Source organism: Streptomyces sp. NRRL F-5123, assembly GCF_000721495.1.
In the GTDB taxonomy this organism is placed as follows: domain Bacteria; phylum Actinomycetota; class Actinomycetes; order Streptomycetales; family Streptomycetaceae; genus Actinacidiphila.
On sequence record NZ_JOHY01000050.1, the window covers coordinates 1 to 57,671 of the forward strand.

Below are 57,671 nucleotides of genomic sequence, written 5' to 3' on the forward strand. Positions count from 1 at the left end.
ACCTACCCCTCCCCCCACCTCCCCCCGCACCTCACCCCGATGCGGTAGAGTATCCGCGGAGCTTCCCTCCGGGGTCGCTTTCCAGCGGATGTAGTTTAATGGTAGAACATGAGCTTCCCAAGCTCAGAGCGCGGGTTCGATTCCCGTCATCCGCTCCATTGATAAGCCCCAGGTCAGCGACCTGGGGCTTAGTTGTTGCCTAGACCAATTCGAGCTTGGCGCGCCATATCCGTGCCATTGAGCGGCGAATTGCGGGACTTGAATGCGCCGGATGACCGCGACTGACCGCCGGACACCGAGACTCTCTCGAATGACGAGACGCATTTCAAGTGAGGTGCGTCATAGATAATTGCGAACAGTGTCCCCATTCACCCTTCTACGTCCCCCCGAAGCGATGCCAAAGTCCCGGGTGAGAGCGGGCGCACCGCCCACCGACCCCCAGGTCGACGGGCCGTGCCACTGCCGTGCCATAGCGGACCATGTCGTCACCCCTCCGCTACTGGCCCGGAGTTGGATTCGCTGTCGCCGTCCCCCGCAAAAACGGGGACGAAGCGGCCGTCGTTGAAGGTCATGGACCAGTCGCTGATCCCCACGGGGCGAAGGCAGCGTCTTCGTCGATTCCGCCCGCGACCCTTCGCGACGGAACACGCCCGGAAGCCCGACCGCATGAACCGCGACGACCTGAAATCCGCCCTCGCCCCACGACAACAGCAGCTCGGCACCTGCCGCATGGGCAGAGCTCCATGAGGGTGCCGCTCGGTCAAGCAACGGGAACAGTCTGGTTGGGCTGTCCCGCGGGCTGAACCTGTCTGCGCGCCAAAGGCGTCCGGCACCGATCGGGACTTCCCCGACCGAACGATCGCCGACCAGGCCGCACCGGTCTCCTCTGACTGCGCGCGAGCAGTCAAGTTCGTGTCCCTCGTGCGTTGGCGGTAGCTGACCCGGCAGCCGGAGCAGTCCCCGAGCATTTTTGCCGTGCCTAGTGCCGGGTTCATCCCCCACGAGCGCGGGGAGCAGTCCGCCGAGTCCCAGCCAGCAGCCCAGCAGTTGGGTCCATCCCCGCGGGCGCGGGGAGCAGGCCGCGACCGTGGCCCTGGCGCTGCACGCGGTGGGTCCATCCCCGCGGGCGCGGGGAGCAGCCTGCGAGCCGTCGTCGACAACCACCCACACGGGGTCCATCCCCGCGGGCGCGGGGAGCAGCCGTCCGCGAGGCGGATACGGGCGAAGACGTCGGGTCCATCCCCGCGGGCGTGGGGAGCAGGAGGACGAACCGCCTGCGGCGGCGATGACCTTGGGTCCATCCCCGCGGGCGCGGGGAGCAGGTGTCCGAGCCGTAGCCGGTCTGCCCGACGCCGGGTCCATCCCCGCGGGCGCGGGGAGCAGGACGTGGGACACCGTCGTCGCGAGGTCTTGGAGGGTCCATCCCCGCGGGCGCGGGGAGCAGTGGCGTAGAAGGAACCCAAACGCGCCCGACTAGGGTCCATCCCCGCGGGCGCGGGGAGCAGGTCTGCCGCAGATAGGTAGCAGCGACGCGCGCGGGTCCATCCCCGCGGGCGCGGGGAGCAGGTCTGCCGCAGATAGGTAGCAGCGACGCGCGCGGGTCCATCCCCGCGGGCGCGGGGAGCAGAGCGCCGCAACGCGCGAGAAAAGGAATTGGGTGGGTCCATCCCCGCGGGCGCGGGGAGCAGCTCAGCGCATGGTCAGACATCCGGCGCCCGAAGGGTCCATCCCCGCGGGCGCGGGGAGCAGTGGGTGGGTTCCCTCGTTGGGCGGCGGACTCGGGGTCCATCCCCGCGGGCGCGGGGAGCAGCTCGGCCTGCTTCTCCTCGATGGCAGCGAGGCGGGTCCATCCCCGCGGGCGCGGGGAGCAGTGGACGAGCTGGACAACGGGGAAGCGCTCGTGAGGTCCATCCCCGCGGGCGCGGGGAGCAGGCGTCCAGGCCGTCCCGCATCCGATCGGTCTCGGGTCCATCCCCGCGGGCGCGGGGAGCAGGACATGCGCCACCTGACGGGACAGGGGTCCATCCCCGCGGGCGCGGGGAGCAGCCCACCGCGGCCCCACCGACACCCGACATGGTGGGTCCATCCCCGCGGGCGCGGGGAGCAGGGCCAGCCGCTCGTGCGCACGTGGATGCCGCCGGGTCCATCCCCGCGGGCGCGGGGAGCAGTCTGACTGGCCTGCGGGTTTTCCACCTGGGCAACCCGTTTCCAACCAACTCCCAAAATTGGGACCAAAGGTGCAAAATATCGCATGCCGCCCGCTGCCTCCCCAACGAACAGAGTAGCCACGCCCCACGGCGTGCCACGTCAGCCCGCGCGGGAATGTCGACCGCCCGAAGCCAACCGGCAGCGTCGAAGTCCGCTATGGCCGGCTCACGCCGCTTCTCCGTAGCATCCAAGGAAACGGTGGAGGGTCAACCCACCGCGGCCATGCACAGGCGTCGCGGTCCCCACTCTCTGATCAATTGATAAGCCCCGGATCGGTGATCCGGGGCTTATCAATTGTGCAAGTCAGCTCGGCGCCTACTGCCCTCGGGCGTCATCCTCAGCGCCCACCAGGACGCTCACCGCCGAGCGGCTCGGACACCGACGGGGCGGTGGAAACGTCGTTGGTGACGACAGCCCATACCCGCTTGCCCACGCCGTCGCGCTCGCTCACACCCCACCGCGAGCCGGTGAGGGCGTCCACGAGAAGAAGACCCCGTCCGCATTCCTCGTCCGCGGTCACCTTCCGGAGTTCCGGCCAGTTGCCGTTGGCGTCGTGCACCTCGATGCGCACGCCACCGGGAGTCCGCTCGTAACGCGTCTCGATCTGGCGCCCTCGAGGAGAGCGGGCGTGCCGGACCGCGTTGTTGAAGAGTTCCGAGAGGACCAGCTCGGCTGTTTCCGTAAGGCGATTCAGTCCCCAGGCCGCCAGCTCCTGGCGCAGTTCTCGCCGGGCGACTCCCACACATCGAGCGCTGTGGGGCCACCGCCTCACCACGACCGGGACTTCGTCGTCGCTTTCCGCATGCACCATCAGGCCGCTCCCCACTTGGTTTCCGTCGACGTGTCTCCGGAAGACCAAACCGGTCGGACCCTGCTGCGGGCGATGCGTCATGCACACAGAGCGTCCACTCATGCACGTTCCGCATAAGCAGTGCGGAACGCGAGCAGGCCTCAGGTGCCCGGCGCCAACAGCTCCAGCGCCTCCTCCCAGCGGAAGCGGTCCGCGCCGCCGCCCGACTTCGGGGGATGCGGCTCGTAGCTGCTGATCCGCACGCCCATCGACCGCAGGCGCGACAGGCTCTCGCCGTACGCCGGATGGGCCGCCGTCGCGCTGTTCACGTACGGCAGGACCGCGGTCGGGATACCGAGGCCGTACGCCTCGCACAGGATGCCCAGCGCCAACGTGTCCGAAATCCCCGCCGCCCACTTGTTGATCGTGTTGAACGTCGCCGGCGCCACCGCGATCGCGTCCGCGGGCGGCAGCGGGCGCACGTCACCGGGGCGGCGCCACGCCGAACGCGCCGGGTACCCCGTCTGCTCCTCCACCGCCGCCTCGTCGACGAAGCCCAGCCCCTGGGGCGTGGCCACCACACCCACACCCCAACCCCGGCCCTGAGCCGCCGAGATGAGCGTCCCCACGTGCGGGGCCACGCCCGCCGCGCACACGACGACGTACAGGAACGGGCTCTTCGGCGAAGCGTTCACGCGGGCACTCCCAACCGACGGGCGAAGTGATGCAGTTCCGGCAGCGTACGACGGCGGTCACGCGCAGCCATGTCGGCCACCAACTCCAGCACGGCAGGGCGGCGCACGTCCTGGGCGGCGCAGCTCTCGGCGATCCGCAGTGCCTGGTAGCCGTCGGCAAGGCGGCCCTGCTGGCTGTACGCGCGGGCGGCGTCTGTCCAGAGGGCCGCCCGGCGTTCCGGTACCGGGATGTGGCGGCGCATGAGCGGCCGGGCGGCCTGGAGCGCCAGCCCTGCATCGCCGAGGACGACGGACGCGTTCACGGCGTGCAACTCGACATTGGTCGAGCCGAAGTTGGACCATCGGTCGGGCTCGCCGCCCCGCATCAGCCCGGCGATCTCCCGGGCCTCGGCCAGAAAGTCCTTGACGGAGCTGCGGTCGCCGCCCAGGCCTGCCGCCGTCACTCCCCGCAGGAGGAGCATCCCGAGGACGGCGAGATGCCGTGGAGACCGCCGGTCGTACGAGCTGGCCATCTGGTCCACGGTGTGCCGGACCAGGGTGACCGCCTGGGCGGTGTGGCGCTCGCGCGCGAGCAAGTGGGCGTGCAACCGCACGCTGGAAGCCAGTACGACCGGGTCGCCGGACCGCTCGGCCTCCGCCATGGCCCGTCCCACGGCCAACCAGGCGTGGCCGTGATCGCCGCGCTTGAGGAGAAGGCTCACCGAGGTCTGGTACGCGGCGGCCAGCATGCCGGTTGCCTCCGAGGAGTGGACAGCGGCGCTGCGGAGGTCGGCGATGAGACCCGGCAGTTGAAGCTCCAGCTGGGCGTAGTCGCACGCGGAGAAGAGAGCCCGCACCCGCGTCATCCTGCCCGCCAGCTCGGGGAGGCTCTCCTCTCTGCTGCGCGGCGGCGGTGCGACGCCTGGAAGGAGCGACTGGACGAGTTCTCCGTACGGAACCGCAGCCGGTGCAGGTGCGGCGAGCGTGGCGACGCCCGCGGCGAGGAAGGCGCGACGGTGCATGTCTTCCATGTTCCCTCGCCCGGCGTTCCCGACGAGGGGAGCTGTCGCCAGGCCCAGCATCTCGGCAGGGATGCGGAGTTCGGCGGCAACAGCCCGCAACACGCGTAAGTCCTCCGTCCCCCTGCCCTGTTCGAGGCGGCTGATCTTGGACTGGTGGTATCCCAGCGCTGCCGCAACGTCGTTCTGGGAGCGCCTCGCGAGCGTGCGCGCATGGCGTAGGAGCTCACCGATTCTCCGCGCCTCGTCCTGCTCTGCGGCCATGTGCCCGGCTCCCTCCGCCCTTGCAGATCCTCCCCCTGGACAACGAGCGAGAACACCTCGCCCACCCTTCATGCGGGATCTGCATAGCCCATGCGGCACCAGCAGGTCGGATGGAGCGTCCCGGGCGGTCAACGGTTTCGTGGTGAGCCGTACCCGCCCAGGAGGCCCCGCATGGAATCGCAGTACCTCAATCCCCGAGGCACCGCACCGACCACGACCGCCGAGGTCATCGCCATCCGCCCTGGCCCGCCTCTCACCGGCACGGTGACTGTCGACGGCTCGAAGAACGCCGCCCTGCCGCTGCTGGCTGCGGCAGCCGTCCTCCCCTCGCCGGTGCGCCTGAACAATCTCCCCGCGAGCAGCGACGTACACGTCATGATCACGCTCCTCCGCGAGGCCGGCCTCGACGTGGGCGGGTTCCCGGGACAGGACGACACTGTGCTCGTCGCACCGGCCAGTGCCCGGCGGCCGAATCCCGAACTCCTCAGCGCTGCGGGGCGTATCCGGGCCTCGTACTACCTGGTCCCGGCCCTTCTCGCTCTCTACGGACGCGCTCGCCTGCCCTGGCCCGGCGGGTGCCGCATCGGCGACCGGGGCATGGAGCAGCACTTCCGGGTGTACGAGGCGTACGGCGACCGGTGTTCGAGCCATCAGCACGGCTACGAAGTCGAGTTGGGGAGCGTCACCAAGCGCACCGTGTCCGTGGCTCTTCCGTTCCGCTCCCGGGGAGCGACGGTCGTCGCGATCCTGCGGGCGGTCGTCTCCGGATGCGAATTGCGGCTCGCCAAGCCGAACCTCTCTCCCGAAGTGCACGGCGTGATCCACGCGTTGAGGACGATCGGCTGGATTGCCGACGCCCGCCGAGATCTCCTCGTCCTCGTTCCCCCGGTCCGTCCGACGGAAGCGTCCGGCGTCTGGTCCGTGCCGGGCGACAAGGTCGAGGCCGGAACCCTCGCCTGCGCGGTCGCCGCCACCGGCGGTACTGCCCGCATCAAGGGCATCCGCGGCTGTGACGTCGCTCCCGCAGTGGCGCAACTGCGCCGAGCCGGTGTCGTGATCACCGAAGAGCCGGGCGCGCTCGTGGTGGACGCGCGGGAGGTCGGCACCGCCGACCGCTCTCTGCATGCCTCCGCGTCCCTGTCCCCGGACGGTCTGGACGCCGACTTCGAACCGTCCCTGCTGGCGTTGGCACTCGGCGTACCTGGGCACCACGCCTTCGCCGACACGATCAACCCCGGCCGCCACGCCAACCTGATCCCCCAACTGCGCAGTATGGGAGCGGACATCGAGGAGATCTCGCCCACGCAGTGCCGGTTCACCGGTCCACAACGGCTGACGGGCGCGGGCGTGGAGACGACCGACATCCGCACCGGAGCCGCCCTTCTCATCGCGGGACTGTCCGCCGACGGCATCACCACTCTCGGCGGACTCGAACAGCTCCGCCGCGGTCACGCCGACCTGCCGGGCAAACTCCGGTCGCTCGGGGCAGACATCTGTGAAGTCGCCCCGTGACGCGGCGCCTTCGGCGGGTGCTCGCCACCACCGACTTCCACTCCGCCTTCGACGACGCGGGGCCGCTGCTGACCTATCTGTCGACCGCCCGCCCGGACACCCTCGTCATGGACAGCGGCGACTTCTTCGAGGGCACCGGCTACTACCGCCTCGGCGGCGGCGCCCTCGAACGCAGCGCCCTCCTCGGGCTGTACGACGTGATCGCCCCGGGCAACCACGGCTGGCGGCACTACTTCGAGCCCGACCTGCACCGCATCACCGTCTGCGCCAACGCGTACGGCAAGGGCAGCCACCAGCTCTTCCGCCCGGTGGACGTACGCCGGGTCGGGGACCGCACGACGGCGGTGACCGGTGTCATCGGCCCTCAGGCGTTCAACGCCGTCCCGTACGCCCAGCGTGTCGGCCAGCGTGTGACCGACCCTGCCGGAGCCCTCCACGGACTCCGGCTCGCGCACCGGGAGGTGGACTCCTGGATCGTGCTCAGCCACTCCGGCTTCGAGGAAGACCTGTGTCTCGCCGACGCCTGCCCGTTCGTCGACGTCATCTTCGCCGGTCACTGCCACGGACCCCGGTACGGCCCCGTCCGCGTCGGCGGCACGTCCGTTCTCAAGGGCTACGAACTCGGCGCCGGGTACGCATCCGCCGAGCCGTCGGAACACGGCTGGAGAGCGCAGGTCTCCCGTTTCCCGGAGGCCGGATCACCCTTCCCGGCGGAACTAGGCGCGCTGCACACGCAGATCGTCGCTGCCGCGCGGCAGCTCGCCGTAACGCTGGGCGCGGTGAGACCCCCGTACCGGCACACCGCTCTGGACCGCCGGGTGCTGCTGACCGACATCATCGACCGTCTCAGTGCGGACGCCACCGCGGACGCCGTGCTGCTCAACGAAACCGCCCTGCGGACCACCCAGCTCGGCGACGTCCTCACGCGCGCCAGCCTCCTCACCGTCGAGCCGTTCGGCAACCAGCTCGTGCGCACGGTTGTCCCTCCGGACTTCCAGCACAGCCCCGACGCTCTTGTCGCCCACCTCACGGCGTACGCGGGCCCGATCGTGGCAGCCCCGCTTCCGTTCCCGCGACGCGTCCGGACCGTCCTGACCACCGGCTACCTCGCCGACGTCCTTGCCACTCCCGCGGAGGCGACCGGTCTCCCCCTGGCTCAGGCCGTCCGGCACGCCCTCACCGAAGGGATCGACGGTGATCCTCACCGGCCCTGAGATCGCCGTCGCGGCCGGCGACGGACGCTTACGCATCACGCCGTTCGACCTGGACCAGGTCAACCCGAACAGCTACAACGTCCGGCTCGGATCGACCCTGCTGGTCTACGCCGACGACGTCCTCGACGCTCACCGCCCCAACCACACCCGCCGCATCGAGATCGGCACGGAGGGACACGTGCTGGAGCCTGGCCAGCTCTACCTCGGCCACACCGTGGAGCGCGTGGGCTCGGACACCTTCGTCCCGCTGCTCTTCGGCCGCTCCTCGGTCGGCCGACTCGGCCTGTTCGTGGAGATCACCGCCCCGATCGGTGACATCGGCTTCCACGGCCAGTGGACGCTGATGCTCTCCCCGGTCCGGCCGCTACGGGTATACCCCGGCATGGAGATCGGGCAGGTCATGTTCGTCGTCGCCGTCGGCCCCATCACTCCGTACGTCGGCAAGTACCAGTCGGCCGAGGGCCCGAAGCCGTCCGCTTACTGGCGCGACGTCATTCCGGCCCCAAGGACCGCGTCGTGATCCTCACCGGAGCCGCCATCGCGGCAGCACACGCAGCAGGCGAGATCACCATCGAGCCCTTCGAGCCGACGCGCCTGTCCCCGAACGCCTACGACTGGCGGCTCGGCGAGACCCTGCACGTCTGCGACGGCTCCCTCGACGCCGCACGGCCGACGGACACGACCGAAATCGCCCTGGGGGCGGCTGGGGTCGTCCTTGAGCCGCAGGTCCTCTACCTGGGCGAGACGTACGAGAGGAGCCGCTCGGAGCGGTACGCACAACTGCTCAACGGCAACCGCACCATCGGCTCCCTCGGTATCTGGGTCCACGTCTCGGCGCCCCTCGGGCACCAGGGCCACGCGATCCGGTGGACGTTGGAGATCCGCGCTGCCAGGCCGGTCCGCGTCTATCCCGGCATGACCTTCGGCAAGCTCGCCTTCCTCCACACCCTCGGTGCTGCGGCGAGCTACCAGGAGCACGGGCGAAAGTACGCGGCCAGCAAGGGTGCCGAACCCTCTCGCTTGTACGAGGAACTCGCAGGAGGCCAGCCGTGATTCCTTCCGTGGCCACTGCCCTCGACCTGCCCTTCCCCAGTCCCGGGGGGAGCGTCGAGCTGTTCCTCGACCTCTACACGGGAGACAGCCCCCTCATCCCCGCCGCCGCCTTCATGCTGGCATCCGGCGGACAGCGGTCCTCACCACCGCCGGGGTTGACCCTCCTGGACGTCCCCGGCAAGTGCCTGGAAGGCAGGGCGTTCGGCGCGTACGTCGAGAGGCTGCGGTCGGCCGTCGCGAGCGCCGTCCGGCAGACGGACGTGCACACGCTCCACCTCCACCATCTGGCTTTCGGCGGCTCCCCCGCGCTTCTCCGGGCGGTGCCCGGAGCCCGCCGGATCGCCCTGGTCCACGGCACGGATCTTCTCTTCGCCGCGAAGTACCCGGAGCAGCACATCGTCCTCCAGCACTGCGCCGCAGCATCGGACGCGATCGTGGTCCCCACGAAGGCGATGGCCGATCGGCTGCTCGCACTCGCCCCGGGAACCGCCCGCCGAAAGATCGAACTCATCCCCTGGGGCATACCGGACCACCTCCTGTCCGCGGCAGTCGGCTCCCGCCCGCGCCGTTCGAGCCACCTGCGGCTGCTCTACGCCGGCCGCCTCACCTCGGAGAAGGGCGTCGAGACGCTTGTCCACTCCCTCGCCTCCGTGCCAGCGGTGGAGCTGAGCGTCGCGGCACCGCCTTCGCAGTTCCACGCCCTGGCTCCGCTGCTGCACCGCCTGGGCGTGCACGTCCGTTACCTCGGGTGGCTCCGCCGTCCACAGCTGTGGAAAGCCTTCGCCGACCACGACGTGCTCGTCATGCCGTCGACGACGTTCGAGGCCATGGGTCTGGTCGCCCTCGAAGCCCAGGCCTGCGGGCTGCCCGTCCTCTACCAGCCCGTTCCCGGCCTCAGCGAAACCCTGGCCTCCAGCGGCATGGCGACCGACTTCACCAGTCCATCAGCTCTCGTACGGGACCTCACCCGACTCCGTTCGACGCCCGGCCTTCTCGACGCCCTCCGTACGGCGGGCCGCGCGAACGCCGCCCGTTACCCGCTCAGCGCCACGGCCGCCGCTCTGACAAAGCTCGGCGAGCAGCTCGGCTGACCACCGCCGTGGCACCCGACTCCCCCTCCGCGACCTCACTACGCTGGCCGGAGCGCAACCTCCAGCACTCCGACGGGGAGACCATGACGCTCGACACCGACCGCATCCACCAGCTCCTGGACGACGGCGTACGCGACAAGGTCTACCCCGGAGCCGTCTGGGCGGTCGGCGACGCGGACGGCACGACGGCCAGCGCAGCGGTCGGCCTCCTCGATCCCGGCGAGCCGGACGAGCCGATGCAGCTGGACACGGTCTTCGATATCGCCAGCCTGACCAAGATCCTCGCCGTGTGGTCCACCATCGGCACCCTGGTCGAAGCGGGCAAACTGCAACTCGACACCCCGCTCGGCACCTTCTGGCCCGAGGTCAAAGGCCACCCGCTCGCCGCGGTCACGGCCCACCACCTGCTGACCCACACCGCTGGCCTCCCCCTGCGCGCCAACCTCCGCAACCTCTACGGCACCGACCCCCAGGACATCCGCGACGGTGTCCTCCACGAAGCCCTCCACCGCCCGCCCGGCGAAGCCGTCGAATACACCGACCGCGCCGCCCTCATCCTCGGCTACCTCGCCGAACACCTCAGCGGCCAGCCCCTCGACGCCCTCGCCACCGACCGAATCTGGCGCCCGCTCGGCATGACGGAAACCACCTTCGGCCCCCTCACCCCCGAGACGGTGTCCCGCAGCGCCCCGACCGAACTCGACGACGAAACCGGCCGCCACCTCAAGGGCACCGCCCACGACTTCTCCGCCCGCCTCCTCGGCGGCATCTGCGGCATCGCCGGCGTCTTCTCCACGGCCCCCGACCTCGCCACCTTCGCCCGCCACATGCTCAACCCCACCCCGGCCGCCTTCGGCCCCACGTGGATCGCGAACTCCCTCCGCATCCACACCGGCAACCTGACCCCCGCCCGCGGCCTCTTCTGGCACCCGGCCCCCGGCACCACCCCCGAGGCCGACGACACCTGGGTCCACTACGGCTTCACCGGCACGGCACTGTGGATCTCCCCCACCCGCCAGAAGTGGGCCGTCCTCCTCACGAACAAGCTCTTCCACACCCGCGACCGCGCCCCCCTCACAGACATCCGCGACGGGTTCCGAGGCCTGGCCTTCGTATAGGCACCACAGTGCGCTCAGACGTCGAAGCTCTCGTGAGGAAGAGGACGTGACCGCTTTTAGTCGAAGGCTTTAGCGCACTTGGCGACGGCCGCCTGCCCCTTGGTCTGGTTGGTCCGCACCCAGCTGTGGCCGCTGTCGTCAAAGACATTGAACCCCGGTGGTGCTTCAACCCGTATATGGCAGTGCGGCATGCCTGCCCTACACGGTTAAGGCCTACAGGTGCGGCCCCGGTGACCGCATCAGCGCCTCACGCTGATGACAGCGCACGCGGCGCCCACCGCCGCAATCCAGACCTGCCACCACGCTGGCTGGCGCCACCACCTCGGGTCACGCCCGTCATCGTCCTCATACACAGGTGCCTCCCTTGGCCGCCCAACGCCCACGTCGGGCGTGCACTCACTGGTAACGCGTCGGCGGCTGCGGAGTTACTCAACTACTAGTGGGCTCTTTCACGGGTGCGCTGCTGGCGCTGCCGGTGGGTACAGACCCGCGGGCACGGAGCGCAGTCAAGGGCTGACCACTTCGCGTCTGTGGTGCGTGTTGGCTGATAACCGCACGCGGGGACACCAGACGGGGGGACCACCACCGGCAGAGAGACGAAAGGGCGGCAACGCGCCAGGAGCGAGAGGCCCTCCCCGCCGCGGCGGGGAGCGGCGGGCCACCCTGTTGCCCCGTCGCCGCTTCTCGGGCACATCCCCGCGGGCACGGGGACCGCTACCGCCAGCCCACCTACCCGTAGTTGGTGGCGGAGTCATCCCCGCGAGCGCGGGGAGCGAACTATCTCGGGTGAACTAAGCGCCCATTAGTAGGGCTCATCCCCGCGGGCACGGGGAGCAGTCACGGTGAAGTGCAAATGTACGCCCTGCCAGGGGTCCATCCCGCGGGCGCGGGGAGCGGTGGGTGCGATCTTGATGGCGCTGGGCGGTACCGGGTCCATCCCCGCGGGCGCGGGGAGCGGTTCGCGTACACGCGGGCGGTGCGGCCACTGTTGGATCCATCCCCGCGGGCGCGGGGAGCGGATGAACGCCACGACGCCGCCCGTGCGGGGTGTGGGTCCATCCGCGCGGGCGCGGGGAGCGGCTACGCAGCTCGCCGCCGGAAACGCTCGCGCCGGGTCCATCCCCGCGGGCGCCGGGAGCGGCCGTGCCGGCGTCGTCACGGATGTGCACGTGCGGGTCCATCCCCGCGGGCGCGGGGAGCGGGCCACGGTCACGGCGCGGGCGTGCTTCTCGTCGGGTCCATCCCCGCGGGCGCGGGGAGCGGGGCGCAGCCGGGGACGGCGCGCCGGGCGCGGCGGGTCCATCCCCGCGGGCGCGGGGAGCGGTCTCCGTCGTCGAGCTGGAGCGTCTGCTTGACGGGTCCATCCCCGCGGGCGCGGGGAGCGGGACACCGCCCACCTGACGAGCGTGATCCGGCCGGGTCCATCCCCGCGGGCGCGGGGAGCGGCCCTCGACAGCGCGACGAAGAAGATCAATGCTGGGTCCATCCCCGCGGGCGCGGGGAGCGGTCGTCCAGCTCGCGGACCTCAGATTCCGAGGCGGGTCCATCCCCGCGGGCGCGGGGAGCGGCCTTTTGAACCGGTGCGCCAGGGTTCGGAGGATGGTCCATCCCCGCGGGCGCGGGGAGCGGAGATTGCTGATCTCCAGGCCGTAGAAGTGCGCGGGTCTATCCCCGCGGGCGCGGGGAGCGGGTGCCGAACATCGTCGTCAGCTCGCCGCGCGTGGGTCCATCCCCGCGGGCGCGGGGAGCGGCCTTCGGACCGGCGGGCGCGCGCCTCAGGCCGGGGTCCATCCCCGCGGGCGCGGGGAGCGGTCTTCGCGAGGCCGTACGGCCACCGGGAGGTGGGGTCCATCCCCGCGGGCGCGGGGAGCGGTTTGCAGAGTTGGCCGTGAGGGCGATCGCCGTGGGTCCATCCCCGCGGGCGCGGGGAGCGGCGGCCCACATTGGCGCCGACAAGCGCCCAACCGGGTCCATCCCCGCGGGCGCGGGGAGCGGAGCCGACCGAACCGCTTGATGAGCCGGTCGTCGGGTCCATCCCCGCGGGCGCGGGGAGCGGCTGGCGCCTTGACAGGTTCGGCGTCCCCTGCCGGGTCCATCCCCGCGGGCGCGGGGAGCGGTTCCTCAACGGCAAGTTCAGCCAGGTGGTCATGGGTCCATCCCCGCGGGCGCGGGGAGCGGCTCACCGAAGAGATTTACAGCAACAACCCGCGGGGTCCATCCCCGCGGGCGCGGGGAGCGGATTCTTCGGGGTCCCGCAGTCTAGGGACCGCGGGGTCCATCCCCGCGGGCGCGGGGAGCGGAAGTCGTCCGCGGTCGGCACACCGGCGGCCGCAGGTCCATCCCCGCGGGCGCGGGGAGCGGTTCTTCCATCGCAGCGGCGCAGGTCTCAGCCCGGGTCCATCCCCGCGGGCGCGGGGAGCGGCCGCGCATGGGTTCGCTCATCCGCGAGCTGATGGGTCCATCCCCGCGGGCGCGGGGAGCGGGCAACTGCAATAAGGAACCGAGCCTTGGGGCTGGGTCCATCCCCGCGGGCGCGGGGAGCGGCGGTCAGCGTCGCCCTTGACGGCGGCGATGTAGGGTCCATCCCCGCGGGCGCGGGGAGCGGGGCGCGCCGGATCGTCCAGTCCCCGGGCGGGAGGGTCCATCCCCGCGGGCGCGGGGAGCGGCGCAACTTCCCGACGAAACGCGAGGCCGAGGCGGGTCCATCCCCGCGGGCGCGGGGAGCGGCCTGCAACCCTGTGACCAGGGACGATGCAGCCGGGTCCATCCCCGCGGGCGCGGGGAGCGGCACCCCGAGGAACGTCCCCACCTTCTGTAGGAGGGTCCATCCCCGCGGGCGCGGGGAGCGGACCCCCAGCTTCGCGTACGCGACGAAATCACCGGGTCCATCCCCGCGGGCGCGGGGAGCGGCGGCGATGCCCGCGCTGGCCGGTAGATCCACAGGGTCCATCCCCGCGGGCGCGGGGAGCGGCTGGGCGCGGTTGGCGGTACCGCGGGCTCGATGGGTCCATCCCCGCGGGCGCGGGGAGCGGTCAGTGCTGTGGCCTTCGGGTGCCTGCCGGCCGGGTCCATCCCCGCGGGCGCGGGGAGCGGATCGGCATCGACCTCGGCAGCGCCGGCAGCGGGGGTCCATCCCCGCGGGCGCGGGGAGCGGGTAGCCGATGATGTAGGCGCGGGCGCGGGTGCGGGTCCATCCCCGCGGGCGCGGGGAGCGGTCTTCGTGAGCTGCTGTTTTATCAAGGGGCGGCGCTTGTTTCAGCAAGGATTCGAGAAAAGTACATACACGACAAAAGACCCACCGGCGAGTCCAATCGCCCAGCAAAAAGCTTACGTGGAAGCGTCAAGATTCCTCAGAGAGCGTCAGAGGCTTTCGCTCAGGCCGATCTTCAGCGCCCGCGCGGCTCGCCTGTTCCGCATTGAGGGCACGACGAGAAGCCCTACGTGCGCGGCAAGGATTGTGGCGTTCCGAAGGTGGTCAGCGCATGTCCCCCTTCGCGACATCCGCGATCGGGGGCACCTGGGCGGGTGAGCCGTCGAAGTACAACGCCCCTGAGGCAGCTGCGCGGCTTCGGGCCGTGCCGGCGCAAGTCCTCCATGCAGCGGAAGCACTGGCCCAGACCCCTTACCAGCCGACCTCACCGAGGAAGCTATGGTGCCCGGTTGCCGAAACGGCGGCGCTTGGACGCCTTGCTCCAGCCTGTGGAGGGGGGCTGGGATTGTGGGGTCGGCCGGTCCATCGGGCGGAGGATGAGGGTGAGGCCCTCGTGGTCGACAGGGTGCCATTTGTGGTCGTGGGTGCGGAAGGTGTAGCCCTGTTCGGTGTCCGTGGAGTAGGCGAGGAGAGCGCGGCCGTTGCCCGCGTACTGGCGGACTTCGTCCCACAGGGCGTCCCGGATGCGGGCGGAGGGATTGCCGAGGAAGACGCCGGGCGAGATCTCCAGGAGCCAGCGGGTGAGGAATCCGCGGAGCCCGACGGGGCAGTGGGTGAGGACGACGACCGTCACCAGATGACGCCCTCGCGCACAAGGGCGTCCTGGCTGGTCGCGTCGTCACCGTAATTGCGGCCGGCGGCCAGTTCGGAACCCCGGTCGGACAGCAGCGACACCCGGTCTTCGGTGTCCGGCAGTGCGGGGCCGTACGGCGCGAAGAGGGCTTGGATGTCGCGGACGCAACGACCGAGCAGGTTGATGTCGTTGATGCGGTCGCGCAACGCCCTCCGGGTACGGGAGCCGATGTCCTCGGGGCCTTCTGCGGCGACCTCGAAGGCGACAGGGATACCGATGTCCGTCTTGTAGAAGTCGGCGACGTCGAGCACGAAGGACAGTTCGTGGCCCGAGTGCACGAAGCCGAGCCCGGGACTGCACCCCAGCGCGGCCACCACGGTCTGGGCGATGCCGTACATGCACTGGGCGGCGGCGGTGACGGCCTGGTTGGGGGCGTCGCCGCTGCTGAAGTCACCGGGGGTGAAGCGCCGCCCGCGCCACGGAACACCGGTGCGGGCCGACTCCTGCGCGTAGCACCGCTTGACCCGATCGCCTTCCCGGCCGAGCAGTTGGCGCCGCGTGCAACCGGCGGGATCCTCGTCCGGGAAGCGCAGCCGGTACATGGCCCTGGCGACGTCCAGCCGGGTGCGCTGGTTCGCCCAGGCCACGGCTTGGGCCTCGACGAGGGCGGAGGACCGGCTCAGCGCCCGCCCACCGGCGTAGAAACGTACGCCCTGCTCGCCGACCCACACCACGACGGCGCCGCTCTCGCCGAGAACGGCCATGGCCTGGTGGGTGACCCGGGTGCCGGGGCCCAGGAGCAGGGCGCCGATCGTCGCCGAGGGGATGTGGCGGATCCCGTCCGCGTCCTCGGCGGTGATGGCGTTGGCGTCACGATGCACGTGGCAGCGTTCGAGGTAGACGAAGGACAGCCGGTCACCGACCCGGGTGAGCTGGCGAGGACTGGTCGCCGGGCGTTTGCTGACTGTGGTCATCGGTCACTCCGCCGGGGCCAGGGTCATGAGCCCGCAGCCGTACGCCTTGGCCTTGCCGAGACCACAGGTGAGAGTGCGCCGCAGCGCGTCGGGGTCCAGCACGCGCAGGCGACCGTCATAGGTGACCCGCGTCAGCTTCACCTTGTGGACTCGGTCGTCGGACTCGCTCTTCTTGCCGAAGGCGAGGTCGCCGCGGTTGTGGACGACGATCTCGTGCCAGGGCTCGTCGAGTCCGTCCGGCCGGGGCTCAGGATGGGCCACGACGGCGAAGCCTGCGTCGGTCTGCCGCTTGAGCAGCCAGTCCAGCTGATGCCGCGGGGTGACGTGCGCGGTGCGCTTGGTCGGCTCGGCCGGATGCCGTCTGATGCTGTGCACGGGGTTGGCGGTGAGCCGGAAGTTCCAGGTGCCGTCGACCGCGAGGCGGCTGAGGAAGGGAGCGTACGGCTTCGTCTGCCAGCCGCCGGTCGTCGGCCACCCGGCCTGCTCCACGAGGTGGGTGAGGTCGGGCCGGTCGGGGCTGACGATGTAGAGAAGCACCTCGCTGCGGGACTGCTGGTCCAGACGCCACAGGACGCGTGGGCCGCCGTTGTGATGGTCCGGAGGCTCGGCGAAGGACGCCATCACCGCGGCGTGCAGGCTCTGGGGCGAGGTGAGCAGACGACGGGCGCCCATGCGGGCGGTGTTGATGCGGAATCGGGTCAGGAACATCGTCAGTCTTCCAGTGGTCCCATCGGATCGTGTTTCGGTGGCACGAAGGCCCGGCGGGATGTGCCCGGCGACTTGCCCTGGGGATTGGGGACGGTGACGGCACGCGAGCGGACAGTGCGCAGGCCGTACCGGCGGTGGCGCGGATCGAAGCTGATCGGTCTGTCCCGCACGCTTTCACCGGGGCCCTCCCCCGCGGGCAGGTCCGCGATCACTTCGAGTTCGACGCGGTGCTCGTGCTCGCGGCGGCGCTGAACCCAGGTGGACGCCTGCCAGGGCTCGGTCTCCAGCGCCCGCCACAGACCTCCGGTCCGGTGCACCCGGAGATCGAGCGGGCGGGAGGGCGGGCAGGACCGGCGTCCGAGGAAAGGGAGGTACACCGGTGACCTGACCGCCGTGTGGAGAGCGTCGATCAGGTCCGCATCGCCTTCCACCGCAGCGACGAACACCGCGTCGGAGAGGTAGAAGCGCTCCGAGACCGGCATGGACTTGTCCGTGTCGGCGTGGTGGGCAGTCTGGTAGTCGCGGACCCGGGTGCCTGGCTGGTCGAGCCGGACGGCGAAGCGGAGCGCGGCCAGGTCGGCGACGTCCGCGCTGCGGTCGCGGCCCTGGGCCGCGGCGAGCAGCCCGACCACCCCGCTCTTGGTGGGCGCGCGTTCCGTCGTACGCCGCGCGAAACGGGACGACGAGCCCCACGACTGGAATGGGCCCGCGAGGCGCAGCGTCATGACACTGGTCACTGCGCTCACGCAGGCTGTTCCTCTCCCTGCGGGGACGCCCCCTGTGCCGGTACGACTGCCGCGCCGCCGGAGGATGCGTCCTTCTCCAGCCGGTCGGCCACCGCCTTGCCCACCGCGTCCAGCAGACCGTCGAGGGTGACATCGGTGCCGAGCGCCGCGAGCGGCTCGGTGGCCGCGCCCACGCGCAGCACCCAACTCGGGTCGCCGGAGACGTCATAGGCCTTCTCGATGTCGGAGACGTGCGCGAGCAGTTGCGCGCAGGCTCCGCGCAGGTGGCCGCCGACAGCCTGGGGGGCGAGGACGGGCTCCTCGAAGGCAGCGACGAAGCTGATGGGCCGGGCGGATCGGAGGGTGACGAGCACGGCCTCGGGGAGCGTGTGGTTGCCGAACGTGTTGATCTTCCCGGTCGGCATGGACGCCACGAACCCCTGGAGAAAGGCGCGCACCGCCCTGCGTACGGGCTCGGTCAGCGGCTCGTCCTCGCGCAGGCCGACGCCGAGGTTGTCCCGCAGCCGGTCCACGTCGAGCGCGGCGTAGCGGTAGAGGGTGGCGGAGTTGAAGTCGACCGTGCCGATCATGCCGGCGCCGGATTCCTCGTCCCTCTCGTTCTGGTCGTCCACGGCTGTGTAGTAGTCGGATTCGTTCTCGACCTGGTGGACGCTGATCGCGTGCGCGACCTGGGCGGCCGCGTCCACGTTGATGTCGGTGGAGTCGGCGACCATGCGGCCGAACAGCGCGATGTCCACCGAGTGCCGGGTGTCGGCGATCGTCCGGGCCCGGTCCTTGTTCTCCTTGACCTTCAGGTACGCCTTGATGTCGTCGGCACCCTCGACCGCGAGGCGCGCCAGGCCGTCGAGCTGGCGGGAGCTGAGGAACATCAGGTACGAGGACTCCGGGGGCGGCTCCGGCTCGCCCTTCTTCTTCGCGCTCTCCGCCTTCCTGCGCGGCACCTCGATCTTCGAGCCGGTTGCCGTGTAGAGCGTTTCGGCGGCCAGTGCCAGAGCGGCGGCTCCCTCCAGCGACGGCTCCTCCGCCGTGATCCGTTCGGCGAGCAGCTCCGCCACCCGCCGGGTACGGACGCCGAGTTCGGACGGATCCAGCAGGTCCTGGAAAGCCCGGCGGGTGGCCCGCTTCCACGCCTGGCTGGAGACCCGGGCGCGGCGCACACCGCCGTACACCGCCGTCTTCGGGGTCCCGGTGTCGTCTCGGTTGAGATTGCTCGGCGGCACGGTCTGCAGCACGTGGACGTCGATGATGGTGCGGCTCACGGGGTGTCGTCCTCCGAGGTGGTGGTGTCGGATGCGCCGGCTTCGCCGTTCCCGCCCGCGTCGCCCTTCTGCGCCGTCGCCCGGACGGCGAGATAGGACCTCCCCCAGGAGCGGCGTACGCGCTGGGGGCCACCGGCCTGCTGGAAGTCGTAGAGCTGGTCGGCGAGCAGCCCGTAGTCGAGTGGGACGGCGTCACGCCGCAGCAGCAGGACCAGGTCGCGGAGCCGGCTGGCGAGTACCGCGGGCGTGGCGGCCGTACCGGCGCGTACGAAGCGCTTTCGGGTCGGTTCGTCGATCTCGGCTCCGGGGTGCAGTCGGCGTACGGCGGCGCCGAGTTCCGGCCCTGGCCTGCGGTGCATGCGTGTGGTGTGGTGTGACTGCTGGTGCAGCGACCACAACGTCACGGCGGCGTGCGCCGCCTCCTCGGCCCACCGCATCGCCTCCTCGGTGATGTCGGCGCGCTCATAGCGCTCGTAGAGCGGCTCGGTGCCGATCAGGCCCCACAGGTCGGGGGTCTCGCCCGCCGGGCGGCCGATGCCGCGGCGCAGCCTCGCCAGTGCACCGACCGCCTCGCTGCGGTCGTCGAGGTAGCCCCGCTGCAACGTGGTGATGTGCTGGTGCACGGCCGTGCCGACCGGCCCGAGGGGCTGCTGCCGGACGGCGGGTTCCGAAAGGGCGGTGGTCATACCGGCGACTCCACGGCGGTGATCGAAGGGTCGGCGGGTCCGGCGATGAGGAGGCGGCTGAGTCGTGTGCGAAAGCGGAGTTCCGCCGCGGTGTCGTTCAGCCAGCGCGGGCCGTTTCGGCCGTCCACGACACGTCCTTCCCATGCGGCAAGCCCGGCTTCGTCCAGCAGCCCGGCGCCGAGGCCGAGCACGGTCCGGTGCAACTGCCTTTTCCAGCGGTCCCGTTCCTCATAGGGATCGCGGGCCTCGCCCAGCCCCCGCAGCCAGCGGCGGTAGGGAGCGTCGAGCGTGCCGAAACCGAGGTCCAGGGCGGCGTCCTTGCGGGGCTCGGGGTCGGCGCCGGAGGCGGAGGCGAGATCGGCGGCCAGGTCGCCGAGAGCCCTCACCGCGTCCTCCGCGTCGGCCAGGGCGTTCAGAGCTGCCTGCCCGTAGCGCTCGTCCTCCCGGTGCAGGAGCACGACGGGCATCAGCACACCGTCGTCGACGACCTCGTCGATCACCGACTGCTGCGTGCCGTACCGCGCGCCGAGGACGCGGGTACGGATCAGGGTCCGGCGATCGAGGAAGCCTTCGGTGGCCAGCCGGGCGACCCACTCCACGATCCTCGGCCGCAGACGGTCGGCGCCGTCCTGCCGCTGCCCGGCGCCCTCGTCCCGGCTGGTGAGCAGGCCCTTCAGACCGCGCCAGGCCATCTGTGCCGGATCGTGCTCCTTGGGCAAATAGACGAGGGACTCCCCGCGCTTCTTCTCCTGTGCGGGGCTGCGACGCCAGGCCGTCATCGGCTCGTATGCGTGCTTGTTGTGGGGTTCGAGCGGGTCGCCGTAGGCCAGGACGACGCCGTGCACGCCGTCGGCGTCGTGGTGAAGCCGGATGCGCCGCGACTGCCAGGTGTAGAGGTCCCGCAGGCCGTACGGGCGCTGCGCGAGATCCTCCGACGCGGCAGGCCCGCACTGATCGGCCCGCCACGCGGGTCTGTCGGACCTGCCGAAGTGCTGGTGAGCGGTATCGGCCGCCATCAGGTTCAGCAGCAGCGTCTCGTGGAGGGTGTCCCCCTCGACCATGACCCCGCCCAGGTTGCCCGCCCAGGCGACGCCCAGCGGATAGCCCTTGCCTGCTTTGACGCGGGGGTCGCCCACCGCGCCGGACTTGATGCCGGACGGGTCGAACGCCGGGGCGTGCACGAGCCACCGGGCTGCCTCCGCAAAGCCGAGCCGATCGGCTCCGGGCCTTCTCATGCTGAAGAAGGGGTCGCCGTTGGGCACGTCGCCGACGAGCCGGTTGAGTGAGAAAACCTCGTCCTTGGAGGTGCGCAACCCTGTGACCTGGAAGAAGGGGTGCTCAGGGTGCAGCAGGTCGAAACGTGCGCGGTGACGGTCGAGATAGCCTGCAACCGGCTCGAAAGGCCTGTCGGCCAGCCACAGATCTTCCCACGCCTCGACGTCGGCCGGTGCCGACACATGCCCTGACTCGTCGCCCAGCGCATCGTGCAGGACGGCGAGCAACAGGCGCAGCAGCGCGAAATCCTGCGTCGGCAGGTCACCCGCCAGCCGGACGATGTCGCGTGCCTGGTCGAACACCTCCACCAGCGAGAGTTCACGTTCGGAGCCGTCGGTGAACTGCACGGGTAACCAAGGGCGGTGGGTCAGGTCGAAGGACGGCTCCGCAGGAGTCATCCGTACCGCCTCCTTCCTCTTGCTCGGTTCCTCACGGCTCACCAGCAGGCCCTCTTCGGGGTCGTACGCCAGATGCCACCCTGCCAGCCGGGTCTGACAGTCCTCGTCGAGCGCGAGGATCAGCTCGCCGGCGAGCCAATGGCTCTCCTTCTCCTGCCAGGCGGGGACGTACAGTTCCTCCAGCTCGGCGAGCGCCTGGTCAAAAGCCGCAGGAAATGAGAAGTGATACGGCAACCGCAGGCCGCTGGCGGCAGCTGCCCTCGCGGCGCGTGCGGACGGCACTGCGCCGGTGGGCAGTTCGAGGCCGCCGCGGCCCTCGTCCAGCCAGGGCAGCGTGCTCAGGGTGCCGTCGGCCCGGCGCATCACTACCAGGACCTCCAGGCTCTCCCGGCTGTCGCGCACCTGTGCCCGCCCGGCCGGGGTGTCATCGGCGTCACCGACGCCCGCGTCGATCCACCCGATAAGCGGCCGACCTGCCCGGCGTACCTCGTCCAGTCGGAAGACCTCGGCCTTGCGCTGCTGCTCGGCGCGAGCGTCCTCGTGGGCGGTGCGGGCCGGTTCGACCGCTTCAGCCCACTGCGACGGGCAGGGTTCGCGTTCCCCGTAGGCGAGCTGTACGAGCGCGCTGATGTCCTCGGGCAGGCGCACCGGACGGCCGGAGCCGCCCGCCGTACCCATGTGCGGGCCGAGAACGGCGAGTGAGCGCAGCAGCGGGTACGCACCGTAGACGGTGCGGGAGCCGCGGACGGGTTCAGGAGCGGGCTGCGCCTGCCAGTCGACGCCGGTCACCAGACAGCGTGGCTGCCTCAGGGGTGCGGGCCGCTCGCCGCGCGCGTGTCGGTGCAGCCGGCCCATCCGCTGGAGGAGCAGGTCCACGGGGCAGAGGTCGGTCACCAGGAGGTCGAAGTCCACGTCGAGGGACTGCTCGGCCACCTGGCTGGCGACCACGATGTGCGCCTCCGGCGGTCGGTGCGGGGACCTGCCGTCGCGGTCCGGCGGTCCGAAGCGGTCCAGGAGCGATGCGTCCTTACGGGCCCTGTCGGTGTCGACGAAGCGCGCGTGCGCGACGGTGACGTTCTCCGCGCCGAACCTTTCCCGGAGCGCGGCTGCCGTCGTCATCACGCGGTCGACCGTGTTGCGTACGACCAGCGCGCAGCCGCCGTCCGCCAGTTCCCCGGCCAGCCGATCGGCCAGTACGGCGGTGTCGTCGTCCAGAGGCTCCAGCGTCACGTCGGTGCGGCGGCCGGAAGCAGCGGGTGTCGCCGTCACAGGCTCCGCACCGGGCGCGACGGCGGTCAGCAAGGGATATCCACCGACATCCGCGACTCCCTCCGCTGCCGTGCCGGTGTACGCCTCCGCCAGCTCTCGCCGCCTGCCGGCGGGAAGCGTCGCGGACAACACCACGACCGGTACGCGGTAGGCCCCCAGCCACGACAGCACACGATCGAGGTAGGTGTTCATGTAGGCGTCGTAGGCGTGCACTTCGTCGATGACGACGACCTTGCCGGCCATCGCGAGGTGCCGCAGGGCAAGGTGGCGGCTCTTGAGACCGGCCATCAGCAGCTGGTCGATCGTGCCGACCGCGAACGACGCGAGCAGCCCCTTCTTCCGGCCCCGCAGCCACTGATGGGCGACGAGGTCGGCGGACGCGTGCACTTTCCGGTCGGCGGGCTGTGCGTGCGAGCCGTCGTAGGCGTACGCGTCGACCGCGGCGATCGTGCGGTGGCTGTCACGCAACAGGACCGCGTAGTCCTTCTGGAGGGCCGCTTTGGCGTGGGCGAGCAGTACGGAGTGCTGGTCGGGCGCGTGCGCTGCCGCTGGGGACCCGGTGGTGGAGGCTGCGGCAGGAAGTCGGTCGAGCCATGCGAGCAGCCTGGGGAACATCGCGTTGCTGGTCGCCATCGTAGGCAGTGCGACGTAGCACCCTCCCGCGCCCGAACGTGCCGCGAACACCTCGGCGACCGCGAGTGCGGCCTCGGTCTTCCCCTCGCCCATCGGCGCCTCGATGACCAGCATGCCGGGGCGCGGCATGGCTCGTGCCATTGCGACAGCCTGCTCCTGGACGGGCCGGACACGCGCCCCGGGCGGCAGGTCGAAGCGCGTGGCGAACAGCTCTGCGGCCGGCTCCCGAGGCTCGTTCGGCGCCCACGGCGCCGGCAGCCGGAGCCCCCGCCACGCCGCGGCGATCCGCTCGGCCTCACCCCGGGGATGCTCCTCGGGGAAGTACGGGAAGAGGTCCGGGTTGCTGGCGATCCAGTCGGACACGATGACGACGGCCGTGAGCAGCACCTGGACGGGCTGCGGCAGTTTCACCCGCTGCCAGTCGGCGAGCCGATCCCCTACCTGGAAGGCGTCGGCGCAGGCGTCGAGGAACTCGCCCTGCACCCGCCGCCACACCGCCTCGGACGGCCCGGGGGTCCGTAGCAGCTCAGGATGCGCGTCGAGGTTGTGGATCTGCGTGTGGTCCGGCGGCACGCCGTGATGACCACCCGCCATGACAGCGAACTGCGCCGACGCCCTGCGCGTCCACCCGCGCCGCTCCTCCAGCCACTCCTGCAGCAGTACCTGCCCGGCCAGCCCGTGCGGCGCCATCCGCCGGTCGTCCCCGAACTGCTTGCGCGTGCGCATCCCGAGCCCGGCAGAGCGCATCGCGTCAGCCAACTCATCGACCTGGCACGCGAACGCAGGCGTGGCTTTCCCGATGTCGTGCGTACCCGCCAACCAGACGGCCAGCCGTCGCCCGTCGTCCTGGCCGACTGGCAGCGGCTCGGCAATCAGTTCCTTGATGTTGCGCGGCAGCCAGTGATCCCACAACAGCCCGGCGACAGCGGCACTGTCCGCCATGTGCCGCCACAGCGGCAGCCACTTGCCGGTGTCCCTGTCGTGCTTCGCCCACACGGTCCTGGCGGCACCGACCAGCCGATCCCCCAGGGGCATCGCCCCGCCCTCGTCGCCACGCACGGCGGCCATTTAACCGGATGCGGGCAGTGTCATTACACAGTAGCGCGAAATGATCAAATTCTATCCAGAGAAGACAAACTCTGTCGGATCAGAACACCTTCTACAGGGGCGTGGCACTGCTGCACGGAGAGCTTCTCATCAGTCCTGCCTGAGGCCCCGCGGCTACGGGGAGCAGCCGGGCTCCGTGCAGGCGTAGACGGCAGTGCCGGGTCCATCCCCGCGGGCGCAGGGAGCAGGCCCGGATCACGGAGGACCGGTGCACGCCGGCGGGTCCATCCCCGCGAGCGCGGGGAGCAGCGCCGCTTTGACTACCCGCACGAGATGGAAAAGGGTCCATCCCCGCGGGCGCGGGGAGCAGCATGCGGCGACCGCCTGGTGTCCGGCGCAGGCGGGTCCATCCCCGCGGGCGCGGGGAGCAGTTCGGTCCCTTGGCCCCGTTCCCGGAACCGCCGGGTCCATCCCCGCGGGCGCGGGGAGCAGTCCGGCGTAGTGTCAGAGTCGGTGTACCCCGTTGGTCCATCCCCGCGGGCGCGGGGAGCAGCGTCAGCCATTTTTCATCGCCTCGCGCTCTTTGGGTCCATCCCCGCGGGCGCGGGGAGCAGCAAGCAAGTGGTCCGTGTTACCCCACTGCGTAGGGTCCATCCCCGCGGGCGCGGGGAGCAGCCCGAGTCTCCGGGGGCGACCCCGCTCCATCTGGGTCCATCCCCGCGGGCGCGGGGAGCAGATGCGGAGGTTGACTCGCCGGTTGTCGAGGCCGGGTCCATCCCCGCGGGCGCGGGGAGCAGGATCTGCCGGGCGCGCTGCTCGCGGTCGCGGAGGGTCCATCCCCGCGGGCGCGGGGAGCAGGGTCCAGGACCGGTTCTCGGTGCGCTTCGGGTTGGGTCCATCCCCGCGGGCGCGGGGAGCAGCGGCGCGATCCGCGGGCCTTGACGTGCATGGAGGGTCCATCCCCGCGGGCGCGGGGAGCAGAGCATGCGGATGTTCCTCGACCGCCACGACGAGGGTCCATCCCCGCGGGCGCGGGGAGCAGTTCGGGCGGCGGATGCCTGGCTGGTGCCGGTGGGGTCCATCCCCGCGGGCGCGGGGAGCAGTTCCGCATCGAACCCCAGCTCCCCGCCAGCGCGGGTCCATCCCCGCGGGCGCGGGGAGCAGGCCTTGCCGTGGGTGGCCGTCAGCGCTGTCAGGGGTCCATCCCCGCGGGCGCGGGGAGCAGGCGGCCCTTGTGAGGCTCGCCCGGGTTTTCCTCGGGTCCATCCCCGCGGGCGCGGGGAGCAGGCGGCGGTGGCCAGGCGGGCGCGGCCGGTGTGTGGTCCATCCCCGCGGGCGCGGGGAGCAGACCACCTGCGGCAGCGCCAGGAACTCGAAGGTGGGTCCATCCCCGCGGGCGCGGGGAGCAGGCGCGGTCGATGATCCAGCGGCGATCGCGCTCGGGTCCATCCCCGCGGGCGCGGGGAGCAGGGGTGGAGTACGGCGGTGCGGGTGCGCTGCTCGGGTCCATCCCCGCGGGCGCGGGGAGCAGCCCTGTGCTGTCCCCCACTTGGCCCCACTTCGGGTCCATCCCCGCGGGCGCGGGGAGCAGAGCCCCTGGGTCCAGACCTGTGTGGGGCCGATGGTCTTGGGTCCATCCCCGCGGGCGCGGGGAGCAGAGCCCGGCGGTGGACGCGTACCGGGCGGCGCAGGGTCCATCCCCGCGGGCGCGGGGAGCAGTGGCCGATGCCTGCGACCGGGGCGATGGTGGAGGGTCCATCCCCGCGGGCGCGGGGAGCAGTAGCCCTCGACCAGCAGCAGCGCGATCACGGAGGGTCCATCCCCGCGGGCGCGGGGAGCAGGCCAGAGCAGAACGGCGCGCATATCCCGCGGGGGGTCCATCCCCGCGGGCGCGGGGAGCAGCCAGGCCCGGGCCTTGAAGGCGGTGGCGTGATGGGTCCATCCCCGCGGGCGCGGGGAGCAGGGCGGGACGGGGTTCGGCTCGTCGTCTCCCTGGGGTCCATCCCCGCGGGCGCGGGGAGCAGGGCGCCCTCACCGCCGCGTTCGGCGACGAGGCGGGTCCATCCCCGCGGGCGCGGGGAGCAGACCGCGGTCCCCTGGTCCCAGCCCACGACCATGGGTCCATCCCCGCGGGCGCGGGGAGCAGCATGGACGAGGCGTACCGCCGGGCCCTTCGCCGGGTCCATCCCCGCGGGCGCGGGGAGCAGTGGCTAAACCGCGTGGCCCGCCAACCGGGCTCGGGTCCATCCCCGCGGGCGCGGGGAGCAGGTCGGCCGCAAAGAGGCCGTCTGGGTGTTCGGGGGTCCATCCCCGCGGGCGCGGGGAGCAGGACGACGGCACCCACCCCACCGGGCTTCCGACGGGTCCATCCCCGCGGGCGCGGGGAGCAGATCTGGGTGACCTACTACAGCCCTACGGGACTGGGTCCATCCCCGCGGGCGCGGGGAGCAGCTGCACCTGACGTGTGTGGAGGGCGACGTGTGGGGTCCATCCCCGCGGGCGCGGGGAGCAGAACCATCGGACCTCCGTCGAATTCGTGTAGCGGGGTCCATCCCCGCGGGCGCGGGGAGCAGAACAGCTCCAAGAACTCCGACAGCGGCGCAGTGGGTCCATCCCCGCGGGCGCGGGGAGCAGTGCCTCGGCGGCCTTGGCGAGCCACCCGGGGTGGGTCCATCCCCGCGGGCGCGGGGAGCAGCCGCTGGCTCCGAGACCGCATGATCGAGCGCGGGGTCCATCCCCGCGGGCGCGGGGAGCAGGTCGGCGAGGTCTTGGGCGGACAGGCCGATCAGGGTCCATCCCCGCGGGCGCGGGGAGCAGACGTCGACGGGCTCGCCGGCGGCGATGCGGTCGGGTCCATCCCCGCGGGCGCGGGGAGCAGCTTCCGGCGCGTAACCATCCGGCGGCACGCTCGGGTCCATCCCCGCGGGCGCGGGGAGCAGGTCGGCGGGGGAATGGACCGCCGGGCCGCCCGGGGTCCATCCCCGCGGGCGCGGGGAGCAGTGCCGAGCTCAGCTTGCACGCGGTACGCCAGTCCAGCGTGGGTCCATCCCCGCGGGCGCGGGGAGCAGTACGGCGCACTCGCGGCGGCGCTGCTGCCTCTGGGTCCATCCCCGCGGGCGCGGGGAGCAGCGAACGATGCCGGTGCGCACGCGTAGGCGTGCGGGTCCATCCCCGCGGGCGCGGGGAGCAGGACTACGGAGCCAGCGAGCTGGCCGAGATGGTGGGTCCATCCCCGCGGGCGCGGGGAGCAGTGAAGATGCGGAATTGGCACTCCGGGCGTGTCGGGTCCATCCCCGCGGGCGCGGGGAGCAGTCGCCGTGGACGTACCTGACGCAGCCGGCCGTGGGTCCATCCCCGCGGGCGCGGGGAGCAGCTGCCTGGAGATTCCGAGCAGAACCGGTAGCGGGGTCCATCCCCGCGGGCGCGGGGAGCAGCTGCTGGTCGGTCATCGGGTCCCCTCGGTGTCGGGTCCATCCCCGCGGGCGCGGGGAGCAGGTTGATGGCGATGCCGAGGTCGTTGCGGCCGAAGGTCCATCCCCGCGGGCGCGGGGAGCAGTCTGACTGACCTGCGAGTTTGCTACCGGGTGGACCCGCATGGAACCAACTTCAAAGAAAGCGACAAAAAGGACATTCCGTCCGCGGCATCATCACCCACGTCCCCAACGAACACAGTACGGCGGCCACATGGAACGCCGGGTGACGACCGCCCAGATGACTGCAGCGCTCGCGCAGGCGCCACCCGCACCACTTCCGCACCAGCTCCAGCGGTACGCTGCGGACAGCCACGGCCCGACACGGGCACGCGGACGCGAGGCGCCGGACAGCGCGCGGGCATCTGAACAGCAGGTACCTCGGCAGAGCCCCCGTGATTCCCAAGCTCAGAGCGCGGGTTCGATTCCCGTCATCCGCTCCATTGATAAGCCCCAGGTCATTAATCTGGGGCTTAATTATTTGCCATGAGGATTCCTGGCCATGGATATCGAACTCGCCCACGAGGGCAGCGCCTTCCGCAATTTCCGCCACTACCCGTTCCAGGACCCGCTGGCCCACGGATTCCGCTGGGTCGACACCAAGCACTTCCGCCTGCCCGTTGAGCCCGCCCCCACCGACCGGGACCTGCTCGCCGCGACCATCGCCCACGAGCAGTTCCGCGACGACTACGCGGGCAGCGGCGTCGACCCCGAAGGCACCCGCCACGGCCCCTACCGGCTCAGCTCGATCACCCCCGCCGCCTACGAACCCCTCGACGCCGAACGCGCCGCGCAGATCCTCCGGGCGTGGCTCGGACCAGATATCCCCGCAGAACTCAACGCAGACTTCCGCCGCGACGTGCTCACCCCCATATCCGCCGCGGACCGCGTCTACTACCTGTGCGAGCTGGGCGACGCGGAATTCCACGACTGGGGAGGCGTACACGACGACTTCCACGAATTCATCCTCGTCAGCCGCCGAGCCGCCCGCATCACCCTCCTCGTCGCAGCCGACGACTGAAACCGCGGAGCGGGCGGAGCGGAGGGCTGGGAGGGGTCAGACGTCTGGACGGAGGTTCGGGGCCAGCAACTCCAGGGCCTCTTCCCATCGGAAGCGGTCCGCCCCGCCTCCCGACTTCGGAGGGTGCGGCTCGTAGCTGCTGATGCGCACGCCCATCGACCGCAGGCGCGAGAGGCTCTCGGTGTACGCGGGGTGGGCGGCCATCGCGCTGTTCACGTACGGCAGGACGGCGGTCGGGATTCCGAGGCCGTACGCCTCGCACAGGATGCCCAGCGCCAGCGTGTCCGAGATGCCCGCCGCCCACTTGTTGATCGTGTTGAACGTCGCCGGCGCCACCGCGATCGCGTCCGCGGGCGGCAGCGGGCGTACGTCACCGGGCTTCCGCCACGCCGAACGCACCGGATACCCCGTCCGGGCCTCGACCGCCGCCTCGTCGATGAAGCCGAGCCCCAGCGGCGTGGCCACCACGCCCACACCCCAACCCCGCCCCTGGGCAGCGGAGATGAGCGTCCCCACATCCGGGGCCACGCCCGCCGCGCACACCACGACGTACAGGAACGGCCTCTCCGGCGACTCACTCACGCGGACACTCCCAACCGACGGGCGAAGTGATGCAGTTCCGGCAGCCTACGACGGCGGTCACCTGCGGCCATGCCGACCACCAACTCCAGCACAGCCGGCCGGCGCACGTCCTGGGCGGCGCAGCTCTCGGCGATCCGCAGCGCCTGGTAGCCGTCGGCAAGGCGGCCCTGCCGGCTGTACGCGCGGGCGGTGTCCGTCCACAGGGCGGCCCGGCGTTCCGGTAGAGGGATGCGGACGAAGCCACCCCTGGCGGGATGCGTGCGGCACTGCCCAAGGCGGCGGCCCGACCGGTCGCGTCCGTGTCCGCCGTCGCCTCCGGGCACCCGGGATAACAGCCGATCCGGCGTACGAACGTGCGACCGATTTGGCAAAACATGGGCGTCGATTCTGGCATTGCAGGGGCGGCAGATCCGGCATAATGACCCCTGATCGTCGTGAGCTCCCAGGAGATGATTATGGTCGCAGAACACTCTGAGCTGGTCGAACGGCACCTCGCAGCCGTCATCAGTGAGCTTCTCCAGGAGGAGCCGGTCATCGTCCTGACGGGTGCCCGAACCGTCGGCAAGAGCACTCTGCTGGCTGCCTGCGCAGCCGCGCACGGCGTCGACGTGGTCGATCTCGACGAGGTCGCGACCCGTCGCGCGGTGACAGCGGACCCCGGACTGTTCGTGAGCGCCGATCGCCCCGTTCCGGTCTGCATCGACGAGTTCCAGCACGTTCCCACCCTCCTGGACTCGATCAAAGCCGAGCTCAACCAGGACCTCAGACCGGGCCGCTACCTGCTGACCGGGTCCACCCGATACGAGACCTTGCCCGCGGCCAGCCAGTCCCTGACCGGACGCGCCCACGTCGCCACGATGTGGCCCCTTTCCCAGGGCGAACTGCTCGCTCGGCGCGAAACCGCCCTCGACGCCCTGGTCTCGGACCCCACGGCACTGATCAGCGCCGAGCCCACCGATGCCTCAAGGGCGGACTACGAGCGGATCGTGCTGACCGGCGGCTTCCCTTTGGCGCTGGCACGTCCAGCAGGACGCTCGCGCGATCGATGGTTCCGCGACTTCGTCACCCTCGTCCTGGAGAGGGACGTTCTGGAAATCCGCAAGGTCCGCCAGCGCCAGGTGCTCCCGCAGATTCTGCGGCGGCTCGTCGGCCAGACGGCCCAGGTCCTCAACATCAGCCATGTAGCCGACGCCGTGGGACTGGAAAGCAGCGTCGTGCGGGACTACATCGGCCTGCTCCAGGCCGTGTTCCTGGTCCACCGACTCGAGGCGTTCGGGCGCTCGGTCACCAGCCGGTCCACACGCACACCCAAGATCCACGCGGTCGACACCGGTCTGGCCGCCTACCTCCTGGGCGTCACGGAGCAGAAACTCGCGGCCCGGACACCATCGGTGCTCACCCAGTTCGGCCACCTGGTCGAGACCTTCACCGTCAACGAACTCATCAAACAGGCCGGGTGGGCACAGACGGCGGTGACATTTTCCCACTACCGGACGAAGGACCAACAGGAGGTCGACCTCGTCGTCGAAACCGACGCGGGCGTGGTGGCCGGAGTCGAAGTCAAGGCATCCTCGACCATAACCGACAACGACTTTCGCGGCCTCAGAGCACTGCGGGACAGACTCGGTGACGACTTCGCCGGCGGAGTACTGGTCAATCTGGGCAACAGGTCCTACACCTACGAGGACAAGCTCCACGTCATCCCGTTGGAGACCCTGTGGCGATGAGGGCTGCGCCGGTCGCCCACCGGACAGACCGGCGAAGACCCGCATGCGGGCGCGTTGCACCACATCCGCACCACGCACAGCGGTACGGCGCGGGCAACCACGGTCACCAACGGCCCCGTCCATGTGGACACTTCAGGATCGAACGTGCCGCTGACCAGCACAGACGCCGACAGAGCACCTGTGATTCCCAAGCTCAGAGCGCGGGTTCGCTTCCCGTCATCCGCTCCATCGACAGGCCCCAGGTCAGAGGTCTGGGGCCTATTTGTTGTCTGGACCAGTTGAAGAACCGTGCCATTCCCGCACCACAGATGGCGGTCAGTTGGCGCGCTCGCCAGAGAACGTCGAGCCCGACTCCAGTTGTGGGCGAGTTCTGACTCCAGAAGGTGAGCCCGCATCTGGTGTTGCGGTGCGTTGAATTCTGTGGGCGCCGGTTGGAGCAGGCGGTCGACTCGGGCGCTGGACCGACGCGCAGCCGCGGCTGGGGCCGGGCAGTCCGCACAACGCCCCCGGGCGGATGGCCGGGGGCGTTGTGCGGCGGTGTTCGGAGCTGTGTCCTACCGGCTCTCGGCCTCGGCCTTGAGCTGGTGCAGCCAATCGGTCAGGGACTCTTCCAGGGCCTGGCGCAGCTGGTCGGGCCGGGCCTGGACCACGGGGCCGCTCCAGGACTCCTGGGTGTGGACGGTAACCGTTCCGCCGTGTTCTTCGAAGGCCCATACGTGGATGCCGTCGATGCCGTTGGCGGGTCCGCCCCAGACGGTGCGCTCACCGTGGATGACCTGGAAGAGGGTGGAGGTGATGTCCAGGCCGTGGGTGAGCCAGTGGAAGCTCGCTCCGGGCGCGAGCGGGCCGGCGAAATCGACTTGCTCGACGTTGGTGTTCCAGCGGGCCCATCCGGCGATGTCGGTGTGCAGGTCCCAGACCAGGGCGAGTGGGGCGTTCACGGTGGTGGAGACTCGCACGATCACCGGGGCGTTCTCGTCGATCGCGGTCGGCTGGGGCTGCCGGGGGGCGGTGTTGGTGTTGGTGTTCATGGTGGTGTCCTCCGTGCTGGGGGTCTGGTCATGGGGAAGTCGGGGCGGGGGGGGAGTCAAAGGGTCTTGCCGGTCGCCGTCTCCTGCGCGGGCCGGTCGCCGCGGGGGGTGATGAGGGCTGCCAGCAGGGCGGCTGCGGCGGCGATCGCCGTGCCGGCGAGGAAGGCTGCGTGGTAGCCGCTGTTGATCCCGGCCAGGGTCGGGGTGGTTCCGGTGCGGTGGGTGGCGACGGCGCTGAGCAGGGCGAGTCCGAGGGCTCCGCCGATCTGCTGGGTGGTGTTGATCAGACCGCCGGCCAGACCGGCATCAGCCGGGGCGACCTGTGCTGCGGCGGTGACGTTGACGCTGACGAACGACAGCCCCAGCCCTGCTCCCACCAAGAACGAGGGACCCAGGATGGTGCCGGCGAAGCTGCCGTGGACGGAGGCGGTGGAGAACCAGCCCATGCCGGCGGCGAGCAGGAGCGGGCCGGTGACCATGAGAGTTTTGTTGCCGGTGCGGGCTACGAGCTGTGGCGCCAGCCCGGCCGCCACAATGATCATCAGGGCCAGCGGCAGCTGGCTGAGCCCGGCCTGCAGCGGTGTGTAGTGCAGGATCTGCTGCAGGTACAGGGAGAGGAAGAAGAAGAGTCCGACCGTGGCAGCGCCGATCGCCGCCATGACCGCGTTGGCGGAAGTGACGGTGCGCAGCCGGAAGATCCGCAGCGGCACGAGCGGCTGGGCGACGGCTCGCTCTATGGCGACGAACACCGCGAGCAGGAGGGCGCCCAGGCCCAGGGCGGACAGGACCAGGGTTGAGGTGGTGCCCTTGGCGTCGACCTGGGACAGGCCGTAGACGATCGAGGCCAGTCCCGTGGTCAGGGTGGCGGCCCCGGGAAGGTCGATCCCGCCTCGGGTCCCGGCGTGGGCGGGGACGTAGCGCAGGGTTCCTGCGGCCACCGCTGCCGCGACGGGGAGATTGACCAGGAAGATCGCGGGCCAGCCGAAGGCGCCGGTGAGCACGCCGCCCAGCAGCACCCCCGCCGCACCCCCGCAGCCGGCTACCGCACCCCACACACCGAGCGCCTTGGCTCGCTCCTTGCCGGGGAACAGCGTGGTGACCAGCGACAGCGCAGCCGGTGACATCAGCGCTGCGGCTGCTCCCTGGACGGCTCGGGCGGTGATCAGGGTGCCCGCCGCGGGGGCGCAGGCGGCGACCGCCGATGCCGCGCCGAATCCGATCAGGCCGGTCAGGAAGGTGGCGCGCCGGCCGCGCAGGTCCGCGATCCGGCCGCCGAGCATGAGCAGCCCGCCGAAGGTGAGGACGTAGGCGGTCACCACCCAGGACAGGGAGGAGGGTGCCATGTGCAGGCCGGTGCCGATGTCCGGCAGGGCTATGTTCACGATCGAGGAGTCCAGTACGACCATGAACTGGGCGACCGCGAGGACGCTCAGGGCGGCCCAGCGTCGCGGGTCGGGCGAGTGGTCCGGGTCGGGCGGGGCGGGCTGAGCGGTGGGCGAGACGGGCGCGGTACGCAGGGCTTCCATGGCGCCGGCTCCTTTCTGGCTGATGGCGGTGGGCGACCGGTTGGTCAGGAGTGGCTCTCGCTCGTGCGCTTGAGGTTGTTCACCCAGTTCTGGAGCGAGTTGTCCAGGGCTTTCTGCAGGACGGCGGTGTTGGCCACGACCGGGGCGCCGGTCCAGGACTCCTCGGTGCGCACGAGAACCCCGCCCTTGACGGGGGTGAAGGTCCACACGTGGATCGCGTTGATGCCCTGGGCCGGGCCGCCCCAGGCCAGGCACGTGTCGTGCTCGACCTCCTTGACGGTGGAGGTGATGTCCAGGCCCTCGGTGGCCCAGCGGAACACCGAGCCGGGCCGCAGAGCGCCAGGGGTGTCCTTGACCAGCGAGGTGACATTGGGCTGCCAGGCGGGCCAGTTCTCCACATCCGTCTGCACCTTCCACACCGTGACCAGCGGGGCATTGATCACGATGGCCTTGCGGGTGACCACTGGGGCGCTCTCGTCGGGGTGGACGCCGTCACACGTCAGCGACCGACTGGAGGAGGTGTTGCCCGGGTGGCGGTCGTACGAGTGGTCGTTCTCGTGGCCAAAGGCCAGACCGGAGGCGCCGATGACCAGAACTCCGGACAGGGCGGCGAGCGAGACGGCGTTGAGAGCGCGCATGAGGTGTTCCTTCGTGAAGACCGAGAGATGTGCACCCGGAAGTCCGGGCGGAACCGAGTAGTCGTTACTGCCACTCGCTTCTGTTAGAGACTGTAACTGTTGCTACGGGTGAACACAACTCGCGGCCATCGGCATCCCCGTCCGGGCATTACCCGCGCATGCCATGCGCTGCCATCACGTCCCGAGCTGTTAGACATAAGAACGGGAGCTACGATGGATCGCACAGCAGAGACGGCTCATACGGCAGGCACGGAGGAGCGGCGATGACGACCGGTGGACCACGGGCCAGGTATCGGGAGCAGACGCGCACAGAGATCAAGGAGATCGCCCTGCACCAGCTCTCGGAGGGAGGCATCGCAGCGGTCACCCTCACCCGCATCGCCAAGGAGTTGGAACTCTCCGGCCCGGCTCTGTACCGCTACTTCGCCAACCGGGACGCGCTGCTCGGCTCCCTGATCGGCGACGCCTACCAGGACCTCGCCACAGCCATCGGGCAGGCCGCGCAGGCGTCCGCGAAGTACACCCCGCGTCATCGGCTGCTGTCCCTGGCCGGCTCCTACCGGGACTGGGCCGTGGCGCAACCCCACCGCTACCTGCTGATCGCCGGAACCCCGCTGCCCGGCTACAGCGCCCCGCCCGAGACCCTCACGCAGGCGCGCGCGGCCCTCGGACCGTTCCTGCCGCTCTTCGCCGCAGCGCAGCCCCACCCCGCGGTGCTGCCCGTCGCCGAGCAGATGGACACCTGGGCACACCAGGACCCGGCCGTCGCCGACTGGGTCGCGCAGTACCTCGACAACCCGCACGGCGCCGGCCACGCCCTGGCCGGCGCCGTCACGGCGTGGACCCGGATCCACGGCGTGGTGAGCCTGGAAGTCCAAGGCCTCTACGAGGGCATGGGCCACCAGCCCCAGACACTGCTGGAAGCGGAGATGAACACACTCGCCGACGCCTTCCGGCTCGACTGACCCCCGGGCACGGACCGAGAACGGGCGCAGGCCGCGCCACGGACAGCAGGACCGCTTCGCGCAGTAGGCACCGGACAGGCCCTCCAGCCCTCCCTCCAGACCCCCGCTGAGCGAAGCCGGCGCCCAGCCCCTGGCCGACCGCGCCGGCCGCAAACCCCGCCGCCGGGTCGCCGGGTCGCCGGGTCGCCGGCCTCATGATCGCCGCCATCGCCATCGCCATCGCCATCGCCGGTGCCATTCCTTTTCTCGATACCCGGCGATGACCCCGTGCCGCTGAGGGCGTGAAGCCCTGAACCGGGACCTCCAGCGGGCCGCGGACAGATTTCTGAGTTCACGGGACCGCCCATGACGTGCTCGGGCAGGACACACGCGGGCGGCGCGGAACGCGGGACGGCAATCTGGAAAGTCGCTCGAATGGGGCCTGCCGCATGGCCGCGCCCTTCGGGGGCACGCAAGTCACTGCCTTCGACGGCCGCCCCGGTGCCGACTGCCTGCGAGCGGCCCTCGCCTCGTCCATCCCCGATCCTCCGTCTCCGCGCACGGACCCGGCCATGGACCCGGCCGCGAATCCGGTGACCGCCCCGGTTTCGCCGGAGATTTCGAAGACCTCGCACCGACATCCGCGGCCGTGACGTCCGGTCCTTGCGTCTCCGTTCTCCTCGCCGTCGGTCGGTGCCTGTCCCGGCCCAGCGTGATTCTCCGGTCGCCGGCGCACAGAGGATCTTGCCGAACCGGCATGCGGACGGGCGCCGCCGTACGGATCGAAGAAGCGGAAGGTAATACGGGGACATCCACGGGGAGACGGCCTGGCACCTAGGGGGGAGAGGCAGTAGCGTCCCGCGAGGCACATGTAGTTCCGACGAAAGTACGGTCCCGCACTGCTCGTTCGCTTCCCGAACGGGTCCCCCCTCGCTGGAGCCGCAATGTTGAGACAGTTACGTCGCCGATGGATCGGCCTGCTGCTCGCACTCCCGGTGCTCGTGACCGGCCCCCTCTCCCTCCCCGCCTCGTCTGCCGAGGCGCCGCCCTCCACGGAGTCGCGGGCCGTCGCCTCGGCCGTACCGCTGGAGGAGATCACCGCGACCACCACCCAGGTCGCCTCCGGCCTGCAACGCCCGACGGCCCTGGCCGCGCCCGACGACGGCACAGGGCGGCTGTTCATCACCGAGAAGTTCGGAAGGGTTCGCGTCTACGACCCGGCCACCGGGCTCGCCTCCACCCCGCTGCTGGACATCACGTCCCAGGTGGACTCGTCGGACAACGAGCGCGGACTGCTCGGCATCGCCCTCCCCCCGGACTTCGTCCAGAGCCGGCAGCTCTACCTCGCCTTCACCGCGCTGCCCGACGGCGCGGTCACCCTGGCCCGCTACAGCCTCGCCGACGCGCGCCTCGAGGTCCTGCTGCAGCAGCCGCACGCCGACTACACCAACCACAACGGTGGCCAGCTCGCCTTCGGCCCCGACGGCAAGCTGTACTGGGGCATCGGCGACGGCGGTGGTGCCGGTGACCCCTTCGACAGCGGGCAGCGGACCGACACCCTGCTCGGCAAGATCCTCCGCCTCGACGTGAGCCGCAGTTGCGGTGCACTCCCGTACTGCATCCCCGCGGACAACCCGTTCGCCGGTGTCGCCGGCGCCCGCGGCGAGATCTGGGTGTGGGGCGCCCGCAACCCCTGGCGGTTCTCCTTCGACCCCGCGGACGGGTCGATGTGGGTGGCTGACGTCGGCCAGGGCCTGTGGGAGGAGATCGACCACCTGGCGCGCGACGAGCAGCCCGGAACCAACCTGGGCTGGTCGTGCTACGAGGGGCCGCAGGTCTTCGACGCGTCCCAGTGCTCGTCCGGTGCCCGCTACCGCGCCCAGGACTTCTACTACTCGCACTACAACGGCAGCTGCGCGGTCATCGGCGGCCAGGTCTACCGCGGCCGGCAGTTCGCTGACCTGGCCGGCGGCACGTACATCGCCACCGACTACTGCACGTCCACCATCTGGGCGCTGCGCCCCGACAGCAACGGCGTCCTCCGCCAGGCCGCGATCGGCCAGATGCCCACCCAGGTGACGGCTTTCGGGTCCACCCCTGACGGCGAGCTCTACGTGGTCAACGACCTCCCCGGCGGCCTGCACCGGGTTTCGTTCGCGCACACGACGCCGACCTGCCAGGTCGCCGTCACGACGAACGTCTGGGGCACCGGCATGGCCGTCTACCTCACCGTCACGAACAGGGGCACAACCCCGATCAACGGCTGGGCGCTGGAGTTCCCGCTGCCCTATGGGCAGGCTGTCATCTCGGACTGGAACACCACCCTGACCAACATCGGCGACCTCTACACTGCGTCCGACTCCGGATACAACTCGGCAATCCCGCCGGGCGGCTCCATCACCCTGGGCTATCTGGCCTCCCACACGGACGACCGGTCCGCACCGGGCCGCTTCCTTCTCAACAAGGCGTCCTGCGCCCGCACCGGAAGCTGAGGAGACAGGGAACCGGCTGACGTCGGTACCACCGGCAAGCTGCCGTGGTACCGACGGCCGTTCCCCGTCAGTGCCGCCGAGCGGCAGGGCTCACTGGTCGCCGCGTCGGCGCCCCGGCGAACGCACGCCTACGCTCTACCGCCGGCATCGGGTCCATCCCCGCGGGCGCGGAGAGCGGTCGTCCTCGGCGCCCTCCTCGGCCTCGCCGCCGGGTCCATCCCCGCGGGCGCGGAGAGCAGAGGGTCGCTGAGGTGCAGACCGGGACACCGATTGCGCCGCTCCCTGGCCGTGGGCGGCTGAACCGTCCTCGGCGCCCGACGCGCCGACGGCGCCCAGGTGCACCTGTTCGCCGCGACGACCGGAACCGGCCTGGGCTTCCCCTACGCCGTCCAGGCGGTGCAGATCATGCGTCGCCGCCGGATCGTCTCCACGGGCAGGACCACCCTCGAGCGCGTCCACGCGGCCGGCGCCTCGACATCCTGCAACGCGCCGAGAACGAGTTCGACCCCATCCCCTTCGACACCGAAGCCGCCCGCATATACGGCACAGTCTGCGCCGCAGTCATCGGTGCCGGCCGCAGACCACGGCGCCGCGTCGCAGACCTCATGATCGCCGCCATCGCCATCGCCGAAGAACTCCCGCTCTTCACCACCGACCCCGACGGCTACGAGGGACTCGACGGCCTCCTCACCGTCGTACCCGTCACCCGACCCACCGTCCTCCACGACCGGTAAGGCGTGCTCGTTGCACCACTTACGTACCGGGTCCAGCGGTACGCCGCGGACAATCGCGGCCACGGGTGGGGGCGCGAACACGAGCCTCGGCGCGACTTATGAATCCACCTGACCAGCAGGTACGACGGCCGAGCGCCCGTGATTCCCACGCTCGGAGCGCGGGTTCGATTCCCGTCATCCGCTCCAAAGACGCTGATCGGGCGGATGGGAACGGGTCGGGTACCCCCGTTACACTCTCGCGAGACCGCGACGCACCCGATCAGTCCGACGAGAGTGACCGATGTCATGAATCAGCCGACGGCTGCTGCCCCGCGCGCCCGGGTCGGCCGCCTCGACTCGCTCACCGGACTGCGTTGGTGGGCGGCCTTCGCTGTCTTCGCCCACCACATGACCAATCTGGCGCCGCTGCCGGTCTATGACGTGATCGGTTACGGCAAGTACGGGGTGACGCTCTTCTTCGTGCTCTCCGGGTTCGTACTGACCTGGTCGGCGCGGCCGGGCGTCACCGCGCCCACCTTCTACTGGCGGCGTTTCGCCCGGATCTATCCCGCGCACTTCGTGGCCCTGCTGTTCGCGATCCCCGTCTTCTACAGCTACAGCCCCGACCCGGCCCAGAGCTGGGTCAAGCCCGTCAGCGTCGGGACCCTTCTGCTGTCCGTCCCGCTCATTCAGGGCTGGTGGCGGGATCCGGTCCTGATGTACTCGGGGAATCCCGCAGCCTGGACGCTGACCTGCGAGTTCTTCTTCTACGCACTGTTCCCGGTGCTGCATCGCGTGTTCGCGCGGCTGAGGGTGCGCGGGGCGCTTGTCGCGATGTGCCTCGCTTTCGCAGCGGCTTTCGCCTACCGCGTCTACGTATGGTTCCACCCGCATTCCTGGGCCGCGGAGGCGCCGCTCCCGGTGGTACGGCTGAGTGAGTTCGTCATCGGAATCGCCATCGCTCGCGCGATGCTCTCCGGCTGGCGAGTGCGCATCGCCCCTGTCTGGGCGTTTCTGGGCGCCGCCGTCTTCGTCGGCTGGCTGGTCACCACCGCCGACCGGCCGGCCGGAAACACCTTTGCCGCCTTCGTACGGGTCACGAAGGACGAATGGATCATCTTCGCCTGTGCCGCGATGATCGCCACGGTCGCCTGGCGCGACCTCGCGGGCAAGCGCTCGTTGTTGCGCCGGCGTCCTCTCGTCCTCCTCGGCGAGTGGTCGTACGCGTTCTACCTCGTCCACGCGACCTTCATCTACATCGCCTGTGACACGTTCGGCAGGAAGACGGTGAGTTGGTCCAACCTGCCCTGGTACGCGGTCCTTCTCGTCATCTCGCTCGCCGGTGCCGCGGCGCTGCACTACGCCGTGGAACGCCCGATGGAGCGGCGGCTGCGTACGTGGTGGGAGGCTCGGCAACCGCCCGCGCGGGAGCGTCGGCCGGTGGGAGGAGTGCCAGGAGTTCGGCTCGCCGGCGGCGGGCGGGTAGCAGATCTCGGCGCGGCAGATCCTTCGGAGGCACAAGCCCGAGCCGACGCGCTGGAGGTGCTCCGGCAGGGACTGCCGGATGCCGCGGACGGTCCGCAACGGACGTGACCAGGTGTCGCCGCACGGTGGCTACCAGGTCTTGAACTCGACCTTCCCGGTGCCCATACGGAAGCTTCCGTCGGAGTACAGGGTGGGGCGGGCCTCGACGTGATCGCCGCTGTACTCCTCGACGTGGCGGATCGTGACACTGCCGGGAACCGTGAAGTCGATCAGGGCGATGGCGACCCAGTAGGAGAGGTTGCGATCGTTGAACAGCGGTACCGTCACGGTGGAACCCCGCCCGTCGGTGACGACCGCGCGCGCTCCGTAGGACTTGAACGAACCGGGGCCGTTTTCCACCGCGCTGTACGCGCACAGGAGGACGTAGCCCTGGAGGTCCGGGCGGCAGATGGTGACGGTCTCGCGGCCAGGTGCTTTCGAATCGCCGTCCAGAGCGATGTACGGCGGATCGGTGAGCGAACCGAGTCGACGGTAGTAGACGAGTTCCTTCGACTCGCTCGGGCGCTTGCGATGGGGTGTGACACGGCTTCCCGGGACGAACAAGGCGTACAGGTCGAGGTCGGCTCCGGCTTCCCGGCGGGCCGCGCTGCCGCCGTTCCATTCGAGGGCGGCGGTCACCAGGAGGGCGGTGTCGTCCTTGCGCAAATTGATCGTCGCCCGGCCTGCCTTCGCAAGGGCGATCTTGCCAAGAGGCGCGGGCGGCTGCCCGGAACGAGGGGGCGCCGCTTCGGGCACCTGCTCCGTCGCCGATGGCGTCCGCGGCCCGTACGCCTGCTGGTGGGGCACCGGGGGCGGCGGCGGGGCCGTGGACGGCCCCGGATCGTCCACGACGATGCCGAAGTCCGCGGCCAGACCGGCCAGCCCCGTGTCCCAGCCCTGCCCCACCGCCCTCGCCTTCCAGCCACCCGCGCGCCGGTACAGCTCGACCAGGACCGCGACGGTCTCCCGGCGGACGAGCGGCGGCGGAGTGAAACCCACCCGGGCCGGACCGCACTCGACCAGTGCGCGAGGGGTGCTGTCCGCATCGAAGCAGGGCGCCGGGAGCTCCGGATCGATACCGGCGACGATCGCGACGGCGTGGACCGACGAAGGGACCGCGGCCAGGTCGACGACGACGGTCCGCTCGTCGAGCACGACCCCGTCCTGCGCGGGGTGGTTGTAGAAGACGAGATCGTCATCACTTCTCACCTTGCCGTCCCGCCCGAGGAGAACGGCGGAGACGTCGATACCCGTGCTGGGCGAGGTGAGCGTGACACGGCAGACCGCTGCGGACAGGACCGTGTTGCCGCCTTTGACAAGCGTGGTGATCATGAGCGCCCCTCACAGCGTTGTGTGCCTGGTCGTACCCTTGCACCGATCTCAGCGGCGAATCGGGAATTTCTCGACGGACCGGATGAACCGGCGGAGGACCTCCCGCGAGGCGCCGGAGCCGGGTTCGCGGCCGCGGGGGCAGGGCCTAGCCTGATGGCGGTGAGGCAGGCAGGCGCGGGAAAGGTGATCGTCGATGACGCCCCTGAACACCGAGGACCCGAGGTCCGTAGGTGGCTACACCCTTCTCGGCCGACTCGGGGTGGGCGGCATGGGAGTCGTCTATCTGGGCGTCTCCGCTTCGGGACGGCAGGTCGCGGTCAAGTTCGTGCACGGGCCGTATGCCCAGGAGGAGGAGTTCCGTGCGCGCTTCCGGCAGGAGGTCGCTGCTGCGCGCAGGGTGAGCGGGGCCTTCACCGCGCCGGTCGTGGACGCCGATCCGGACGCGGACCGGCCGTGGATGGCGACGCTCTACGTACCGGGGCCCACTCTGGACGAAGTCGTGAAGAAGCAGGGCCCGTTGAGCCAGCGGGAGCTGCGTGACCTGGGGCTGGGGCTCGCCGAAGCGCTGCGCGACATCCACCGGGCGGGCCTGGTCCACCGGGACCTCAAACCGGCCAACGTGCTGATGTGCGAGGACGGGCCGCGCGTCATCGACTTCGGCATCTCGCGCGTTTCCGACAGCCAGAAGCTCACCATGACCGGGCGGATGATGGGCACTCCGCCCTTCATGTCGCCGGAGCAGTTGGCCTCTCCCCGGGATGTCACCCCGGCGTCGGACGTGTTCTCGCTGGGGTCCCTGCTGGTGTTCGCGGCCGTCGGCACGGGACCGTTCGACGCCGACAGCCCGTACATGACGGGCTACCAGGTGATGTACGAGACCCCGGACCTCGGCGGGGTGCCCGAAGCGCTCGCGGACGTGGTCGAGCGCTGCCTGGCCAAGGACCCGGCAGACCGGCTGGAACTGGGGGAGCTGCACCGCATCCTCCGGGAGCTACCGGAATCGGACGCCACCGCGCCCCCGCAGGCCAGGGACTCCGCGCGACCCCGGCCCCGCCCCACTCCCCAGGACGAGGCCGCCGGCTCCGCGAGCGCCGCACCGGGCTCGGGCAAGCGTCGCCGGACACGGATGCTGCTCGCCGGCGCCGTGGCGGCCTTGGCCGTGACGGGGCTCCTGGTCGGGGCAGGCGTCTACGTGGTGCACCGGCACAGCACCACCACCTCCCGCACCGCCCCCGCAACCACCGCCACCGCTGCCCGGGCCCCCTCGCTGCCCGGCGGCTGGCGGCCCTGGACCACGAACCTGCGGTACGACGTGAAGGGCATCCCGCTGGACTACGAAAGCGCCGGATGCGTGGCGGAGGGAACCGCCCTCTACTGCGGTGGTACGGGCTTCACCGTCGCCAGGGTCGACGCCGCCTCCGGCCGCGTCCTGTGGCGCAGCGGCACCCGCCCCCAGAACGCGCGGCCGATCGGCGTCCGCGACGGGATCGTCTACGCGTACGAAGATCCGGACGACAGGACCAGGCGCGTGGTGGCCCTCGACGCCCGTACCGGACACCAGCGGTGGCAGCGCGACGTCAGCGGCACCCAGGAAGCCGTCCTGTACGACGGCGGGCTGCTGGCCGTGTCCACGGACTCGACCTTCGCCGCCTACGGGCCCTCCGGCAAGAAGCTGTGGGAAGCGCCCTCGCTGGACGAGTACTGCACCGCGGCGGCGCTGGGAGGCGCCCCCTACGCCCTGTGCTCGGCGGGCACCGAACCCGGCCAGGGCCCGGTCGACCTGGAGAAGCTCAGCCGCGACAGCCTGGCGGAGATCGCCACTCTGCCCACGGGGGCCGAAGCGCTCGGCGCTTTCCGCGGCCAACCCGTCTTCCTCGCCCCCCAGACCACGAAGACCGTGTACGAATCCGGATACGAGCGGCCGTACAACGCCGTCCTGCGCGTTGACCCGGATTCCGGGCAGGTGGAGCGGATACCGCTCGCACGTCCGCTGGCCGGCACGGCCACCCTTGTGGACGGCGTCGTCTACTTCGTCCGGACCAACGGGTCGGTCACCGCGGTGTCGGCGGACAGCGGCGAACAGCTCTGGCAGAGGACCACGGACATGGAAAACCTGTCCGCGCCCGCGGTGTCGGCCGCGTACGGGCGGGTCTACTTCTCCAACCGCTTCGGCCGGTTGCTGGCGCTCGACAGCCGCACGGGCCGGGAGGTGTGGCGCACCCCCGCCCTGGACGACCCCGGGGACAAGACAGCGGACATCCCCCCGAGCGTGCAGCTCGTCAAGGACGTGATCGTGGCGACGGCCGGCGACACGGCCTTCTCCCGGAGCCCGGACGCGCCTGCTTCCTGACCCGCCGGCCCGAAGCGGGGCCGCGCGGGTCTGCGCGTCGGCGGAGCCGAGCGCGTACATCTGAGCGTCACCGCCTGCGAACGAATGAACGTGATCGGTTCCTGGTGCGTCGAGGACCTGCGGGTCGGCAGTCTGCTGCTGGTCGGCAGGTGCGGCGGCGGGCGGCGAGCGGCGGTCCTGGATACGCGTTGCCGGGATGGGGCCTGCCTCGTGGCGCCGGGTCCGGTTGCAGACGCCCGGCATCGAAACCTCTAGGATCGCCAGCGAGGTAGGGAGACACATGGCCGGTGGGAAGGGCTCCGAACAGACCTGTACCTCCGCATCGCGTTCAGGCTTTCCGTCCCGTCCGGCGGCGCGGTGTCCAGCGCCCGGCCCGGGAAGAGGTCCGCGGATGCCGGCCACGGATCGCCACCGGCGCTTCCGTCCCGGCCGCCGGAGTTCGCTGCCACGACGCCGCAGCGCTGCCCGCTGCCCAAAGCACCGGTGCTGAGCAACTGGTCACGAGTGAAATCGTCTTGTCCCGAAATCAGTGGATGGCAGGGAGTTCACGGATGAACGCACCACACGAGACAGATGTGCTGGTAGTCGGCGCCGGCCCGTCCGGCGTGGCGGCCGCGCTGATGGCGGCCAGTCTGAACCTCCGGACGGCGGTGGTGGAGGCTGCCTCGGTGGGCGGCAAGCTGCACGCCATCGGGGCGCTGGAGAACGTCTCCGGCAACTGGACCACCGGCCCCCAACTCGCTGAGGCCCTCGCCTCCGACCTGGACCGCCTGCAGCAGGCCGGCCGGTGCTCCGTCATACGGGCCCGTGCTGTGAGCGTCACCGGCTACGACGACCGGGCGGATCTCGTACTCGACGACGGACGCGTGCTGAGTGCGCAGGTGGTGGTGGTCGCCACCGGTGTGTCGACCATGGCTCCGCCCGAGGCCGACTGGATCAGCGCTCCCGAACAGCCCTCCGTCCCGCTGCTGTGGCGCACCGGACCCGCGGACCTCACGGACCGGACCTACGTCCTCGGAGCTGACCGCCCCCTCGGGACGTGGCTCCGCACGCACCCGCACTCTCCGACGACGCTGCACGTCCTCTGCCCGCCGGCGGACGACTACAAGATCAGTGAAGTCTCGGGAGACGAGCGCGTCCGCGTCGTGCCCGTCTCCCAGGTGGCCCTGTCACCGGCGCCGGACGGCGACGGGTGGAGTCTGCTGGTCAAGGACCGGCAGGGAGAGCGCACGTCCTACGTCTCCACAACGGTGTTGAGCAACCTCGGCAGCAAACCCGCGGCCTTGGACGGCCTCGCCCTGAGCGAGGACGGCTACTGCCCGCCCGGCAAGCAGCACCCCCGGATCCGAACCGCCGGCGACCTGAGGGCAGCCCAGTTCCAGCGCATCGCGACAGGCCAGGGCTCGGGAGCGGAGGCCGTGCTCGCGGCCTACTACGCCACCGTGCCTTCCGGGTCCGTGCACGTCACCGGACCGTGAGGCGGACGGTGGGGAACGGGCTCAGCCCGGTGCCGGCGAGCCGGTGCCCGGGGCGAAGGCGAACAGGTACGCCCCCGCCGTCCCCGAGGTAGCCACGCCGGTGCCGTCGGGCAACCAGCAGCAGGACAGCAGCGCTCCGTCAACGCGCATCTGCGTTGCCGGGAGCCCGGTGGCCGTGTCCCAGATCCGCACCGTCCGGTCGTTGCCGGCCGTGGCCAGCCACGAGCCGTCCGGCGAAATCGCCACCGCACGCACCGGACCGCTGTGGCCGGTCAGCGTGCGGGGCACGGCGTCGGCGGCCGTGTCCCAGATCCGCACCGTCCCGTCGTCGCCGGCCGTGGCCAGCCACGAGCCGTCCGGCGAAATCCCCACCGCACGCACCGGACCACTGTGGCCGGTCAACGTGCGCACGGCAGCGCCCGTGGCCGTGTCCCAGATCCGCACCGACCGGTCGTCGCCGGTGGTCACCAGCCACGAGCCGTCCGGCGAGACCGCCACCGCCGTCACCCAGTCGGTGTGGCCGGTCAACGTACGCACTGCCCCACCGCCCGCCGCGTCCCAGATCCGGCCAGCCACGAGCCGTCCGGCGAAATCCCCACCGCACGCACCGGACCACTGTGGCCGGTCAACGTGCGCACCACCCCACCGCCCGCCGCGTCCCAGATCCGCACCGTCCCGTCGTCGCCGGCCGTGGCCAGCCACGAGCCGTCCGGCGAGGCCGCGACCGCCGTCACCGGGCCGGTGTGGCCGGTGGCCGTGACGGTCGTACGGCCGATGGCGGCGTCCCAGATCCGCACCGTCCCGTCGTGGCTGGTGGTGGCCAGCCACGAGCCGTCCGGCGAGACCGCCACCGCGATCCGCACCGACCGGTCGTTGCCGGTCGTGGCCAGCCACGAGCCGTCCGGCGAAATCCCCACCGCACGCACCGGACCGCTGTGGCCGGTCAGCGTGCGCACGACAGCGCCGGTAGCGGCGTCCCAGATCCGCACCGTCCCGTCGTCACTGGCCGTGGCCAGCCACGAGCCGTCCGGCGAGACCGCCACCGCACGCACCGGACCACTGTGGCCGGTCAGCTCGCGCACGACAGCGCCCGTGGCCGTGTCCCGGATCCGGACCGTGCCGTCATGGCTGGTGGTCACCAGCCACGAGCCGTCCGGCGAGACCGCCACCGCACGCACCGGACCGCTGTGGCCGGTCAGCGTGCGCACGGCAGCGCCCGTGGCGGCGTCCCAGATCCGCACCGTCTCGTCGTTGCTGGTGGTGGCCAGCCACGAGCCGTCCGGCGAGACCGCCACCGCGTTCACCGGGTCGGTGTGGCCGGTCAGCGTGCGGGTGAGGGCGCCGGTGGCCCTGTCCCAGATCCGCACCGTCCGGTCGTTGCTGGTGGTGGCCAGCCAGGAGCTGTCGGGTGAGACCGCCACCGCGGTCACCCAGTCGGTGTGGCCGGTCAGCGTGCGCACGACGGCGCCCGTGGCCGTGTCCCAGATCCGCACCGTCTCGTCGTTGCCGGCCGTGGCCAGCCACGAGCCGTCCGGCGAGACCGCCACCGCGGTCACCGGGCCGGTGTTGCCGGTCAGGGTGCGGCGCAGAGCGGGGTCGGGGAGGTCGGGAAGCGGCCACCTGTTGCGGAGAGCGGGGTGCGGGGAGCGCCAGGAGCGGCTGACGACCTGCCAGGGGGCGTATGCACCCAGGCGGGAGTACAGGACGGCGGTGAGGGCGTGCCCGGGGACGGTCGGGGTGAGCAGATGGGCGGCGGAGGTGAAGGCGTGCGCGGCGGCGCGGGCGGTGGGGGTTTCGATGGCGGTCAGGTCGGCCCACGGCGCGGTGGTGCCGCGGGTGTGCAGGCGCCAGGCGATCCAGCGCAGGTCGGTGGCGACGGCTTCGGCCTGTACCGGGCGGCCGGCGTCCAGGAGGTGGGTGACGAGGTGGTCGGCCAGGTAGCCGTCCGGCATCTGCCACCACGCCCGCCCCACGGCGGGATCGGTGCCGGGCTGCGGTGGCGCCGGGGGCAGACCGGCCGCGGCGGCGTCGACCAGGACGGCGTTGGTCTGCCGCAGTCGGGTCTCGCCGAGGCGGGCGCGCAGATCGTCGCGGATGACGTCGTGCAGCCGGATCTGCCCGCCGGCCTGCGGGTCGGGTTCCGGGGCCAGCAGGGAGGCCCAGGCCAGGTCGGCGCACAGTCTCCTGGAATCCTGCGCGGTGAGTGAGCCGGTGGACTGCCACAGCTCGGCGACGAGGCTGACGGGGATGCTCTCGTCCTCGGCGAAGACGCCCAGTTCGCCGAAGCGTTCGTCACCGCCGGGGGGCAGGAGCTGTGCGGCGGTCTCGACGGCCGCCCGGACCGCGGTGCTGCGCTGGAGCGGGTCCCTCAGGTCGACCTCCGCGCGGGAGTCGGCGGTGGCAGGCGCGTGCCGCCGCATCCGTTCCAGGAGGCCGGCGGCGGCTGACGCGGGGTCGGCGCCGGCGGCCAGCAGTCCGGCGAGCGTCTGGTGGACCAGACGCAGCAGCAGCGGCCACCGCCCGGTCGCGCGCAGCAGCCCCTCGGTGGCCTCGTCCGGCCACGCAGGCAGCTGCCAGGTCAGCAGACGCCTCGCCTGCTGCTCGGACATCGGGCCGACCGGGATTCGCGGAGCGTCGCCGGGGAGCAGATCCGGGGTCCGGGTGGTCACCAGCCGCACACAGCCCTTGCCGTCGACCAGGAAGGGTTCGAGCTGCTCGCGGAACCAGACGTCGTCCAGGATCAGCAGCACCGGGGGCCGCGCGTCCAGCACCCGTCCCAGATACGCACCGGCCGACTGCGGATCGCCGAACGATTTCGCGTCCCCCGTGATGAACTGCGCGGCCTCGGCCACCTTGGCCGCGACGGCGGCCGGGCTGCGGACGTTCGGGCCCAGCACGATCCGGTGGATCCGGCCCCCGAAGTGCCTGCGCACCCGCGGGCGCGCCCGGACCGTCTCGGCCAGCACCGTCTTCCCGAAGCCCATGGCACCGTGCACGCCCACCACCTGCCGCGTACGCCGGCAGACCGCGGACACCACCGCGTCCGCCTCGTCGCGGTCCACCACCCACTCCGGTACGGACTGCGGCGGCCGCGGCAGCGGCCCGTCCTGCCCGGCACCGGGCCGCGACCACGGCGGGACGGGAATCCGTCCCGAATCGCGGGCCGCGGCCGGCTCCGCGCCGGTTTCCGGATCGTCTGCCCCCGATCCTGATTCCGGCGCCCACGCGAGGTCGGGCGTGTCGGTGAGACCGAGCCGGCTGAGCATGGTGGGGCCGAGCCAGGCGAATTCACGGGCGTGCTCGGGAAGTGTGTCGGTGCCGCCCTCCCATCGGAGCCAGGCGGGGAAGTCCGGGTGGTGGCCGGCCAATTCGGCGATGCGTTCGGACACCCTCCCCATCGTTTCGACGATGTGCGCGGTCGGGGCCGCGTCCAGCAGGATGTCGCCGACGCCGTCGGCGAAGGCGTAGAGCTGCTGACCCGCGGGGGCCCGCCGGCCGGACGCCCCGGTGGCGTCCTGGACCGGCGCCGGTACCGGGCGCAGGATTCCGCTGAGGAAGACCTCGGCGAGATGTGCGGCGTCCGCCCGCCACGGCACGGCTTCGGCGAGGAGCCGCATGACGGGGACGGTGGTCGGGGACAGCGCCGCGAGGTGGGCGGCCAGCCGGTAGGCCTCGGGCGAGACCGTGGCGCGGAAGCGCCCCACGGCGGAGGCGGACGTGGCGGGGGCGGCGGGCGGCGCGGAGGGCTCGTTCCGGGACGGCGCCGGCTGCCACAGCGGCAGGGCGAGTTCGCTGCCGTCCGACGCGACCGCTTGCGCCCAGCGGACGAGCGTGGCGGCGGCGGGGTGCAGGACCGGGACGGGGGCTCCGTCGAAGGGGCTCAGCTCGGGCGGCAGGACCAGGTCGCGCACCTGCCAGGTGGCGTTGGCGGCCCCCGCCCGTGGGATCCGGACCGCCCAGCGGCGGCCGGCCACGCCGGAACCGGGCCACATGCGCGGCGGCAGGGCGTGCATGATCGCGGTGGGCCCGAGAGCCGCCCACGAGCGGAGCACCGGTTCCATGGCGGCGGAGCGCCAGTGCGGGCCGACGCCGTCGGAGACGACCAGGACCATGGTGCGCCCCGAGGCATCGGCGAGCGTGTTCGGCGGCAGGAGGCGCTGCGGCCCGCCGAAGGGCCGGCCGGCGAGCATCGGGGCCGCTCCCGTCCCGGCCCGCAGCGCCACGACCCTGATCTGCCTGAAGGCGCCCAGCCGCTCCAGCAGCCGGCGCAGCTCGCCGCACATCTGCTGCCACAGCACCATGGAAGGGCTGTCGTCGATGACCAGCGCCAGGTCCAGCCACCGTTCGGGGCGGGGCCGGACGACGACGTCGGGGACGCCGGTCGCCGCGATCTGCGTGACGGTGGCGGCGACGTCGATGTCGGTGCGCCGCGGATCGGCCCGGTAGCGCTTGAGGGGCCGCATCGCACGGGCGACGGCCAGGAACGGTGGCAGGGCCCGGGGGCGGGGCAGACGGACGGGCAGCGCGCGGGCCGCCGGCAGCGCGGGGGCGTCGGCGGGGGCCGGGTCGGGGCCGCCGTCCGCCGGTGGGGGCGTGACCGGTGCGCCGTCACCCGGCGGGTCGGGGGCGGGGCCGGGCGACGCGTAGAACCCGCCGACCTTGGCGGCCGGTTGGGCGGGCCCGGGCGCGGCGGAGGGGTCGGGCTGCGAGGTCACGGGGGGCGCCGCGCCGGCTCCCGCGTCGTGCGGATGCGCGTCGCCGTCGGCCCGTGCGGTCCGTGCGGGGAGTGACTGCCCGCCGGCCGGGAGGCGTTCGGCGAGCCAGACGACGTCCAGCAGCTCCTCGACCGTGGCGTCGTCGGCGAGCCCGCGCAGGCCGCGCAGGACGTGCGTCAGCGGCTCGGGCGAGGTCACACCGTGCCGCCCAGCTGATGGAAGAGCGCCTCCAGCAGTCCTTCCGCGTCGGTGTCCACGCCGCCCAGCCGCAGGAAGGCGGCGTTCATCAGCTGGTCGGTCGCGAGTTCGTCGGGCGCCCTGCGGGCGAGGAAGGCGCGGACGAGCTCGTCGACCCTGGCCGGGGCGTCGGCTCCCAGGTGCGCGGCCAGGATGTCGCGCAGCCGCTGCTCGCTCGGGTCGGGGAGGTTCAGGCGCAGGCAGCGTCGCAGGAAGGCCGGCGGAAAGTCGCGTTCGCCGTTGCTGGTGATCAGCACGACGGGGAACTCCGTACAGCGGACCATGCCGCCGCGGACCGGGACCGGGACGTCGCTCCCGGCGGTGTGCACCTCCACGACGTCCCGCTCGCGGGTCAGACGGGAGAGCTCGGGGATCTCGAATTCGCCGCGCTCGAAGACCGTCAGCAGGTCGTTGGGCAGGTCGATGTCGCCCTTGTCCAGTTCGTCGATGAGCAGGACCCGCGGCAGGTCGCGCGGGACGAGGGCGGTGCCCAGCGGCCCCAGCCGGATGAAGTCGCCGATGTCCGGCTCCGGCCCGCTGCCGTCGCGGCTGAGCGTGCTCTCCCGCAGCCGGCCCACCGCGTCGTACTGGTACAGCGCGTCGGACAGCATCGAGCGGCTGTTGACCGGCCAGTGCAAGACCTTGCCCAGGGACAGTTCGTGGGCGATGGCGTAGGCGAGCGACGACTTCCCGGAGCCGGGGTGGCCTGTCACCAGTACCGGGCGCCGCAGGTGCAGCGCGGCGTTGACGACGTCGATCTGCGGCTGGTCGATGAGGTAGGGGCGGGGCGGCTCCACGTCCGCGCCGTCCGCGCCGGTGCTGCTCTCCTGGCCGAAGCGGCGCCACGGCGGGGGTTCGGGCATGGTGATCCGGCGGGGCTGCCCGTCGCCGAGGAAGAGCCGCCACTGGTGGACGGGGCGCGCGTCGTCGGTCGGGTTCACCGGATCTGCTCCTGCTCGATCGGGTCGCTCCAGCGCGACGTCGGGGGAAGAGCGGTGGCGTCGTCCCACACCAGCGCCGGCTGCGGTGCGTCACGCCGGGGTTGGGCCAGGGCGCGGGCCCGGTGGGTGCGGACGCGGTGCGGCAGGCCCCGGGCGGAGCCGCCCAGCATGAGGGCGACCAGCGGGTCCCCGCGCCCGGCGGCGATGGCGCCGCGGTCCCACAGCACCACGGGGATGCCGTACTTCATGCAGGCCGCCCGCAGCGCCGCGCGGTGCCGGGGGGCGCACGCGAGGATGACGCGGGAGGCGTTCAGGTCGGCCTGCAGTGCGCCGTAGACCTGGAGCGAGGTGGTGTACTCCTCGGTCAGGTGCAGCAGGCCGCCGCTGTCCAGGTTCTCCCAGCGGGACTGCCAGCTGCGCCGCTGGCCGATGTCCTCGCGCAGGCGCGGACACCGCAGGATGACGGTGTATGCGGCGCCCAGCACCACCGGGTCCTCTCCGTCGGCGGCGTTGTTGTCCCAGGTGTCGACCGGTTCGTCGAGGTCGTTGGAGTCGAGCAGGAACTCCACCACGGGCACTTTTCCGGGCAGCGCGACGGCGCCTTGCCGGATGAGGATCGCGTGGAGCAGCCGGGTGATCTCCTCCGGGGTACGGGTGTCGTCGTCGGCCAGCACCTGCCAGGCGGTCTCGTCCCTGCGCCCCGAGGTGTACCAGATGACGCAGCGGTAGCCGGTGGCCGTGACGGGCTCCAGCGCGACGGTCAGCCGCGGCTGCGGTTCGGCGGTGGCACTCTCGCGCAGTGCCCAGACCCGGGCGTCCTCCCGGCGTTCCCCGAGGGCCGACCGCGCCACGCCGAGGCGGACGGCGACGGCGTCCGACCACTCCCGCATACCGCCGGCAGCCGGTTCACCGCACAGGGCCGCCAGGTACTCCACCGCCCGCAGGACGGCGGGCACCCGGGGCGTGCCCTCCACAACAGCGGCGCCGTCGCTCCGGAACTCCTCCAGGACGTCGACAAGCTGGCGCAGGCGCTCCTCTTCGGGGGCGTTGCGGTACTCGGGCGGCAGATGGCTGGTGAGCGTGGCGTGCGGCATCGCCGATCTGGCCGCCTCCTCCAGGCGCGCCGCGGCGCTTTCGGGCAGGACGTCGAGCAGCCAGCGGCGTTCGCTCACCGACAGCAGGCCGGACGCCCCTGCGGCGAGCCCTGCCGACATCAGCCGGCTCGCGCTGTCGGGACGGTCGACCGCGAGCCCCTCGCACAGGACGGCCAGTGCCCGTGGGACGGTGGCCAGGATCTCCGCGAGCTCGTCGACACCCACCAGGACATCGGTGTCGACGTCCAGTTCCAGCTCGTCGGCCAGCCGCGGCGCCTGTTCGGCACGTCTGCCGGGGTCCCGGAACACGTCGGCGACGAGGCGGTTGAAGGCGTGCAGCGCCGGGGAATACCCGGCGGACCGTGGCCGGTGCGGCGAGCGGCCCGGGTGGGAGCGCGGAGCGATCTCGGGCAGGAAGCTCCTGACGGACTGCCAGGGCACCGCCAGAAACCGCCGTACGACGTGCGAGGACGCGAAGCCGCCGGGGGGAGGCTCGATGATCCCGAGGACCAGGCCGACCACGGCGTCCTGCTCCGCGCACCAGAGCGGGCCGCCGCTGTAGCCGGGACCGACAGCCGCGCCTTCGAGCGGGCCGTCGATGTACGAGACCGGGCCGTCGTACAGCTTCACCGCCCCGTTGGCGAAGGTGAACTGCTCCCCGTTGCCGTGCCAGGCCCGTACCGACTGCCGCTCGGCCATCGGCATCCAGCGGACCGGCCGCAGCAGCGGGGGCGGGGCGCTCTGGAGCCGCAGCAAGGCCAGATCGCCGGTCCAGACCCTGTCGCCGGGCAGCGCCGGGCGCGCCTCGGGTGCCGGGTGCTGGGCGGGTATCCAGGCGGACACCCGGGCGGTGAGCGAGTCGCGCGGCTCGCCGAGTCCCGGAAAGGCGACGGACACGAGCGCGTCCCGTGGGGGCTCGGGGGTGAACGGCTCGTCGCCGAGGGCGTCGTTCACCACGTGGGCGCAGGTGAGGACGAGCCCGTCACCGACGTACACGCCGGCGCCGGCCACGGACGTCGACGTGGACGACGTGTCGAGGACAGAGGCGAAGGAGTGCCATACCGTGCTCGCCTCGGAGGGGTCGGTCCGCAGCCAGGGGCGCGCCCTAGGGTTCATGTTCACCGGCCCCGGCGGCGCTTCTCGGAGCATCCCCGGCCGTCCCGGTTCCCTGGCCCGGCTTCCAGTTGACGGTCACCGTCATCGTCGCCTCGCCCCCGGCTCCGACGATGCCCAGCTTGAGGTCGTTGCTCACCCGCACCCCGAAGCTCACCGACACTTCGGACGGCACGTCGGGGACCGCGCTGACGCTGTCGTGGACCTGCTGCAGCAGCGGCGCAAGCGGAGCGAGCAGCGTGCGCAGCGCGCTCTCGGCCGCGACCGACACGCGGCGGCCCGCGGAAACCGGCCGGGAGTCACCGAAGCCCGGAGTGTGGCCGCCGTCGTGGTCGGCCCGGGACGACCGCAGGGGAGCGAACGCCTGTAACGCCACCGCCGTCCCGTCGGCGAAGACGAATTCGATGAAGTCCTCCACTCCGCCAGTGTGCCCGCAAACGGATCCCGGCAAGAGGAAGTTCGGCGATCGGGCGCTGCCGGCCGCAGAAGGGTTCTCGGCCATTTGGCGGCCGAAAACCAGGCAGTCCGCGCAGGACCGAAGGTGTATCCACCCGGCACCCCCGAAGATCGGCTGCACAGTCGCCTTCCCGGGCGGCCGGCAGCGGGCCCTGCCACCGTGCCCAGGCCCCGATCCGCGTGGAGGTAGCCCTCGTGCAGGACCCCGTCACCCTCGCCGACGACGCCGACCTCGCCCATCTGGTGGACCTCCTCGACATCCTCCCGGACCCGGACGACGACACGTTCTGGGAGGTCAACGGGGTCGACATCGCCGGCAAACTGAGTCTCAGGCTCAAGCCGGTCCTCAGCGGCCAGGCGTACCCGCAGGACGTGGACTACCTCGCGGTGTACGTCCTGAAATACCTCGGCCGCGGCAACCGGTACATCACCGTGGAGCAGATCACGCGCAGCCTGCGCGGGATCGACGGGGTCCCGGCCGCCGGCCACGCCTGGGTGGAGGACGCCACCCGCACCGCGTGGGCCCTGGTCACCCGCTACAGCCTCCCGAACTGGCGCGGTGTGCACAGCACGCCGGGCCGCAGATGGCGCGAAGGCTGAGTCCCCGCCACGCACTCGCCACGTCCTCGCCGCCGCTCCGGAGCCGGTCGCGCCAGGATGCGCGGGGCGGACGGCAGCCTCGCGGCCTTCGGCCGGCAGGGACCCGGGAAGCCTTGGCGCGGGGGGTGCCGCGTGGAAAGCTGCCGGGATGCGCAGCAACCTCGTGGACTGGACCGCCGTCGCAGCAGGGAACTTCGCGTTCCCGACCGGGGTGGCGGCGCCCCGGATCAGCGACGAGCTGGCGGCGATGCTCGTCTCCCCCGACCCCCGGGTGCGCGACGAGCACGCCTACACGGCCGCTGCCGCCTGGATACGCGCGGGGCATCTCGACGACGTGCTGGCCGCCATGGGCGACACCGCCGCTGAGCGCTTCGCCCATCCCGAGGTCCAGGCCCGCACGTTCGCGCCCCTGGTCCTCAAGTGCGTGCTGGCCCGGAGCGGGCAGGTGCCGGGCGCCGTGCCGGAAGCGGCCGTGGTCCGCTGGTACGCGGAGTTCGCCGCCTGGTACCCGCACGAGCGGGACACCCGCGGCTGGGACGACCGCATGGGCTGGTTGCACGCCGTCGCCCACGGAGCGGACGCGGCCGCGGCCTTCGCGACGGCGCTGCCCGACCGCCGCACCGCCCTGCTGGAGCTGTGCGCCCGCCGCATGACGGCGCGGGCCACCGACTGGCGCTACGTCCAACTGGAGGACGCACGGCTGGCGGCGGCGATCACCCGCATCCTGCTCGCTCCCGGTCTCACCGCCGAGGAGGCGACAGGCTGGCTCGACGTGGTGGCCGCGGCGTTCACCGACAGCGGCCCCGGCGCCGTCCCGCCGTGGGCCTTCAACACCTTCGCCACGCTGCAGTCCTTGCACCTCCACCTGAGCCAGGGCCTGGCCGAGGGCGGAATCCCGCCGCATGCCGGGGAAGTGGCCGCACGCGTCACCGGGATCCTCCGGCTGCCGTACCGCTGGCTGGGCTGAGGCAGCCCTTCGCTCCCGGCGACGTGATCGTCAGCAGGAGTGTTACGCACCGGCCGCCCGTCCAGCGGTCCGAGCCCACGGTCGCGGTCGCGGTGATCGTCGAGCCGGGTTCCGCAGCCTCCTCCGCGATCACCCGCCGTGACGGGCACCGTCGAAGACCACCGACCAGGGCCGCGGGCCTCCGGCGCCGTCCGGGGCGGACGGGCGGGGCGGGTCGGCCGCCCCGCTGCCGGAGAGGGCGCGCGCGGCGGTGCGGGCGAAGGCGGACGCGGCCGGGTGCGCCTTCCGGCGGGGCCAGACGGCGGACATCCGCGGGCGCAGCGGCCGGCCGGCCAGTGGCCGCCACGCCGTCCGCGGCTCCTTGGCCGCGGTGCGCCCGTCGCCGAAGGCGACCCCGTGCCCCGACGCGACCAGGCCGAGCAGGAATTCGGGCGTCCCCGCGTGCCGGATCGCCGCCGGGGTGAAACCGGCGGCGCGGCAGACGGCGAGGATCTCGTCGTACCAGCCGGGGGCCGACGGCCGCGGGAAGAGGACGAGGTCGTGGCCGGACAGCTCCGCCAGGTCCACCTCCGGGCGCCGGGCCTGCGCCGAGGCTCGGTGCAGGACGACGCCCCAGTCCCCCGCGGCCGCCGGGCCGGCGACGAGGTCGTCCGCGGCGCCCAGCGGGTGGTGGAGCAGGCCGACGTCGAGGTCGCCGGACCGCAGCAGCCGCAGCTGCTCCGCCTCGTCCCCCTCGCGCGGCTCGACGAGCAGCCCGGGAAGCTCGCGGGCCCCGGCGGTCAGGAGTGCGTGCAGCGCGGCGGCGGACGTCTGCGGCGGCACGCCCACCCGCAGGGTGTCCGGCTCCCCGGCGCCGGCCACGGCCGTACGCAAATGCTGCTCGGCGGCGAGGAGCCGCCGGGACTCCGCCAGCAGGACCACGCCCGCGGGCGTGAGGCGGACGTGCCGGCGTGACCGGTCGAACAGCTCCGCGCCCAGATGCCTCTCCAGCCGGCGGATGGACTGGCTGAGCGGGGGCTGGGCCATGCCGATGATGTCGGCGGCGCGGCTGAAGTGCAGTTCCTCGGCGACGACAACGAACAGCCGCAGGTGGCGGAGGAGGTCCACCCCGCGAGCTTATGTGATCATCCGAGGGATGCGGGAAACGGAGCCGGAGGTGCGGGGAATGGACACGGTCGGGGAGCGCACCGCCCGGGACACGGTCGAGGAGCGCGTCACCCGGGTGTTCGCCGAGGCAGGTGCCACGGTCCGGCTGCACGCCGTCGACCTGCACAGCGACCGGGAGGTCGGCGTGGCCGCCGACGAACAGGTGGTCCTCGCCTCGGTGTTCAAGATCCTGCTGGTGCTGGAGTTCGCCCGGCAGGCCGGGGCCGGGCAGATCGACCCGCGGGAGCGGGTCGTGCTCACCGCGGCCGACCGGCTCGGCGGCTGGGGCGTCGCCGGATGCGCGGACGACGTCACGATGTCGCTGCGGGACCTCGCGTACTTCACGATGTCGGTGAGCGACAACACCGCGGCCGACGCCCTGCTGCGCCGCGTCGGGCCGGACACCGTACGGCTGCTCGCCGCCGAACTCGGCCTGGGCCGCACACGCGTGCTGGGCGGCCCGCGGGAACTCCTGGAGTCGATGTTCGAGGACGCGGGCGCCGCTGACGCGGCGGAGTTCGCCGAGCTCTACCCGGGCCTGGAGCCGCGCCGGGTCCGCGGCTTCGCGGCGCTGGACCCGGCGCGTACGACCTCCGGCACGGCCCGCGACGTCACCACCTTGCTGCGGCTGGTCTGGCAGGACCGGGCGGGACCCGCGGCCGCGTGCGCCTGGGTGCGGGAGCTGATGTCCCGCCAGGCCTTCCGGCACCGCCTCGCGTCCGGCTTCCCCGACGACGTGCGGGTAGCGGCGAAGACCGGAACGCTTCCGGGGCACCACATCGAGGCCGGCGTCGTGCACTACCCGGACGGCGGCCGCTACGCCGTCGCGGTCTTCGCCGGGACGGTGGGGCTCGCCCCCTTCCAGGTGGCGGTCGACCGGGCGATCGGCCGCGCGGCGCGGGTCGCGGTGGAGGGCCTCAGAGCCGCACCGGGCGCCTGACCGGGCCTGATACCGCCGCGGATATCACAGCGGAGGGTGATCGGTCTTGGACACGGCGCGGTGGCCGGTGCTGTGCTCCTCCCATGAGCGCGACGAGAAATCCAGGATTCCCCCGGCGGCGGCTGCTCAAGGGAGCCGCCGCGGGAGCGGTGGCGGCGGGCGCGGGAACGGTCGCGGCGGCCGCCCCCGCGACGGCCGCCGCCCCGGCCGCCGGGCCCGCGGACGCCACCGCGGACGGCGTCACCTTCCGCTGGTTCGGCACCAGCGGCTGGCGTGTCGACACCGGCGCACGGACCCTGCTGGTCGACCCGTACCTGACCCGTTTCCCCACCGGCCTGTTCACCAAGCCGTTCCGCGCGGCCACGCCGCTCACCACCGACGAGGACCTGGTCACCGAGCACATCGGGCATCCGGAACTGGTCCTGGTCACCCACAGCCACTGGGACCACTTCAACGACGTCCCCTTCATCGCCGCATCGACGACCGCGCAGATCGTCGGCACGGAGACGACGTACCACCTGCTCAGGGCGTACGGCGTCGACCCGGCCCGGATCATCGTCGTCAGGGGCGGCGAGGTCCTCGACTTCGGCGGCTACGCGGTGCAGGTCGTCTCCGCCCGCCACAGCAGGAACGGCGCCCACGGCTACTTCGCCCCCGGCACCCTCCACGGCACCGCGGTCCCGCCGCGCCCC

General features: G+C 71.8%; 38 protein-coding genes, 1 tRNA gene, 2 pseudogenes and 3 CRISPR repeat arrays (1 of these 44 running past the window's edge). Of the genes and pseudogenes, 19 read left to right on the forward strand and 22 right to left on the reverse strand.

Annotation, left to right across the window (positions count from 1 at the left end; all coding sequences use genetic code 11):
• Positions 1-84 precede the first annotated feature (84 nt).
• Positions 85-158, forward strand: a tRNA-Gly gene (locus IH54_RS0129910).
• Positions 159-1,049: 891 nt separating this feature from the next.
• Positions 1,050-2,168: direct repeats of the CRISPR family, unit length 29 nt; unit sequence GGGTCCATCCCCGCGGGCGCGGGGAGCAG.
• 377 nt (positions 2,169-2,545) lie between these two features.
• Here IH54_RS0129910 and IH54_RS0129915 read toward each other — a convergent pair.
• From IH54_RS0129915 to IH54_RS0129925, 3 genes are all read right to left on the reverse strand, one after another.
• Positions 2,546-3,019: an ATP-binding protein gene (locus IH54_RS0129915; RefSeq protein ID WP_043182685.1), complete on the reverse strand. Its 474-nt coding sequence runs from the start codon at positions 3,017-3,019 to the stop codon at positions 2,546-2,548.
• A gap of 140 nt (positions 3,020-3,159) precedes the next feature.
• On the reverse strand, positions 3,160-3,693 hold the full coding sequence (locus IH54_RS0129920; RefSeq protein ID WP_031522805.1) for a flavoprotein: 534 nt from the start codon (positions 3,691-3,693) through the stop codon (positions 3,160-3,162).
• Positions 3,690-4,955, reverse strand: a complete 1,266-nt coding sequence (locus IH54_RS0129925) for a helix-turn-helix domain-containing protein (protein WP_031522806.1) — start codon at positions 4,953-4,955, stop codon at positions 3,690-3,692. The genes IH54_RS0129920 and IH54_RS0129925 overlap by 4 nt, the downstream gene beginning before the upstream one ends.
• A gap of 171 nt (positions 4,956-5,126) precedes the next feature.
• Between IH54_RS0129925 and IH54_RS0129930 the strand changes: the two genes are divergently transcribed.
• The 6 genes from IH54_RS0129930 (at position 5,127) to IH54_RS0129955 (ending at position 10,943) form a co-directional block, all read left to right on the forward strand.
• A complete protein-coding gene (locus IH54_RS0129930; protein ID WP_052398030.1) occupies positions 5,127-6,467 on the forward strand; it encodes a UDP-N-acetylglucosamine 1-carboxyvinyltransferase in 1,341 nt (446 codons plus the stop codon).
• Entirely contained in the window at positions 6,464-7,681 is a 1,218-nt protein-coding gene (locus IH54_RS0129935; protein ID WP_031522808.1) for a metallophosphoesterase, read from the forward strand. The genes IH54_RS0129930 and IH54_RS0129935 overlap by 4 nt, the downstream gene beginning before the upstream one ends.
• Positions 7,662-8,201: a dCTP deaminase gene (dcd, locus tag IH54_RS0129940; RefSeq protein ID WP_031522809.1), complete on the forward strand. Its 540-nt coding sequence runs from the start codon at positions 7,662-7,664 to the stop codon at positions 8,199-8,201. The genes IH54_RS0129935 and dcd overlap by 20 nt, the downstream gene beginning before the upstream one ends.
• Positions 8,198-8,734 (forward strand): dCTP deaminase, encoded by a 537-nt coding sequence (locus tag IH54_RS0129945; protein WP_031522810.1) that lies wholly within the window; start codon positions 8,198-8,200, stop codon positions 8,732-8,734. The genes dcd and IH54_RS0129945 overlap by 4 nt, the downstream gene beginning before the upstream one ends.
• Positions 8,731-9,825 carry a glycosyltransferase family 4 protein gene (locus IH54_RS0129950; RefSeq protein WP_031522812.1) on the forward strand — a complete coding sequence of 365 codons (1,095 nt, stop codon included), beginning with the start codon at positions 8,731-8,733 and terminating at the stop codon, positions 9,823-9,825. Before IH54_RS0129945 ends, IH54_RS0129950 begins: the two co-directional genes overlap by 4 nt.
• Positions 9,826-9,908: 83 nt before the next feature.
• The gene (locus tag IH54_RS0129955; RefSeq protein ID WP_031522814.1) at positions 9,909-10,943 is read left to right on the forward strand and encodes a serine hydrolase domain-containing protein; all 1,035 of its coding nucleotides are present in this window, start codon (positions 9,909-9,911) and stop codon (positions 10,941-10,943) included.
• Between the two features lie 686 nt (positions 10,944-11,629).
• A CRISPR array of direct repeats spans positions 11,630-14,158; the repeat unit is 29 nt; unit sequence GGGTCCATCCCCGCGGGCGCGGGGAGCGG.
• A gap of 432 nt (positions 14,159-14,590) precedes the next feature.
• On the opposite strand, the gene cas2e is transcribed toward IH54_RS0129955, so the two are convergent.
• Genes cas2e through casA form a run of 7 tightly spaced genes read right to left on the reverse strand, consistent with a single transcriptional unit; the run spans position 14,591 to position 23,930 of the window.
• Positions 14,591-14,947 (reverse strand): type I-E CRISPR-associated endoribonuclease Cas2e, encoded by a 357-nt coding sequence (cas2e, locus tag IH54_RS0129960; protein ID WP_031522816.1) that lies wholly within the window; start codon positions 14,945-14,947, stop codon positions 14,591-14,593.
• Positions 14,944-15,921, reverse strand: a complete 978-nt coding sequence (cas1e, locus tag IH54_RS0129965) for a type I-E CRISPR-associated endonuclease Cas1e (protein ID WP_031522817.1) — start codon at positions 15,919-15,921, stop codon at positions 14,944-14,946. The genes cas2e and cas1e overlap by 4 nt, the downstream gene beginning before the upstream one ends.
• A 3-nt stretch (positions 15,922-15,924) precedes the next feature.
• Positions 15,925-16,629 (reverse strand): type I-E CRISPR-associated protein Cas6/Cse3/CasE, encoded by a 705-nt coding sequence (cas6e, locus tag IH54_RS0129970; RefSeq protein ID WP_031522818.1) that lies wholly within the window; start codon positions 16,627-16,629, stop codon positions 15,925-15,927.
• Positions 16,630-16,631: 2 nt separating this feature from the next.
• Positions 16,632-17,375 carry a type I-E CRISPR-associated protein Cas5/CasD gene (gene cas5e, locus IH54_RS0129975; protein WP_031522819.1) on the reverse strand — a complete coding sequence of 248 codons (744 nt, stop codon included), beginning with the start codon at positions 17,373-17,375 and terminating at the stop codon, positions 16,632-16,634.
• The gene (cas7e, locus tag IH54_RS0129980) at positions 17,372-18,634 is read right to left on the reverse strand and encodes a type I-E CRISPR-associated protein Cas7/Cse4/CasC (protein WP_078862634.1); all 1,263 of its coding nucleotides are present in this window, start codon (positions 18,632-18,634) and stop codon (positions 17,372-17,374) included. Before cas7e ends, cas5e begins: the two co-directional genes overlap by 4 nt.
• A complete protein-coding gene (gene casB, locus IH54_RS0129985; protein ID WP_031522821.1) occupies positions 18,631-19,320 on the reverse strand; it encodes a type I-E CRISPR-associated protein Cse2/CasB in 690 nt (229 codons plus the stop codon). Before casB ends, cas7e begins: the two co-directional genes overlap by 4 nt.
• Positions 19,317-23,930: a type I-E CRISPR-associated protein Cse1/CasA gene (casA, locus tag IH54_RS0129990; protein WP_078862638.1), complete on the reverse strand. Its 4,614-nt coding sequence runs from the start codon at positions 23,928-23,930 to the stop codon at positions 19,317-19,319. Before casA ends, casB begins: the two co-directional genes overlap by 4 nt.
• Positions 23,931-24,161: 231 nt before the next feature.
• Positions 24,162-27,498: a CRISPR direct-repeat array (repeat unit 29 nt; unit sequence GGGTCCATCCCCGCGGGCGCGGGGAGCAG).
• Positions 27,499-27,914: 416 nt separating this feature from the next.
• On the opposite strand from casA, the gene IH54_RS0129995 reads away from it, so the two are divergent.
• Positions 27,915-28,433 carry a hypothetical protein gene (locus tag IH54_RS0129995; protein ID WP_031522824.1) on the forward strand — a complete coding sequence of 173 codons (519 nt, stop codon included), beginning with the start codon at positions 27,915-27,917 and terminating at the stop codon, positions 28,431-28,433.
• Between the two features lie 36 nt (positions 28,434-28,469).
• Here IH54_RS0129995 and IH54_RS0130000 read toward each other — a convergent pair whose 3' ends face one another.
• Both IH54_RS0130000 and IH54_RS47205 read right to left on the reverse strand, forming a co-directional pair.
• Positions 28,470-29,015: a flavoprotein gene (locus IH54_RS0130000; RefSeq protein WP_031522826.1), complete on the reverse strand. Its 546-nt coding sequence runs from the start codon at positions 29,013-29,015 to the stop codon at positions 28,470-28,472.
• A pseudogene (locus tag IH54_RS47205) lies at positions 29,012-29,245 on the reverse strand (transcriptional regulator); the annotation flags it as partial. The pseudogene IH54_RS47205 and the gene IH54_RS0130000, both read right to left, overlap by 4 nt.
• Positions 29,246-29,449: 204 nt before the next feature.
• Between IH54_RS47205 and IH54_RS0130010 the strand changes: the two are divergent.
• Positions 29,450-30,742, forward strand: a complete 1,293-nt coding sequence (locus IH54_RS0130010) for an ATP-binding protein (protein ID WP_199923488.1) — start codon at positions 29,450-29,452, stop codon at positions 30,740-30,742.
• Between the two features lie 554 nt (positions 30,743-31,296).
• Here the strand turns inward: IH54_RS0130010 and IH54_RS0130015 are convergent.
• From IH54_RS0130015 to IH54_RS0130025, 3 genes are read right to left on the reverse strand one after another with little or no spacing between them, the layout of a single operon-like run.
• Positions 31,297-31,773, reverse strand: a complete 477-nt coding sequence (locus IH54_RS0130015) for an SRPBCC family protein (protein ID WP_052398031.1) — start codon at positions 31,771-31,773, stop codon at positions 31,297-31,299.
• 56 nt (positions 31,774-31,829) lie between these two features.
• Positions 31,830-33,299: an MFS transporter gene (locus IH54_RS0130020; protein WP_043182681.1), complete on the reverse strand. Its 1,470-nt coding sequence runs from the start codon at positions 33,297-33,299 to the stop codon at positions 31,830-31,832.
• 44 nt (positions 33,300-33,343) lie between these two features.
• Positions 33,344-33,937 carry an SRPBCC family protein gene (locus IH54_RS0130025; protein ID WP_052398032.1) on the reverse strand — a complete coding sequence of 198 codons (594 nt, stop codon included), beginning with the start codon at positions 33,935-33,937 and terminating at the stop codon, positions 33,344-33,346.
• Between the two features lie 263 nt (positions 33,938-34,200).
• Here IH54_RS0130025 and IH54_RS0130030 point away from each other — a divergent pair, with 263 nt between their 5' ends.
• From IH54_RS0130030 to IH54_RS0130045, 4 genes and pseudogenes are all read left to right on the forward strand, one after another.
• Positions 34,201-34,902, forward strand: coding sequence for a TetR/AcrR family transcriptional regulator (locus IH54_RS0130030; protein WP_031522838.1), 702 nt, complete (start codon positions 34,201-34,203; stop codon positions 34,900-34,902).
• 923 nt (positions 34,903-35,825) lie between these two features.
• The gene (locus tag IH54_RS0130035) at positions 35,826-37,373 is read left to right on the forward strand and encodes a PQQ-dependent sugar dehydrogenase (RefSeq protein ID WP_031522840.1); all 1,548 of its coding nucleotides are present in this window, start codon (positions 35,826-35,828) and stop codon (positions 37,371-37,373) included.
• A gap of 458 nt (positions 37,374-37,831) precedes the next feature.
• Positions 37,832-38,107: pseudogene (locus tag IH54_RS43745) on the forward strand (PIN domain-containing protein); the annotation flags it as partial.
• A gap of 273 nt (positions 38,108-38,380) precedes the next feature.
• A complete protein-coding gene (locus tag IH54_RS0130045; RefSeq protein ID WP_199923489.1) occupies positions 38,381-39,679 on the forward strand; it encodes an acyltransferase family protein in 1,299 nt (432 codons plus the stop codon).
• 21 nt (positions 39,680-39,700) lie between these two features.
• On the opposite strand, the gene IH54_RS0130050 is transcribed toward IH54_RS0130045, so the two are convergent.
• Positions 39,701-40,942, reverse strand: coding sequence for a TerD family protein (locus tag IH54_RS0130050; protein WP_031522846.1), 1,242 nt, complete (start codon positions 40,940-40,942; stop codon positions 39,701-39,703).
• 193 nt (positions 40,943-41,135) lie between these two features.
• Between IH54_RS0130050 and IH54_RS0130055 the strand changes: the two genes are divergently transcribed.
• Both IH54_RS0130055 and IH54_RS0130060 read left to right on the forward strand, forming a co-directional pair.
• Positions 41,136-43,292 carry a serine/threonine-protein kinase gene (locus IH54_RS0130055; RefSeq protein WP_031522848.1) on the forward strand — a complete coding sequence of 719 codons (2,157 nt, stop codon included), beginning with the start codon at positions 41,136-41,138 and terminating at the stop codon, positions 43,290-43,292.
• Between the two features lie 551 nt (positions 43,293-43,843).
• Positions 43,844-44,770 carry an NAD(P)/FAD-dependent oxidoreductase gene (locus IH54_RS0130060; protein WP_031522850.1) on the forward strand — a complete coding sequence of 309 codons (927 nt, stop codon included), beginning with the start codon at positions 43,844-43,846 and terminating at the stop codon, positions 44,768-44,770.
• A 21-nt stretch (positions 44,771-44,791) separates the two neighbouring features.
• Here IH54_RS0130060 and IH54_RS42035 read toward each other — a convergent pair whose 3' ends face one another.
• The 5 genes from IH54_RS42035 to IH54_RS40430 form a co-directional block, all read right to left on the reverse strand.
• Positions 44,792-45,307: a WD40 repeat domain-containing protein gene (locus tag IH54_RS42035; RefSeq protein WP_199923490.1), complete on the reverse strand. Its 516-nt coding sequence runs from the start codon at positions 45,305-45,307 to the stop codon at positions 44,792-44,794.
• Positions 45,295-49,683, reverse strand: coding sequence for a WD40 repeat domain-containing protein (locus IH54_RS42040; RefSeq protein WP_052398034.1), 4,389 nt, complete (start codon positions 49,681-49,683; stop codon positions 45,295-45,297). The genes IH54_RS42035 and IH54_RS42040 overlap by 13 nt, the downstream gene beginning before the upstream one ends.
• Positions 49,680-50,585 carry an AAA family ATPase gene (locus tag IH54_RS0130070; protein ID WP_078862640.1) on the reverse strand — a complete coding sequence of 302 codons (906 nt, stop codon included), beginning with the start codon at positions 50,583-50,585 and terminating at the stop codon, positions 49,680-49,682. Before IH54_RS0130070 ends, IH54_RS42040 begins: the two co-directional genes overlap by 4 nt.
• Before the next feature lie 74 nt (positions 50,586-50,659).
• The gene (locus tag IH54_RS0130075; RefSeq protein WP_159012162.1) at positions 50,660-52,873 is read right to left on the reverse strand and encodes a trypsin-like peptidase domain-containing protein; all 2,214 of its coding nucleotides are present in this window, start codon (positions 52,871-52,873) and stop codon (positions 50,660-50,662) included.
• Complete coding sequence (locus tag IH54_RS40430; RefSeq protein ID WP_052398035.1) at positions 52,863-53,288, reverse strand: CU044_2847 family protein; 426 nt, start codon at positions 53,286-53,288, stop codon at positions 52,863-52,865. Before IH54_RS40430 ends, IH54_RS0130075 begins: the two co-directional genes overlap by 11 nt.
• Before the next feature lie 233 nt (positions 53,289-53,521).
• On the opposite strand from IH54_RS40430, the gene IH54_RS0130085 reads away from it, so the two are divergent.
• Together IH54_RS0130085 and IH54_RS40435 are read left to right on the forward strand one after the other, a co-directional pair.
• The gene (locus tag IH54_RS0130085) at positions 53,522-53,926 is read left to right on the forward strand and encodes a hypothetical protein (protein ID WP_031522859.1); all 405 of its coding nucleotides are present in this window, start codon (positions 53,522-53,524) and stop codon (positions 53,924-53,926) included.
• A 148-nt stretch (positions 53,927-54,074) separates the two neighbouring features.
• On the forward strand, positions 54,075-54,893 hold the full coding sequence (locus IH54_RS40435) for a DUF2785 domain-containing protein (RefSeq protein WP_052398036.1): 819 nt from the start codon (positions 54,075-54,077) through the stop codon (positions 54,891-54,893).
• 129 nt (positions 54,894-55,022) lie between these two features.
• Here IH54_RS40435 and IH54_RS0130095 read toward each other — a convergent pair whose 3' ends face one another.
• Positions 55,023-56,000, reverse strand: a complete 978-nt coding sequence (locus IH54_RS0130095) for a LysR substrate-binding domain-containing protein (RefSeq protein ID WP_031522864.1) — start codon at positions 55,998-56,000, stop codon at positions 55,023-55,025.
• A gap of 58 nt (positions 56,001-56,058) precedes the next feature.
• Here IH54_RS0130095 and IH54_RS0130100 point away from each other — a divergent pair, with 58 nt between their 5' ends.
• Complete coding sequence (locus IH54_RS0130100; RefSeq protein ID WP_052398037.1) at positions 56,059-56,979, forward strand: serine hydrolase; 921 nt, start codon at positions 56,059-56,061, stop codon at positions 56,977-56,979.
• Between the two features lie 83 nt (positions 56,980-57,062).
• A protein-coding gene (locus tag IH54_RS0130105; RefSeq protein WP_031522869.1) for an MBL fold metallo-hydrolase crosses the window boundary here: on the forward strand, positions 57,063-57,671 show its 5' portion. Its footprint extends 375 nt past the window's final position; 609 of the gene's 984 nt are visible here — the first part of the coding sequence; the start codon lies at positions 57,063-57,065; its stop codon lies beyond the right edge, outside the window.

Coding starts and splice junctions, on each gene's coding strand:
- IH54_RS0130050 (WP_031522846.1), bottom strand. CDS start 40,942: ATGATCACCACGCTTGTCAAAGGCGGCAACACGGTCCTGTCCGCAGCG.
- IH54_RS0130075 (WP_159012162.1), bottom strand. CDS start 52,873: ATGAACCCTAGGGCGCGCCCCTGGCTGCGGACCGACCCCTCCGAGGCG.
- IH54_RS0129955 (WP_031522814.1), top strand. CDS start 9,909: ATGACGCTCGACACCGACCGCATCCACCAGCTCCTGGACGACGGCGTA.
- IH54_RS0130055 (WP_031522848.1), top strand. CDS start 41,136: ATGACGCCCCTGAACACCGAGGACCCGAGGTCCGTAGGTGGCTACACC.
- casB (WP_031522821.1), bottom strand. CDS start 19,320: ATGACCACCGCCCTTTCGGAACCCGCCGTCCGGCAGCAGCCCCTCGGG.
- IH54_RS0129925 (WP_031522806.1), bottom strand. CDS start 4,955: ATGGCCGCAGAGCAGGACGAGGCGCGGAGAATCGGTGAGCTCCTACGC.
- IH54_RS0130100 (WP_052398037.1), top strand. CDS start 56,059: ATGGACACGGTCGGGGAGCGCACCGCCCGGGACACGGTCGAGGAGCGC.
- IH54_RS40435 (WP_052398036.1), top strand. CDS start 54,075: ATGCGCAGCAACCTCGTGGACTGGACCGCCGTCGCAGCAGGGAACTTC.
- IH54_RS0130015 (WP_052398031.1), bottom strand. CDS start 31,773: ATGAACACCAACACCAACACCGCCCCCCGGCAGCCCCAGCCGACCGCG.
- IH54_RS0130060 (WP_031522850.1), top strand. CDS start 43,844: ATGAACGCACCACACGAGACAGATGTGCTGGTAGTCGGCGCCGGCCCG.
- cas1e (WP_031522817.1), bottom strand. CDS start 15,921: ATGACCACAGTCAGCAAACGCCCGGCGACCAGTCCTCGCCAGCTCACC.
- IH54_RS0129915 (WP_043182685.1), bottom strand. CDS start 3,019: ATGGTGCATGCGGAAAGCGACGACGAAGTCCCGGTCGTGGTGAGGCGG.
- IH54_RS0129930 (WP_052398030.1), top strand. CDS start 5,127: ATGGAATCGCAGTACCTCAATCCCCGAGGCACCGCACCGACCACGACC.
- IH54_RS0130070 (WP_078862640.1), bottom strand. CDS start 50,585: ATGCCCGAACCCCCGCCGTGGCGCCGCTTCGGCCAGGAGAGCAGCACC.
- IH54_RS0130035 (WP_031522840.1), top strand. CDS start 35,826: ATGTTGAGACAGTTACGTCGCCGATGGATCGGCCTGCTGCTCGCACTC.
- casA (WP_078862638.1), bottom strand. CDS start 23,930: ATGCCCCTGGGGGATCGGCTGGTCGGTGCCGCCAGGACCGTGTGGGCG.
- IH54_RS0130030 (WP_031522838.1), top strand. CDS start 34,201: ATGACGACCGGTGGACCACGGGCCAGGTATCGGGAGCAGACGCGCACA.
- IH54_RS0130020 (WP_043182681.1), bottom strand. CDS start 33,299: ATGGAAGCCCTGCGTACCGCGCCCGTCTCGCCCACCGCTCAGCCCGCC.
- IH54_RS0130025 (WP_052398032.1), bottom strand. CDS start 33,937: ATGCGCGCTCTCAACGCCGTCTCGCTCGCCGCCCTGTCCGGAGTTCTG.
- IH54_RS0129995 (WP_031522824.1), top strand. CDS start 27,915: ATGGATATCGAACTCGCCCACGAGGGCAGCGCCTTCCGCAATTTCCGC.
- cas6e (WP_031522818.1), bottom strand. CDS start 16,629: ATGTTCCTGACCCGATTCCGCATCAACACCGCCCGCATGGGCGCCCGT.